Origin of the sequence: Parapedomonas caeni (assembly GCF_041060555.1) — a bacterium.
In the GTDB taxonomy this organism is placed as follows: domain Bacteria; phylum Pseudomonadota; class Alphaproteobacteria; order Sphingomonadales; family Sphingomonadaceae; genus CAUJIW01.
Window position 1 is genome coordinate 1 of record NZ_JBEUDS010000024.1, and the last position, 54,043, is coordinate 54,043.

Here is a 54,043-nt window from a genome sequence, read left to right on the forward strand (position 1 = left end):
TGCAAACTCCACCATAACGATGAACCCGGTGGCCACCAGCGACGCCGCATTCCGGGGTGGGGCATGCCCCACCCCGGAATACACCATCGCCTACACCGGAAATTACACCACGAGCGCGGACGCTAACTTAGGAGTTTCTTCACCGCTGTCGAAGCTTATGGCGATGATGTTGGTAGGTGTGTGCTTGCAGAGGCTGGGGCATGACGGAGGGTGATCTCGCAATTGTTGACCGCAGTTTTCGCCGGCTGGTGAGCCAGGGCGAGGACTTTGGCGTGCTGTTTTACGACACCCTGTTCCGATCCTACCCCGAACTGCGGTCGCTGTTTCCTGGCGATATGCAGCAGCAGCAGGTGCGCCTCGTGCAGATGTTGCGTCAGCTGATCGATAGCGCGCATGCACCGGCCGACATGCCTGGTCTGGCAGGCTTGGCACGCCGGCATGTCGAGATCGGCATTCGGCCGGAGTATTTCAGCATGTTTGGTCAGGCGCTGTTCGAGTCCTTCGCGGCGGCGCTGGATGGCGACTTCACGCCTGAAGTGCGCGCGGCATGGGAGCGCGCCTACACCCGTATCGCCGGTGCGCTGATGCGCGCCATGTCCGGGCGCGCTTCCGGCTAGTCGGAAAGGTCAGCGATCCGCTGAGGGAAGCGCGCACGGCCAGCCGTGATTGAGCGGACCATGGCCCTGGCCGAGGCCGGGCGCCTGGCGGATGGCCTCCAGCACGTAGTGGCGAGCCCGGTCGACCGCCATCGGCAGCGTCATCCCCTGGGCAAGGCCGGTGGCGATGGCTGACGCCAGCGTGCAGCCAGTGCCGTGGGTGTCCTTGCTGTCGATCCGCGGCGAGGTGAAGCGCCGGGCGCCGGTGGGCGTCAGCAGCCAGTCCTCGACCTCGTCACCGGCCCGGTGGCCGCCCTTCATCAGTACGGCGCGCGCGCCGCGGGCGAGCAGGAGCCGACCGGCGGCCAGCACGTCGTCTGTGGTGGCGATGGGCTGGCCGGCCAGCAGCTCCGCTTCGGGAATGTTGGGCGTTATCAGCGTGGCGGCCGGGATGAGACGCGCCCACAGCGCGCCGACCGCCTCGGCCTCCAGCAGCGGGGCGCCGCCCTTGGCCACCATCACAGGATCGACCACCAGCGGCACAGCCGAGGCTTTCTCGGCAAGGACGTCCGCCACCGTGCGGGTGACGGCGGCATCGTGCAGCATGCCGGTCTTGATAGCGTCGGCGCCGATGTCATCCAGCACGACCACGAGCTGCCGAGCGATGAACTCCGGAGATACCGGCCACACACCATGAACGCCCAGGGTGTTCTGCGCGGTCAGGGCGGTGATCGCCGTCATGGCGTAGCCGCCCAGCGCCGTTACCGTCTTGATGTCAGCCTGGATGCCGGCGCCGCCACCGGAGTCCGATCCAGCGGCAATCAGAACACGACCATTCATGCGCGCGCCGTCATGCAGCTGCTTTTACGGCTTCGCAAATCTCGTCGACCACCTCGGCGACCAGCTGTTCGTCGTCCGCTTCCGCCATCACGCGGATCAATGGTTCCGTGCCGGACTTGCGGATGACCAGCCGGCCATGGTTGCCCAGACGGCGTTCGGCGTCGGCGATGGTCGCCTTCACCCGGTCGTTCTCCAGCGGCTGACCGCCGTTGTAACGGACGTTCTTGAGCAGTTGCGGGTAGGGGTCGAACACATGGGTCGCCTCCGACGCCACTCGGCCTTCGCGGACGATCACGGCGAGAACCTGCAGTGCCGCGACAATGCCGTCGCCGGTGGTGGTATAGTCGGACATGATGATGTGTCCCGACTGTTCTCCACCCACGTTGTAACCTTTGGCTTTCATCGCCTCCAGAACGTGACGGTCACCAACCTTGGTCCGGCACATGTGCAGGCCACGGCCCTCCAGATAGCGCTCCAGACCGAGATTGGACATCACGGTCGCCACCAGGCCATTGCCTTGCAGGGTGCCTGCCTCGTGCCAGCTGCGGGTTATCAGCCCCATCAACTGGTCGCCGTCGATGATCCGGCCCTGTTCGTCGGCCATGATCAGCCGGTCGGCGTCGCCATCAAGCGCGATACCGATATCGGCGCCGACGGCGAGAACCTTGTCGGCGAGCGCCTGGGGCGCGGTGGAACCGACACCGTCGTTGATATTGAAGCCGTTGGGCGACACGCCGAGCACTTCGATGTCGGCTCCCAGTTCCCAGAACACCGACGGCGCCACGTTGTGAGCGGCGCCATTGGCGCAATCGACCACGATGCGCAGCCCGTCAAGACGCAGGTCGGAGGGGAAAGTGGATTTGGCGGCGTGAATGTAGCGCCCGCGGGCGTCCTCCAGCTTGCGTACCCGGCCCAGATTGGCTGGCTCTGCGCGTATGTCGGCAAGGTCGCCGTCGATCATCGCCTCGATGGCCAGTTCGTCGGCGTCAGACAGTTTGTAGCCATCGGGGCCGAACAGCTTGATGCCGTTGTCGTAGTAAGGGTTGTGCGAGGCCGAGATCATGACGCCGAGATCCGCCCGCATGGAGCGGGTGAGCATCGCCACCGCGGGCGTGGGCATCGGCCCCAGCAGCACCACATCCATGCCGGCCGAAGCGAAGCCGGAGGTGAGCGCCGACTCCATCATGTAGCCGGACAGGCGGGTGTCCTTGCCGATGACGACCCGATGCTTGTGTTCGCCGCGCAGGAAGTGCTTGCCGGCGGCCATGCCGACGCGCATGGCCATCTCCGCGGTCATCGGCGGTGTGTTGGTCAGGCCGCGAATACCATCGGTGCCGAAGTACTTGCGAGTCATCCTTGTTCCCCTGGCTCGTCACCCTGGCGCAAGCCCGTTCCGCTCGATGGATACGCCGCTTGGGCCGCGCGCTCAACTATCCGGCCGCACATCAACCCGCGGATGCTGAATATTCGGTGAACACATGGTGGGCGAACCTGGAGTCGGAGTCGTCACTGGTCGGCAATAATGTAGCGACTACGTTCTTTTTGGTATCGACACGCTATATAAAATCAGGCATGGTCGATTCCGCGTCGCCGCTCATCAATCGTGCGGAAAGCTAAGGCGCTGCCTGGGGTCTGTTTTTTCGGACGTGGCTTCAGGCAACGGTAGTGGAGTGGTTGACGACGAGATTTCGAGACCAGCCAATGTCAGCGGCAACCTTTGTACCCCTCATTGCCGCCCGTTGGGTGGTGGGCGCGGCCAACCCCTCGGCCGCGCCCATTAACTCCTCACCCCTGTCGCAATTTCCCCGCCTGTCTGGTGTCTGACGCTTGACGCCGGAACCCGTCACGATCCTGGTCATCGAGGATGATCCTGACTTGCGCGAGCTGGTATGCGCCATGCTGGTCGCCGAGGGGCTTGCCGTGCGGGAAGCCGCCACGGGCTGGCACGCGCTGGCGATCCTTCGTGCCGATGTCAGGATCGATGCCATATTGAGCGATGTCATCCTGGCAGGTGTTGCCAACGGGCCCGATGTGGTGGCCAAGGCCCGCGCGCTCAGGCCTGGCCTGCCCGCCGTGTTCATGTCCGGGTACACGGATGGCGCCCTGAGCCCGGACAGTGGCTTCACGCTGCTTGAAAAGCCCTTTCGTCGCCAGCAGTTGATGGATGCGCTGCGACATGCGATCGAGGGGCGCGCGTGAACATCGACCAACCATTCCGTCCACCTCATCTCGCCGGTTGACGCCCACCGATTTTTCAGCCAGCACAGGCTGATAGCAAGGGTAGGCGTTGATTGCTTTGTCTACAGTGGAACAATGGTCCTCTCGGCCGACCGCGTGTGGCCCAGGTGAGAGCGGAACATGATGCGCAGGGACGCACAGTCGATTTCGTCACGTAGCGACAAGGTTGTACAGGGGCCAGACCCGATCGGGGTTGCCGAATTGTACGAACAGGCCATCCGGGTAATCTACAGTGAAGCGTTTGCCGCCGGCCTCAATCCGGCGCAATGGAACGCCCTGCGCTACCTCTCCAGTGCCTTGCCGGAACGGCGCACGCCCTCGGCGTTCGCCCAGTACCATCACGTGACCCGCGGCACGGCCTCCCAGACCATCAACGCGCTGGAACGCAAGGGTCTGGTCAGCAAGCGCCCCGACGAGACCGATGGTCGGGCGGTCCGTCTGGAACTGACCGAGGCAGGTCACGCCATGCTGTCGAAGGATCCGCTCAACCTGCTGGCGGAAGCGTTCGCGCAACTGCCGCGAAATCGTCTCGAAGCCGCAATGATGATCGGTCAGCAGGTCACGATGGAAGTGTATCGCCGCGTCAGTCGACGATAGGCTGAGGGCAACATAATGAAAGATAAGCCATGGCGACTATCCTGATTGTCGAGGATGACAACGATTTCCGTGCCGTGATGCGCGATGCCCTGTCGGGTGTCGGGCACGATGTCACGGAAGCCCGTGACGCGGCCGAGGCCCTGGAAAAGATCGCAGGTTGGTCCTATGATCTTGTTATCACGGACATTTTGATGCCACAGGTTGATGGATTGTCGTTGATCCGGGAGATCGAGACCGTGGCGCCCAAGACGCCGGTCATCGCCATTTCGGGGGGCGATGCCGCCATACCGCCGGCCGTCAGCCTGACAGCGACCAAGGCGATGGGCGTCAGTCATCGGCTGGCCAAGCCCTTCCGGCTCAAGGAGCTGCTGTCAACAGTCGACGAAGTGCTCGGCTGACGTCGACCTGGTTACTGGCATTTCGTCCACGGTCCCATATCCACATGGATGTGGTTGCGGTGGAAGCGGTCCGCGTCCGGCCCCAGCACGACGGAGAAATACCGGCACGCGCCTTTGTGGATCTCCCGCAGGAAGCCGCGGGTGGTCGCGTACGGGCTGATCCAGCCTGCTTCCACCGGAATACGGCGGCCGTCGGCGAGGATAAAGCCCGAGACGTCGAGGGCGTTGGCGGTCGCGTGCTCGGAGATGCGGGTGCCCGGCTGGCCGTTGCGGTTGCGACAGGCGAAACTGCCGAAGGTTTCGATGGACTGGACATCCGTGCCGAAGTGCCGCCGGGCCGCCGGCTGCACCACTTCCCGCGTCCACAGGTGGAACCCGGCGATCATCGGGCAGGTCAGGGGCACCGGCCTCGCCAGCGGGATGGGCGCCCGGGTGATGCGCGCGGCGTCTGTCAGGCCGCAGCCCGGCCCCTCCCGGGTGTCGGCCAGACGCATCACCGAAAGTCCGTTAGCGCGATCGAGCAGGGCATGGCATAGCCGGGCATCGTTGTTCAGTTGTCTGAGCTGGTCGCCGATCCGCGCCCCGGCGGGCGCGTTCAGGTCCGGTGGCGGCAACCGGACGGGCGGGCGCTGTACCGGCGCCGGCCGCCCGCCGCACGCCGCGAGCAGCAGTGCCAGACACGACGCCAGCAATATGGTCACGATGGTGGACGGAACGCGGACGGGCGAGATTGTCGCTGCAGGAGCCATGCCCTACACTATCGCCTGGTATCGGGGCGGTACAAGACCATGGCATATCCGAACAGGGGCGCGGCGGTGATGGCGGTGGGCGTGCTGTTGAGCGCGGTCGCGCGTGCGCAGGCGCCCGAGCCGGCGCTGCCGCCGGCGCCTCGCCCGGTCACCCTTGATCTGCCCTGTACGCTGCCGGTGGGGAAGCCACTGCGCTATCGGCACGAGACGACACGCGACATGAGGCAGGGCGGCCAGGCGTTGTGGCGCTTCAAGGTGACATCGGACGAGAGCTTCACCTTCGTCAGTCAGGACGCCATGGGAGCGGTGGTCAAGCTGGTCGTCGAGCGTGTTGACTGGCAGGCACCCAGCCGCGGTGTGGAACCGCCCTCGGCGACGCTGATGCTGGTCAATACGCCGATCATGATCCGCCTCGATACGGCGTTGCGTCCTGTCGCCATCCTCAACTGGCCCGAGGTCCGTGCCGCGTATGTCCGGGGCGCTGAAGACAAGGCCGCGCGGGGCAAGGGGTTGCTGGACGCGATGCCGCCGGAACGGCGGGCGGCGGCGGCGCAGGCGCTGGCGCACAACCTGCGGCAGCTGCGAGCGATGAGTGTGGAGGCCGGCACACGGGAGGTCACACAGGACATGGCGGACCTGTTCGGTCTGTGCGGCGCGCGATTGTCGCCGGTCGGTCCGACGCCGGTCGTCAAGGCCTATCCGTGGATCAGTCCCGATGTGCCGATCCGCGCCAGGGGGCATCGCACGGTGACGACGCAGGATCACGATACCGGACTGCTGGTGGTTGACACTGTGCTGGCCACCGACGCGGCGGAGCTGTCCCGCGGCGTGCAGGCTGTTCTGGCGCGCAGGCTGCAGGGCAAGGGGGCGCAAACGGTATCGGCGCGGACCATCGAGTCGATCCGCGCGGTCGAGCAGGTCGTCATCCGCGAGACGCAACATGCCGAAGTGGATGTCGCCACGGGTCTGCCGCGCCTGATGAGCTTCGCCAGCGATATCGCCGGCCCGGCGTTGCAGCGCACGGTTTTCAGCCAGTTCAAGCAGTTGCCCTGATGTTGCCGGCGAAGATCTTTTGTCGCGGGTCGCCATTTCGCTGTTGACGCCGAACGATGTTTCTGCGCTTTGGGCGGCGGGCCACGCCGTCCCAACGCGGCGCGTGCTCTCTGAGAGGAGAGAAACATCATGACGACGACGACCGCCGCCACTGCGGCGCTTCCCACTGTCCGCCCCCAAAATCCCAACTTCTCGTCCGGCCCGTGCGCCAAGCGCCCTGGCTGGTCGCTGGATGCGTTGCAGGATGCGCCGCTCGGCCGCTCCCATCGCGCCAAGGTCGGCAAGACCAAGCTCAAGGCCGCCATCGACAAGACCCGCGCCGTCCTCGGCGTGCCGGCCGACTATCGCATCGGCATCGTGCCGGCCTCCGACACCGGGGCCGTGGAGATGGCGCTGTGGTCGCTGCTGGGCGCCCGCCCGATCACCATGCTGGCCTGGGAGAGCTTCGGCGCCGGCTGGGTGACCGATGTGGTCAAGCAGCTCAAGCTCGACGCCAAGACAATCGAGGTCGGCTATGGCGCGCTGCCGGATCTCGCGGCGGTCGATACCGATACCGATGTCGTGTTCACCTGGAACGGCACCACCTCCGGCGTGCGCGTGCCCAACGGCGACTGGATCAAGGCCGATCGCGCCGGACTGACGATCTGTGATGCCACCTCGGCCGCCTTCGCCATGGACCTGCCGTGGGACAAGCTCGATGTCGTCACCTTCTCCTGGCAGAAGGTGCTGGGCGGCGAGGGCGCGCACGGTGTGCTGATCCTCAGCCCGCGGGCGGTCGAACGGCTGGAAACCTACAAGCCGGCCTGGCCGCTGCCGAAGATCTTCCGCATGACCAAGGGCGGCAAGCTGATCGAGGGCATCTTCCAGGGCGAGACCATCAACACGCCCTCCATGCTGTGCGTCGAGGACTATCTCGACGCGCTCGACTGGGCGGCCTCGGTGGGCGGGCTCACGGGCCTGATCGGTCGTTCGGAGGCCAACGCGGCGGCACTGCAGGCGTGGATCGACGCCAGCGACTGGGCGGAAAACCTCGCCGTTGAGCCTGCCACCCGTTCCTGCACCAGCGTCTGCATCAAGATCGTCGACCCCTGGTTCACGGCCCTGCCGGCCGACAAGCAGCCCGACGTGCCGAAGCAGATCGCCAGCCTGCTGGAAAAGCAGGGCGTGGCCTTCGACATCAACGGCTACCGCGATGCCCCGGCGGGTCTGCGCATCTGGTGCGGCGCGACGGTGGAAACCGCCGACGTCACGGCGCTGACGCCCTGGCTCGACTGGGCGTATGCCGAGATCAAGGCCGGCTTCGCCGCCTGAGCTGATCCATCCCCCGTATCGGACCGGCGCCGCCGGCCCTTCCCGGTTTCCGCCGCGCACGGCGGGACCGCAGATAAGAAAGTTGAGAAACATGCCCAAGGTGCTGATTTCCGACAAAATGTCCCCCAAGGCCGCCGAGATCTTCAAGGCGCGCGGCATCGAGGTCATCGAGGACTTCGACCTGCACAAGGACAAGGACAAGTTCATCGCCACCCTGCGTGAGGTGGATGGCCTGGCCATCCGCTCTTCCACCAAGGTGACCAAGCAGATTCTTGAGGCGGTCGCCGGCTCGAACCTGAAGGTCATCGGCCGCGCCGGCATCGGCGTCGACAACGTCGACATTCCGACCGCCAGTGCCGCCGGCATCGTCGTCATGAACACGCCGTTCGGCAACTCGATCACCACGGCGGAACATGCGGTCGCCATGATGTTCGCGCTGGCCCGCGACATCCCGGAGGCCAACGCCTCCACCCAGGCCGGCAAGTGGGAAAAGAACCGCTTCATGGGCGTCGAGCTGACCGGCAAGACGCTGGGCATCATCGGTTGCGGCAACATCGGCTCGATCGTCGCCGACCGTGCCCAGGGCCTGAAGATGAAGGTGATCGGCTTCGATCCGTTCCTGACGCCGGAGCGTGCCCAGGATGTGGGCATCGAGAAAGTGACGCTGGACGAGTTGCTGGCGCGCGCCGACTTCATCACCCTCCACACGCCGCTCACTGAATCGACCAAGAACGTGCTCAGCCGCGAGAATCTGGCCAAGACCAAGAAGGGCGTGCGCATCATCAACTGCGCCCGCGGCGGCCTGGTTGACGAGGTGGCGCTGAAGGAAATGCTGGATGCAGGCCATGTCAAGGGTGCGGCGCTGGACGTGTTCCTGGAAGAGCCGGCCACCGAGAACCCGCTGTTCGGCACGCCGGGTCTGATCTGCACGCCGCACCTGGGTGCCTCCACCTCGGAGGCGCAGATCAATGTCGCCCTGCAGGTCGCCGAGCAGATGGCCGAGTATCTGACCACCGGGGGCGTCTCCAACGCGCTGAACCTGCCGTCGCTGACGCCGGAGGAAGCGCCGAAGCTGAAGCCGTACATGAAGCTCGCCGAACAGCTCGGCCTGCTGGCTGGCCAGCTGGCGCACAGCATCAGCGGCGTCACCGTCGAATATGAAGGTGCCATCGCCGAACTCAACACCAAGCCGGTGACGGCGGCGGTGCTGGCGGGCCTGTTCATGCCGCATTCCGATACGGTGAACATGGTCAACGCGCCCTTCATCGCCAAGGATCGCAACATCGACGTCACGGATGTCCGTCACGACCGCGAGGGGGACTACCACACGCTGGTCCGCGTGACGGTCAAGACCGAGGAGGGCGAGCGGTCGGTCGCCGGTTCGCTGTTCTCCAACCGCGAGCCGCGTCTGGTCGAGATGTTCGGCATTCAGGTCGAGGCGGATCTTGCCGGCCACATGCTGTTCGTCATCAACGAGGACAAGCCGGGTTTCATCGGTCGCCTCGGCACCCTGCTGGGCGAGGAGGGGGTCAACATCGGCACCTTCCACCTCGGCCGTCGCGCCACCGGTGGCGAGGCTGTGGTGCTGCTGTCGCTCGACAGCCCGGTCGCTGATACCCTGCTGACCAAGATCAAGGCGCTGCCGCTGGTCAAGGAAGTCAAGACGCTGTCGTTCTGAGGGACGATTCCCCCTTCGACAAAGCCGTCTCAAGCGGATAAGAACGCCCCGGCCGCGAGTCTCTCGCTCGGCCGGGGTTTGTCTGGAAAGGCTGCACGACCGTGAGCGAGCCATTGTCCCTGGGATTGCTGCCGGAAGGCCTGCGTGACGTGTTGCCGCCGCAGGCGGAAGCCGAGGCGCGGCTGCTGCGTGATCTGCTCGATCATCTGCGTGCCCACGGTTACGAGCGCGTGGGCACGCCGCTGATCGAGTTCGAGGCATCGTTGACCAGCGGTTTCGGCGCCGCCCGCGCCGCCGACCTGTTCCGCCTGACCGATCCGATCAGCCAGCGACCGCTGGCCGTCCGCTCCGACATCACCGGTCAGATCGCCCGTGTCGCGGCGACCCGCATGGCCCACTTCGCCCGACCGTTGCGGCTGTCCTATGCGGGCCCCGTGCTGCGCATCAAGGGCTCGCAGTTGCGGGCTGACCGCCAGTTCTCGCAGGCCGGTGCCGAATTGATCGGTACCGACAGCGCGGCTGCGGTGGCTGAAGTGGCCGGTCTGGCGATCAAGGGCCTGCTTGACCTTGGTCTTGAGGCTGTCGGTGTCGATTTTGTCCTGCCTGATCTCATCGGCCGTGTCGGCATCGCGCTCGGCATGACGCAGGCGGAAATCGCGGCAGCGGCCGAGGCCCTGGACGCCAAGGATATCGCCACGGTGGCGGCCCTGCCTCATGCCACGGTGTTCTCCGCCCTGCTCAAGGCGGCGGGCGAGGTGCCGTCGGCGAAGGCGTTGCTCGCCGCGACCGAGGGCATGCCCGCCATCGTCGGTGATCGTATGGGGACACTGGCGGAGCTGGTGGCGGTGCTGCCGGTAGACCCGCGCCTGTCTCTCACTGTCGATCCTGGCGAGACGCGCGGCTTCGGCTATCAGACCTGGATCGGCTTTTCCCTGTTCGCCAAGGGTATTCGCGGCGAGGTGGGCCGTGGCGGCGCTTATGTCATCCGCCGACCGGACGGCAGTGAGGAGCCGGCGGTCGGCTTCTCGCTTTATCTCGATGGTCTGGTCGAGGCCGGGCGCGGCGTGGAGGTTCGTCGCCGCATCATGGTGCCGTACGGCGCCAACTCGGACGTCGGGACCTGGCTGCGGGCGGAGGGCTGGGCCACGGTCGCCGCGCTGGAGGCGGGCGATATTCAGGCCCAGGCCAAGGATCAACGTTGCACCCACTATTGGGACGGAAAGACCATTCAACCCGTCTAGTCACGGGGCCCGCCACCTGCCCCGATGATGGTCGGTCATGCCCGGCCGTTCACCGGATGGCGGTGGCGCGCGGGCGCCGGCTGAAGGAAAGGAATACAAGTCATGGCCAACGTCGTTGTGGTCGGCGCCCAGTGGGGTGACGAGGGCAAGGGCAAGATCGTCGACTGGCTGTCGGAGCGCGCCGACGTCGTCGCGCGGTTCCAGGGCGGTCACAATGCCGGCCATACACTGGTCATTGGCGACAAGACCTTCAAGCTGTCGCTGCTGCCCTCGGGCATCGTGCGCGGCACGCTGTCGGTGGTCGGCCATGGCGTGGTGCTCGATCCGTGGGCGCTGAAGGCCGAGGTCGAGAAAATCCGCGGGCAGGGAGTGGAGATTACGCCGGAGAACCTGCAGGTTTCCGAGCAGTGCCCGCTGATCCTGCCCTGCCATCGCGACCTCGACGCGTTGCGCGAGGACGCCAGCGGCAACGCCAAGATCGGCACCACCCGGCGCGGCATCGGCCCTGCGTATGAGGACAAGGTGGGCCGGCGGGCGTTGCGGGTGTGTGACCTGGAAGACCTTGATGCGGCGTCGGGCCAGATCGACCGGCTGCTCGCCCACCACAACGCGCTGCGGGCGGGCTTCGGTCAGCCGCCGATCGATCGTGCGGCGCTGATTGCCGAACTGAAGGACATCGCGCCCTTCATCGCGCCGTTCGCGGCGCCGGTGTGGCAGACGCTCGACGAGGCGCGGGTCGGCGGCAAGCGCATCCTGTTCGAGGGTGCCCAGGGCATCCTGCTGGATGTCGATATGGGCACATATCCCTTCGTCACCTCCTCCCAGACCGTGGCCGGCCAGGCGGCGACCGGCACCGGTCTCGGGCCGTCGGCATTGGGCTATGTGCTGGGCATCTGCAAGGCCTACACGACCCGCGTCGGCTCCGGGCCTTTCCCCACCGAGCAGGACAACGAGGTCGGCCGGCTGATCGGCGAACGTGGGCATGAGTTCGGCACCGTCACTGGGCGGGCGCGCCGTTGCGGCTGGTTCGATGCTGTGCTGGTGCGCCAGTCGATCGCGGTTGGCGGTATCACCGGTCTGGCGCTGACCAAGCTCGACGTGCTCGACGGGCTGGACGAGGTGAAGATCTGCACCGGCTACATGCTGGACGGCAAGCCGATCGACCGGCTGCCGCCCCGCGCCAAGGATCAGGCCCGCGTCGAGCCGGTCTACGAGACCTTCGAGGGCTGGCGGGAATCGACCCAGGGCGCGCGCTCCTGGGCGCAGTTGCCGGCGCAGGCGATCAAGTACATCCGTCGTGTCGAGGAACTGGTCAACTGCCCGGTGGCCCTGGTGTCGACCTCGCCGGAGCGCGAGGACACCATTCTGGTGCGTGACCCGTTCGTTGACTGACAGCGCCGCCGCCGCTCACATGGCGGCGTGTCGCCACTCGGCCAGCCACTCCGCGACCTCCTCCTCGACGGCGATCCGCGCTTCGTCGCGGGTCAGGCCGTGCTTCTGCATCAGCCTGTCGTAATCGGTGAGCTGATGGCGGATGACGGCGCGCGCCATCTCCTCGACCGCCTTGTGTTCCAGGGCCGGTGGACACGGGGTTGCGGCGAGGCGCCGGACAATCTCGTCCCGATAAAGCCCCGGACAGCGGGGCAGGCGGATGCGCACCAGCGCCGCAAGGCGCGCGCGGGTCGCGCTCATGCGCCGAGTAGCATGAAAGCGATGCCGCCGCAGACCAGCATCGCGGTGAAGCCGCCGGTGGCCAGCAGGCCTGCCCGGCGCTCGGCGAGGGTGACCGCGATGCCGGCCTTGACCAGGGTATTGATGGCGACCGCCAGGCAGATGGCGGCGTTCAGCACGTCGTAGTGCTGTTCAGTGCGGGCAAGCTTGCCGACCGACAGCACCACTGAGTCGACATCGGCCAGCGCGGTGAAGGCCGCGACGGCGAACAGCCCGCTTTCGCCGTAATTGTCGACCGCCCAGCGCGCGGCAACCATGACCACCGTAAGGAACGCCGCGAAGAGCAGGGCGGGCTTGAGGGCGAGCGGGTTGCCCTGCTCAAGTGGCTTCGCATCGCGATCATCGGACCTTCGGCGCCAGTAAATGGCGGCACAGATCAGGCCCGCCAGCGCCGCTGCCACCATGGTCGGCATCAACCGGGCCGACAGGGAGGGCGCCGTCACACCGGCAAGAATGATGACACGGACGAACATGATGGTGGAGGCCAGCAGAATGCCCGCCGCGATCACCGTTGGCGGCTGTGCGGCTGCGCGGGAGCGCTCCGACAACGCGTAGGTGGCGCCGGTCGAGGAGATCAGCCCGCCCAGGCCCGCCGTCAGCATCAGCCCCAGTCGCGGTCCGAACCGGCGGATCGCCCAGTAGCCGATGAACGACAGTCCAGAGAGCAGCACGACGGCCAGGCCGATCTCGAACGGATTGAGCGCGTTGTACGGGCCGAGGTTGCGATTGGGCAGAACAGGCAGGATGACTACCGCGATCAGCAGAAAGCGCAGCGTCGACTCCAGCTCGACGGCGGTGAGGCTCTTCAGCCACCCGTGCAGTTCGTCGCGCAGGGACAGCAGCAGGGCGGCGACGACTCCCGCGGCCGCCGCAGGTAGCGGATGCCCAGCGGTCGCCAGGGCGCCAATGCACGCGGTCAGGACGCCGGCGATCGCCGTGGTGGCGCTGGCATGCGTTTCGTCACGCACGTGGGCGGCGTATCCCACCGCCATGACAATGGCGACGGCCAGCAATGCCGCCGGAATGGCCCAGGCCTGCCCCTGCATCAGACCCGCGGCGCCGCCGATGGCACCGATCAGGCCAAAGGTGCGGATACCCGCGACCCGACTGCCCGGCTCGGCCGCGCGCTGACGCCAGCCGCGTTCGACGCCGATCAGCAGGCCGATAGCCAGTGCCAGCGCAAAATCGCGGTATACAATCAATTCCTGCACGGCAGTCTCCCCAAGACTGCACAGCATAGCCGGTTGTCGGCCCGATGCCAGCGCGCGCGTCGCAGCGGTGTGCCGATGCCGGCTCAGGGGAGCAGGACGGCGGCGCCTGCCAGCCTGCCGGCGCGAAGGTCATCAAGAGCCTGATTGGCCTGCGCGAGCGGATAGGGGATGGCATGCGTGGCGACGGGCACCTGGGGTGCCAGGGCGAGGAACTCTTCGGCGTCGCGTCGGGTGAGATTGGCCACGGACAGAATCTGTCGCTCCTCCCAGAGGATGCGGTAGGGGAAGCTCGGGATGTCGCTCATGTGGATGCCGGCGGCGACTACCTTGCCGCCTTTGCGCACGGCGCGCAGTGCCGCGGGGATCAGGCTTCCGACGGGGGCGAAGATGAGTGCGGCGTCCAGTAACTCCGGTGGCGTCTCGTCTGAGCCGCCGGCCCACCGGCAGCCCAGCGAACGGGCGAAGTCCTGCGCCTGGATGTCGCCAGGGCGCGTGAAGGCGTGGACGTGGCGGCCCTGCCAGCGCGCGACCTGGGCGATCAGGTGGGCGGCGGCGCCGAAGCCGTAGAGACCCAGCGTCTTGGCCTCGTCCGCCATGCGCAGGGCACGATAGCCGATCAGGCCGGCGCACAGCAGCGGCGCGGCGGTGACGTCATCGTAGCTGTCGGGCAGGGCGAAGCAATAGTGCGCGTCCGCCACGCAATAGTCGGCGTAGCCGCCATCGATCTGATAGCCGGTGAAGCGCGGGTCGTCGCACAGGTTTTCGTGATCGCTGAGGCAGTAGCCGCAATGGCCGCAGGTGTGGCCGAGCCACGGCACGCCGACGCGCTGGCCCAAGCGCAGGCTGACCACGCCGGTTCCCAGCTGCTCGACACGCCCGACGATCTCGTGACCGGGGACAATGGGCAGCTTACCTTCAGTGAGGTCGCCATCGACCACGTGCAGATCGGTACGGCAGACGCCACAGGCCGACACCCGCAGCAATACCTGCCCTGGCCCCGGCTTCGGCGTCTCGCGCTCGACAAGGCGTAGCGGCTGCCCCGGGCGGTCGAGAACCATGGCGCGCATGGCGGAGGCTCCTGATCAGATGGCCACTGTCGTCAGCTTGGCATCTTTTCCGGCCCCTCGCCATGGCCAGTTTGACGCGGCCCCCTGTGACATCGAGACCGATTGCTTCCTGGCGGCCTGCGTGATTGAAGAGCCTGTTTCAACTCATCCCCCGAGGAGGTTTTATGCGTACCTGGATGGGCGTGCTGACCTTGGCCGCCGTGATCACGATGACATCGGGCGCTCATGCGGCCGGTGACGCAGCCAATGGCGCCAAGTTGTTCAAGACCAAGCTGTGCGCGAGCTGTCATACCTTGAAGCCGGAGAAGAACATGACCGGCCCATCTCTGGCGGGCGTATTTGGCCGGCAGGTCGGCACGGCCGCGAAGTTCAAGTTCTCGCCCGACTACGCCAAGTCCAAGGCGAAGTGGGACGAGAAGACGCTGGACGCCTATCTCACTGATCCCAAAAAGATGTTCGCGTCGTCGCGGATGACGGTCAAGGTGCCCAACGCGAAGGATCGTGCCGACCTGATCGCCTATCTCAAGACCAATCCGACCCAGTAAGCGGCCTCAGCGTCCGCCCGGTCCGGCCTTTGCCGCGCCGGGCGGATGCGACAGTTGCCGGTCGGCGCGATTCAGCTAAGCTACGCCCCTTATCAATGCCTGATTTCAAGGCAGTCTATCAGGGAGGCGTTTGTGAAAGCTGTTGTTTGTGAGGCCTTCGGGCCGCCGGAGAGTCTTGTTCTGCGCGACATGCCGGTGCCAGAAGTGGCGCCTGGAACCGTGCGCATCCGGGTCCATGCCGCTGGCGTCAATTTTCCAGATACCCTGATCATCCAGGGCAAGTACCAGTTCAAGCCGCCGTTTCCGTTCTCGCCGGGCGGCGAGGTCGCGGGCGTCGTCGATGCGGTGGGCGAGGGCGTCAGTCACGTCCGGCCGGGCGATCGGGTGATCGGCATGACCCTGTCAGGCGGGTTCGCCGAACAGGTGGTGGTGCCGGGCGCCAACTGCTTCGTGATTCCGGATGCCATGCCGTTCGAGGTGGCGGCGGGTTTCACCATGACCTATGGCACGTCCCATCATGCGCTCAAGCAGCGCGCCCGCCTGCAACCGGGTGAGACTGTGCTGGTGCTGGGTGCGGCCGGCGGTGTCGGCCTGGCGGCGGTGGAGCTGGCCAAGGTGATGGGGGCGGAAGTGATTGCCGCCGCCTCCACCGACGAGAAGCTCGAACTGGCCAAGCAGTATGGTGCCGATTTCACCATCAACTATTCCACCGTGGATTTGCGCGAGGGCATCAAGCTGGTCACCAACGGTCGCGGCGTTGATGTGATCTACGACCCGGTCGGGGCTGATTTCGCGGAGCCGGCCTTCCGCTCCATGGCCTGGAACGGACGCTACCTGGTGATCGGCTTTGCCGGTGGTCCAATTCCGTCGCTGCCGCTCAACCTGCCGCTGCTGAAAGGCGCGGCCATTGTCGGCGTGTTCTGGGGCGACTTCACCCGACGGGAACCCGATGTCCATATGGCGAACATGCGTGAGCTGCTGGGCTGGTACGCCGAGGGCAAGCTCAAGCCGCACGTCAGCCAGACCTTTCCGCTGGAGCGGGCGCCGGAGGCGATCCGCTGGCTGATGGGGCGTCAGGCGCAGGGCAAGGTGGTCGTCACCGTCTCCTGATCGCGGCGTGAATGAATGTTGAGCCGGCGCGCGGCGGTCCTACCAGGTCTGCCGCGCGTCGCAGCGCTGGCGCATGGCGTCGAGATCCCGCCACATCGGCCGCAGGTCGGTCTTGGAGAAGCCGTGGGCGCGGGTCAGCTCGTCCTCGGCGGCGCGCTTGGCGCTGAGCAGCCGGTCGCTATTGCCCGGGCCGTACAGGCTGGCGAAATACAGCGACACCATCGCCGTGGAGGCGCCGAAGTAGAGTTTCGGCGTGAATTGCTGGCGGGCGGAGCGTCGCAGGCAGTCGCAGGCGGGATTGACTACATAGTCCTTGGTGCACAGCCGTTTGAAAGTGTCGTCCGCGCGCGCGACGTAGCTGGCTTCGGCGACGCCCTGGCTTGCCTGGGCCCTGGCTGGAGAGGTCAGCAGCGCCGTGGTCATTGCCAGCGACGCCAGTACATGGAATGGCATTCTGCTCATCGCCTCGTCCTACGGGACGACGGTTTAACCGCGACTTACGGCAAAGGGTTAACCGAGAGGCAGCATGGCGTCGGCGCCGGCGTCGGGAGGCGGTGGCTCAGCGCACGTAGCTGGCGCCGTTGGCATCCAGTGTGGCGCCGGTCAGCGATGCGGGGGCTTCCGAAGCCAGCCAGGCGACGATCTGGCCGATCTCCTCCGGCGTCGCCATCCGGCCCAGCGGAATGTCGCCGCTGGCCGACGCCTCGCCATAGGTCTGCACCCATTCCTCGGCCATGTCGGTCCGGGTGAAGCCGGGGGCCACATTGAACGCGAGGATGTGATCGCGGGCGTAGGCGCGGGCGATCGACTTGGTGATGGCCGCCTGGCCGGCCTTGGAGGCCGCATAGTGCATGTATTGCGGCTGGTCGCCACGATGCACCGCGCGGCTGGTCAGGGTGATGATGCGGCCGCCACCGTTGAGCTGGAAGTGGGGCACCGCTTCCTTGCAGAAGTCGGCGGTGGCGACGACGTTGATCTGCAGGGTATTGGCCCAGTCGGAGCCCCACTGCTCCCATTCGGCTTCAATGCCGCTGGGGTAGGAGATGGCGGCGTTGTTCACCAGTACATCGATGCGGCCTTCCGGCGAGGCAGCCACTGCCTGATCCCATATCCGGCGCGCCGCCTGCAGCGCGCGCAGGTCGCCATGAACGATGGCGCCCTGACCGCCGATGGCCTTGAGCAGGGCTTCGGCGGCATCGCGGCGATGGCCGTAATGAATGATGGGAAAGCCGCCACCATGGGCGACCGCCTTGACGATGGCGGCGCCAATGCCGCGCGACCCGCCGGTTACCAGCACTGCCTTGCCGATCAATTGCGCCATGGCCACCCTCGTTGACATTTCAGGCTTGCTGTCGCGATCTAGCCCGGTCCGGGGCATGGCGTCCAGCGAAAGCACCAGGACGTTCAGGCTGGCGCGAAGGTGAGGACCAGGGCGTCGCGCCATCCGGCGCGGTCAGGGTCGGAAGGGCGGATCGACGAAGTGGCATGGCGCAGCCGGCGGTCGTCCAGCAGCAGCGCGTCGCCGGGCTGCATGAGCGTGAAGCGGGCCAGTGGCCTTGCGTCGTTGTCCGCGATCAGTGTTTCGCCTCCGGTGATGTTGTGCCGGGCCACCAGCATGATGAACACCCAATGGCGGCCGTCGCGATGGAGGCCCTCCGGGGTCGGCTGGCCTTCGGCATCGGGCGTGGCGAGAATACGGAACTGGTGTGCCTCCACATCCCAACTGAGGGCTGGTGTGTTTGCCGACCGCGTGTCCAGCATGGTCTGCAGGCCCAGCGCTGCCTGCACCAGCGGCGTGGCGGTAGCACTTTGGGCTGTCATGGGTTCGAACCAGCGGGCGATGCCGCCGTTGAGCGGGTTGAATGCCAGTTCCTGGTAATGGGCCTTGTGCGGCAGGCGCGTCAGTCCCCGTGCATCGAGCCGGAAGGCGCCGTAGCGCCGCTGGCGATAGCGGCCGCCATCGCCCATGTAGGCGTCGAGGGCAAGGTCGTCCCAACTGCGCGCGAACGCCTGCCAGGCCGGTGTACTCGTATCCTGCCACGGCTGGTTGGTCAGACGTACGAACGCCGCGGGGGGACAGGTTGTCGATGTGAGCGTTGCTGGCGAGGACATTGTATCATGACAATATGGTGATTGACTGACCATCGCATGATTACAATCATGCGCGGGAAGAGGGCAAGGCATATGATGACAGGCGAGGCGGCAGACTTCTATTTTGATCCGGTTTCGCCGTTCGCCTTTCTCGCCTGGCGGCTGTTGCGGCGCGACGGATTTCCGCGGCGGGTTCGACCGGTGCCGATTGTGCTGGCGGCAGTGCTTGATCACTGGGGTCAACGCGGACCAGCGGAGATTCCGCCCAAGCGGCTCGTGACCTACCGGCATTGCCTGTGGCTCGCCGGTCGGCATGGCATCGAGATGCGGTTCCCGCCTGTTCACCCGTTCCGTTCGCTTGAGGCGTCACGTCTCATCGTGTCGCTGGGGGCGACGCCGGCGGCTGTCGATGCCATCTTTCAGGCGATTTTCGTGGAGGGACACGACCTGGGCGCGCCGGACGTGATGGAGACGCTTTGTGCGCAGCTGGGGCTGCCGGGGGCGTCGCCGCTCACGGTCCCGGCGGTCAAGGATGGGCTCAGGGCCAACACGGACATAGCGATCGCACATGGTGTTTTTGGCGTGCCGACCCTGATCGTGGATGGCGAGACATTCTGGGGAGTGGATGCATTGGACATGGCGCGGGAGTATTGCGCCAATCCGGAGATGTTCCGGATGCCGGATATGAAGCGGCTGGAAGCGGTGGACCAGGGCGGGCAGCGTAAGGTGAAGGCGACATGACGGCAAACGATGACGACACGGTGCTGGCGCGGGTGCGGGAGAGCTTCGATCGGCAGAGCTTCATGGCGACGATCGGCGCCGAGATCACGGCAGCCGCCGCTGGTCTGGTGGAGGTGCGGCTGCCTTATCGCGAGGATCTGTGTCAGCAGAACGGCTATCTGCATGGCGGCATCGTCGGTGCGGTTGCTGATGTTGCAGGCGGCTATGCCGCCTATTCGGTCTTTCCCGACGGCAGCGACGTGCTGACGGTGGAATACAAGATCAACATGGTGGCGCCGGCGCAGGGCGACTGGTTGCGGGCGGTGGGCCAGGTCATCCGCGCGGGGCGCACGCTGACGATCTGCGACTTCAAGGTCTATGGCGAGCGCGCCGACGGCGACAGCCGGCTCTGCGCGACGGGCCAGCAGACTCTGATGCGCATGGACCGCCGCGCCGGGTGACGGCGGCGTTTCTAGCCGCGCGCAAAGCGAGGCAGCGTGGGCCCGTCGCAGCTTTCCGGGCGCGGCGCGCGGGAATCGGCTTCCGGCGTGCAATCGGCTTGCGTCGGGATCTGGTGGCAGGCAGCCAGAGGCACGGTCGCCAGCAGGATGAGGATCAGCCGGCGCATGGCTGGCGGGCGCCGTAAAGCGCCTCCCCCGTGATTTGCCGCCCGTCACGAAACGTCATGATCTCGACGGCGCGCGTCGTGCCGTCCGGGCGGTCAACCTCATAGATCACGACGAGCGTTTGCCGTTCTTCATCGCACACCGTGCCGACAGGCCGGAAATGCAGCAGGGGCGCCTGACGCAGTGCTTCTTCCCAGTAGGCGCGCAGCGCCTCGACGCCGCTAATGGTGGCGCGTCCGGTCAGGGTGGTGGCCAGCGGACTGATGAAGCACGCGTCGGGCGCGAAGGGGGCAAGGATGCCGTCCAGGTTCCGGGCATTCCAGCAGGCGATCCAGTGATCGGCATGGGCGCACAGCGCATCACGTGAGAGCATCGCTTTTCTCCTCAGATCAGGAACAGCAGCGCGGTGAGGGCTGTCAGGATGGCCATGGCGCGGATGAAGGCGCGCATCACCGTCGGGCTGTCGAGAATTTCGCGCGCGCCGGCGCCCATCGCCGCCCAGGTCGCGATGGAGGGCAGGCCGACAATGACGAACATCGCGATGATCGGCGCCATCTGCAGCGGCAGCGGCTGGTTGGGGGTGGTGAAGGTGGCGATCGCCGGGACGCAGATCGCCCACGCCTTGGGGTTGGCGAACTGGAAGCCGGCGGCCCGCCAGAAGCCGAGCGGTCGCGCGCTGGTGTGCGTGTCGACGCCGCCACGGCGCCACAAGGCAAGGGCCAGCCAGCCCAGATAGAGCGCGCCGGCGATCCGCACCGCCCAGCGCAGCCACGGGCTCGCCTCGAACAGGCCGGCCGCGCCCAGTCCGCACAGGGCGAGCATGGCGGCGCAACCGACATTGATGCCCAGCAGATGCGGCACGGTGCGGCGGAAGCCGAAGGTCAGGCCCGAGGAGGCCAGCATGATGTTGTTCGGCCCCGGCGTGGCGGTGCAGACAAAGCAGTATAGGGCAAGTGAGCTGAGCTGGGTATAATCCATAGTGGCCTCCGGCTCCTTCAATGTGTAGAATTGAACCAAGAGTCAAAGGCAATATTGTCATATAACAATGCGGGGTGATGACCGTGTGGCGGCCCAGGATCGAAGAAGGTGACGCGCCGCTGTACGAGCGGCTTGTCGAGGCGCTGGCAAAGGATATCCGCAATGGCCGCTTGGCGGCCGGTGATCGGTTGCCGCCGCACCGGGAGCTGGCGCATCAGCTGACCATGGCGGTAGGCACGGTGAGTCGCGCCTATGCCGAGGCCGAGCGGCGCGGACTGATCGCCAGTCATGTCGGCCGCGGGTCGTTCATCGCTGGCACCCGCCCGACGGGGCGCGCGCCCGAGTCGGGTGGTCCGATCGACATGGCGCTCAACCTGCCGCCGCTGGAGCCGGCCCGACGCTGGCTGGATGAAGGGTTGCTGCGGGTGCGCCGGCGGCCGGACATCATGGACGTGGTCGGCTATGGCCCGGTGGAAGGCCTGGCGGCGGTACGCTATGCCGGTGCTGACTGGCTGCGGCGGCGGCACAGGGTCAGCCGCGCCGATGTGGCGACGGTGATCCAGTGCAACGGTGGCCAGCATGCCATGGCGCTGGTTTTCGCGGCGGCGGCCCGTCCGGGCGAGACCATCCTGTGCGACGCGGCAACCTATCCCGGCATCCGCACGCTGACCGACCATGCCGGTTACCGGCTGGCAGGCGTGGCCGCCGATGCGCGCGGCATGGAACCGGCGGCCCTGGACGCCGCGGCCGCCAGCACCGGCGCGCGGGCGGTCATCCTCATTCCGACACTGCACAATCCGACCACCGTCACCCTCGATGCCGGACGTCGGCAGGAGATCGTCGCCGTCGCCCGGGCGCGCGACCTCGTCATTGTCGAGGACGATGCCTATCGCGTGTTCGCGGCCGCCGATTGTCCGGCGAGCTTCGCTGATCTGGCGCCAGAGCGGACCTTTCTCATCGCCGGTGTGTCCAAGTCGCTGGCGCCGGGGCTGCGGCTGGGCTTCATCGTGCCGCCGGAAGGCGGTGACTACCGCGATCGCGTGCTGATCGGCGCCCGGGCGCTGGGCTATTGTCCCCCGCCGCTCGGTGGCCTGATGTTCGCCCAGTGGCTGGACGATGGCGTTGCCGACCGCATCACCGACGAGATCGTGGCGGAAGTGCGCGCCCGCACCGACATCGCTCGTGCGGCGCTGGGGAGCGCCATGGCGCCACCAGGTGCGCCGCAGACCCTGCACGTCTGGCTGCCGATGCCCCTGCTCGAAGCGGAACGGGTGGCCGGGCGTGCGCTGCGGGCCGGCGTGATGGTGACGCCACCGGACGCCCCGATGATGAGTCCCGCAGCCGCTGGCGGGCTCCGGCTCTGTCTTGGCGCGGTGTCGAGCCAGGAGATGCTTCGCCAGGCGCTGGACGTGGTCAAGGTGGCGCTGGGGCGCGACGGTTCAGGGGGCAGTCGCGCCATCATCTGAGCGGCGGCCCTGGTCGCCAGCTTCAGTTGACGCGCGTCCAGGTCTGGCTGCGGCAGAAGGGCGCGACAATGCAGCCCCGCAGGCGCAAGGCGCCATCGGGACGAAGTTCGGCGGCGCCATGATAGGTGCCGCCATCCTCCGGGTTGTAGACCCAGCCGTCGCCCCAGCGGCCGGGCCCCAGCGGCCGCAGTTTCAGCATCAGCAGACCCTTGAGAGGGCGCTCGCGCAGCGATGCGTCGCGATTGCGACTGTCGCGCTGATCGGGATGCGCCCGCAGCCGGGGCGAGGTGACGACATGCCCGCAGATGGCCTCGCCGCAGGCGGTGAGATGCACGGTCGCGCCACCATCGCTCTGGGTGCGCCAGGTACCCTGGATCGATCCGGTGTCGGTTGGTGCCGGGCCGATGGCGATGGTCGCGGCCAGCAGCGGCAGCAGCAGCGCGACGGTCATGACAGGCTCGGACTTTCGCGCAGCACCAGCGTCTGTTCGACCGCATCGATCAGCGGCCGGTCATCGTGGATCCAGGGATGAAAGCCGGGCCGGAAATAGCTCAGATAGGCCCCGGCGACCTGGCGAAGCAGCCCCGGCCGGACGAACAGATAGGCTATCAGGCGCGCCCAGGGTCGTGGGCCCGTCAGGCCGTCGCGGGCGAACAGGTCGGCGATGTTGCGCGTGATGGTGCCGATCAGGACGCCGGTCGCCAGCAGCATGGTCGAGGTGCGCAGCAGCCAGCGGCGCCATGCAGGCAGGTGGCTGCTCGCCTTGAGGAAGGTGTCAAACGCGACCGCCTTGTGCTCGATTTCCTCGATGGCATGCCAGCGCCACATCGCCCGCGCCTCCTCGGTCGCACCGTCCAGATGACGCGGGTCGGTGAGGATCGCGTGGGCCAGAATGGCGGTGAAATGCTCCAGCGCGATGGTGACGCCCAGCTGCTGCAGCGGCGGCCGGGTGCGGGCGACATCGAGCACGGCGCGGGTACGCTCTTCCAGCGCCCGGACGTCGATGCCGTGGCTGGCGGTCTGGTTGTTGAAAAAGCGGTGTTCGCGCGTGTGCATGAACTCCTGGGCGACGAAGGCGTCGATCTGCGCCTTCAGCGGATCGGGCATTTGCGACCGGAAGGCGCGCACGCTGTCGATGAAGAAACGCTCGCCGTGCGGAAAGGTGACGGACAGCGCGTCGAACACGGCGGTCGCCACGGGGTCGTCCGCCAGCCACCAGCGGCGGCGCGGGCCGTGGCGGCCGAAACTGATGTCGCGTGGCGTGATGGCGAGATCGTCGGGCGTCCGGGCAGCCATGCCCCGGGTCATCGGGGCAGTCGCCGGTGCGGATGTCGATCCTGGCTCGGTCATGACAGGATTCCTTGCGGTCGTGGGGGCGTGTACTATGGGTCGCGCGCACCCAGGGGGGTTGCAGCGGTACGGAAGTTTCGTTATTTACATTATTGTAGATAGCGAAACTGTCAATGGGGTATTTACATCAATGTCATCAGGCGGGGTGTTGGCGAGCGTGTCCAAGGGGGGAGAACGGCCCAAGCGGCGGCGGCGCGGACTGGAGGAAGCCCGGCAGGAGGCTGTCGCGGCCGCCCGTCAGTTGCTGATTGCTGGCGGACCGAGTGCGGTCACCCTCAAGAACGTCGGCGATGCCATTGGCGTCACCCACGCGAACCTGATTCATCATTTCGGCTCGGCGGCCGGGCTCCAGTCGGCGCTGATGGGATCGATGGTGCGTGACCTCGCCCAGGCGCTTGCCGCTGCCGTGGAGCATGTCCGGTCCGATGAAGCAGCGCCGCGCGCCCTGGTCGACCAGGTGTTCGATGCCTTTGATCAGGGCGGCGCCGGACGGCTGGCGGCCTGGATCGCATTGTCCGGCGATCTGTCGCACCTCGAACCGATCCGCGCTGCCGTGCAGGATCTGGTGGATGCCATTCAGGAGAAGGCCGCGGGCGGCAATCCCGAGGCCCGGCGGCGGATCACCTCGGTGGTGATGTTCATTGCCCTGTGCGCGTTCGGCGACGCCCTGATCGGCGGGCCGCTGCGCGACATGCTGGAGCGGGAGGACGACGCGGGCCGGCGGATCGTCGCCCATCTGCTGCCGAGTTTCTTCGAATAACAGGCAGATTCCGGCGAAAACAAAATGGAGGCGACGCTCGCGCACCGCCTCCACCAGAGGCCCCCGGGAGAGGGATCAGAAGCGCTTCGCGATGCTGAAGCCGATCAGGCGCGGATCGAGCGTGAACACATTGGTGGTCAGGCCCGAGTCGTCACTGTTGGTGAAGGCATCGGTGATCGGCGTGTCGTCGAACAGGTTCTTCACATAGGCCTGGAATGTCAGCCCGCGCTCCTCGTTTTCGACCGTCAGCGAGACGTTGACGTTGTCCCACGCCTTCAGGCGATCATAGGCGGTGTTGTAGGCCCGCGCATAGCTCTTGCCCTGACGATAATAGTCGCCGCGCAGGGTGACGCTCCAGCTGTCGTTCGGCTGCCAGCTATACTGGGCACCGATGTTGATGGTGTAGTGCGGCGAATTCGGCATCTCGTTGCCGCCAATATCGGCGGCAATGCCCGCGCCGTTGCCCGGCGTCGTCGCGGGGTCGTAGACGACCCCGGTCAGCATGGACAGCAGGCTGCCCTCGCTGAGGTCGCCCAGCAGACTGCCGCCACACAGGCCGTTGAGCGCCAGCTGGGCAACCGGGCTTGCGAGGATCTGCGACACCACCGTTGTCGGCGCGATGCAGTTCGATGTCAGCTGCATCCACGGCTTGACCAGGGTGTAATCGGGGTTGCCCTGGGTGCGGTTCATCACGTCGATGGACATGGTGCCATCGGCGATCCGGGTGTCGAGGTAGCCCACCGTGGCGTTCATGCGGAATGCCGGTGTCGGCCGCCACACTGTCTCCAGTTCCAGGCCCCAGATCCGGGTATCGAAATTCTCGTTGGCCGCGGTGCGGTCGACGATCTTAGAGACCTGGTAGTTGTTGTAATCATAGTAGAAGGCCGAGCCATTGAGGATCAGCGTGCCGCCCAGCATGGTGTTCTTCATGCCGATCTCGAAGGCGTTGACATACTCCGGCTTGAAGGTCGCCGGTGCGGCGGCGAACGACAGCCATTCGGGATTGGCATCAATACCCGGGGGATTGGCGCCGCCGCCCTTGTAGCCGCGCGCATAGGAGGCATAGACCAGCGTCTGGTCGGTGAAGCGGAGATCCGGCTGCCAGTCGATCGCCAGTCGTCCGGTCATCTTGCCCCAGCTCTGGCGGACAGGATCAAGCTCGCGGAAGCCGCTGTCGACATAGCCGAAGCCGGGCACCCCGGAGGCCATCAGCAACTGGGTCGGAAAGATGCGCGAGGTCTTCTTGTCGTCGGTGTAGCGCAGGCCGGCGGTGAGCTTGACGGTCGGCGCCATCTGCCAGTAGGCCTCGCCGAAGATGGCCTTGGATGTCACCTTGTAGGGGTTCTGGCTGCGGAAATAATTATGCCCCTCGCCGTTGATCTCGCTGAGCGGATTAGGGTCGACATAGACGCAGCCCGATGTGGAACCGAGCGGGCAGTCACCGTTGTTGGCGGTGTTGAAAAAGCCCTCGGCGATGGCGGAGGCCAGATTGAACAGGACGTAATAATCCTCTCTGGTCTTGTAGCGCAGATAATTGGCGCCAACGCTGAAGTTGAACGGGCCATCGAAGCTCGATTGCAGGCGGACCTCCTGCGACCACTGCTTGCTGCGGGCGGTGTTGATGTCGAGCCCGGCGATGGTGTTGGAGGTGCCCAGCTGCGGGTCGGTGTAATAGCCGCCCGGTGAGATGCCGGTGATGGGATTGCCGAAGAGATCGATCAGGGCGGAGGAATCGCTGAACACCGGCTGGGTGTTGAAGCGATTATAGTCCTGCGAGGAATAATATTTGTCCTTGCTGTAGAGGGTCTGGGACGACAACACGAGAGAATCGCTGAGGTCGAAGTCCAGATTGAGCTGGAAGATATCGTTGCGCGCCCGATAGCGCGGATCGAACTGCGAGGCGATTTCCCGCAGGTCGCGCGACTGCATCGCGCCGCCGTAGGGGTCGACGCCGGGTTGCAGCAGGGTGACGACCTCGAAGGTCGAGGGGTTGTAGCCCAGCTGCACCATCTGCTGCGCGGAATAAACCAGCTGCAGGCTGTTGCCGTTGGGCGTGCCGTACGCCTCGTCGGCATAGAGCGAAGCCGACTGGCAACCCTGGCTCAGCTGACCCTGGATGGCGCTGTCGGTGATGGCGATGCCGCCCAGCTCGGCGGGGCCGGGGTCGCGGGTGCACAGCTGCTTGCCGGTGCGTGATCGGTCGTCGTTCTCGTCGAAATGTTCCCAGATGAAATTGGCCCGGAAGCGATCGGTTGGCGTCCAGGCGACGGACACGCGGGTGGACCACAGGTCGCGGCCGTTGACGTCGTGGTCGGTGACGCTGTTGTAGTCGAATCCGTCGCGCTGGGTGCTGGCGCCGGCCAGGCGAATGGCCAGCGTGTCCGCCAGCGGCAAGTTTATGAAGCCGCTCAGGCGGCGGGTGTCGTAATTGCCGGCTTCCAGCTTTACCTGGCCATCGAACTCATCGCCGGGCCTGGCGGTGATGACGTTGACGACGCCGCCGGTGGCGTTGCGGCCATACAGGGTGCCTTGCGGGCCGCGCAGCGCCTCGACCCGCTCGATGTCGTAATATTCCTGCTCGAACAGCCGGTTGCGGATCATCGGCGTATTGTTGAAGCTCACCGCCACCGCCGGATCGGTGGTGACCGACACCGCCTTGGTGCCCACGCCGCGGATCTGGAAATTATACCCCGAGAAGTTGTTCTTGCTGAAGCTGACGTTGGGGATCGCTTTCAGCAGGTCGGCGCCGCCCTCGATCTTCATGGCGTCGAGTGTTTCCATGGTGAAGGCCGACACCGCGATCGGTACCGTCTGAATGCCCTCTTCCTTTTTCTGCGCGGTTACAACCAGTTCTTCCAGCATGGTGACGTTGGCAGGGGTCGCTGCCACAGCTGGCCGTGGGGCAGGTGCGGGCGCGGCGCTGGCCGGTGCGGCACTGCTGGCGATGATCGGGGTCACGGCAAAGACATTGCCATTGCGCTGTACGGCAAGACCGGTGCCGGCGAGCAGGATTCGCAGTGCGGCTTCCGGATCAGCGTTGGCGTGCAGGCCAGGACTGTGTTTGCCCTGGGTCCACTGGGAGTCGACCAGCAGTGTGATGCCGCTTTGGGCGCCGAATTGCTGGAGCGCGCGGTCGAGGGACTGCGGCGGGATGGCATAGGATGACGTGGGAGCTGCATGGGCAACGGCTGTCAGATAAAATCCGATGCCGGCAACGCTGCTGAAAAGACGAACGCGTACGCGCCGAGCGCTTTGGCTCATGATCCTCCCCCCCTCTGTTGTTGACGATGTGCGTTGGTGCACCCGTCTTGTTTCGGCAGGGACTCATCCCTCCGTATGGAGATTAGACGCACAACCTGCGCGAGAGGGGGGTGGGGGCGGAAAAATATTTTCATTAATGTTAATAGTGGCGTTGCAGGGGCAGGACGACTGGCCTCGGGTCAGCGAGGCCAGTCGACTGGTGCAGGGGCTTAGTAGACGTCAATGAGCGGCGCGGTCAGCACGCCGCTCACCGTGCAGCCGCCCGACAGGGACTGGCTGGTGAAGGTGAACTTCTTGGTGCTGTTGTCCCAGGTCGCGTTGATGGTGCTCGGGCCGCAGTTGCCCAGCGGCGTGTTGACCTGCACGCCGCTCACGGTCGCCGTGGTGGTGGAGGTGGCGGTGAGCGTCCACGGCAGGTTGGCGGCGCTGATCGAGTAGCACAGGATATTGCTGCCGCTGAAACTGGCGCTGGTGATATCGGCCGTGCTGCCGCCATTGACGTTGCCGTTGAACGTCGACGTACAGGAAATGGTGATGCCGTTCTTGGTCAGGCTGGTCGGCCCCGACGCCGTGAAATTGACGTTGGGCGGGTTGGTGGTGTCGATGGTGACCGCCCATGCTGGTGCGGCCAGCATGAGGGAAACGAGTGAAGCGACACAGATGGACGAACGTACCTTCATGGCTTCTTCCTCCTAAGGATGGCGACGGATGCGCTCTTGCGAGAAGCGGATGCCTCTCGCCTGGATTGACTCGCCGGAGGGCGTCATGGGGGGATTTAAAGTTGTGTTATATTCGGATGATCAATTTATAGGTGTTTTATTCGACCACCGGAGACAGCTCAATTCGATCATTCGACGTGGCGACAATCCGCGCGAAGCCATTCATCTCCATGGCCTCCGCAAATTGCCGACAGTCGCCAGCAGGAAAAATCCCCACGATACGGCGATCTGGAATTTTTCCGTCGGGAAATACCAGTTGCCGGCGCGAATAGCGGTTGACTTCGGTGATAGCGCTCGCCAGCGGCTCGTTGATGAAACTCAGCTGACCGTTGAGCCAACTCGTTTCCCGGGCGATATCGACGGCCTCCCGCGTCCAGGCGTGCGCAGCCGGTACGGTCAGTTTCTCGCCGGCGGCCATATCGACTTTCGAACCGGCGTGTTCCACCGCCAGCCGGCCCTCGGCGAGAGCAACCCGTACGGCGTCGGGGTCAATGCGCACGATGAAGGACGTGCCGGTGGCACGTACCTCACGCCCGTCCGCAATCACCGTGAAGGGATGGTCAACGGCTCCGTCGACCTGAAAATAGGCTCGCCCCTTGTCGAGTATGACAAGACGTCGGCGCCTCATGTCGTGGACCGTGATCGATGAGGCCGTATCCAGCGTGACGCGGGAGCCATCGGGCAGTGCCACCTCTCGCCGCTCGCCAACGGCTGTGGCGTGGCGCTGTCCCCGCGGTGACGCGTTGTCGTGCCGCCGGGACAGGTGGTCACCACGCACGACCGTCCAACCGGCGATGAGCGCCAGCGACAGAGCGGCCGCCACCAGGAATATCCGCCGGCGTCGACGGTCGCCCAGCTCGGCATCCAGCTTCCTCATTGCTGCGCGAAGGTCGGTGTTCTCTGCCAGATCACCGATAAGGGCCCATTGTCTTTCAAGGGCGGCATAGGCCTGTTGATGCGCGGGATCGCCGTGCAGCCAGATCTGAAACGCGCGGCGATCGACCGCAGTCATGTCTCCGGCGCGATGCTGGTTGAACCAGAAGGCTGCCTGCGCCAGGGGTGTCGTGCGGTCGGCAAGGCCGACTGGCCTCATGTATCCACCTCCAGATTCTCGGAGACTCGATCAATTGCGCGTTGCATCAGTTCCTTCACCGATTCCCGCGAAATGCCCATGCGAACGGCGATGGCGCGATAGGTCAGGTTCTCGAACCGGTGCAACTGGAATGCCGCGCGTGCCCGTGGCGGCAGGTCGAGAATGGATTGCAGGACGCGCGCATATTCCTGACGTGCGGCGACGATCCGCTCGGGAGACAGATTGTCGGCGATTTCCGGCACATCTTCATACGGTGTCAGATGCAGGTGGCCACGGGCGCGGTCAGCCCGGTGCCGGCTGATCAGAATATGGCGGGCGACGGTGAACAGATAGCGCTCGACATTATCGATCGGCGATCGGATGCGTGCGGATTGCAGGCGCAGGAAAACATCCTGGACCAGATCGTCGACATCGACGGCGGCGGCACGCCGGCCGAAGAAGCGCCTCAGTCCGGGGCCATAGGTTGCGATCCAGGCCACGATGTCCTTTTCTCCACGGTTGTTGACAGGTTCCGTGACGGCTGTCGCGGGAGAGGGGGAGTCCGATGTCTTGACCATCCGTGGCGACCTCTCTTGTTTGCTTGACGTCGTTCCTTGGCGATGGGGGGGAATCATTGATCCGGGGCGGTTGGCGTCGTGTCCGTGGTGACGGGCCAGGCTATTCTGTCGCCAGCCTTTAACCCGCTGACGACAACAACGCCGTCCGGCGCGGCGCGCCCCAGGCGCACCCGTGCGCGTCGCGGCACCGCGGCGGCATCGGAGACGACCAGCAGGACGGGGCCCACAGGAGTGTCCTGAATGGCCTCTGGCGGCACGACCAGCGCATTTTCCTCGCGTGACGTCGTGATTACGACGTTTGCGGTCATGCCAACGCGCACACGCGTGACCAGGTCGGCGGGAATTGGATCCAGTCGGGCGCTGGCCGGAAAGATCGCTGTCGTTGCGGCCGGGTTGGCCATGCTGCCCTGACCAGCGATGGCACTGACCCGCCCCGGCAATGTCAGCCCGGGGAACGCGGGTCCGGTGACCTGTACAGGCATGCCTGGCAACACGCGCGGCAGGTCGGCCTCATCGAGGGTGAAGGCGACATCCAACTGGTCGGAGCGGGCGATGACGGCGATGCGCTGTCCGCGTGACACCCGGCTGCCGGCATGGGCCAAGTCCGGCGTTTCCGATCGGGCGCCCTCCGGGCGCACGATCACGCCGTCGGCAGGTGCCTTGACGATGGCGTTTTCACGTTGCCGCCGCAGGTCGTCGAGGTGCGCGCGAGCGCTCTCCCAAGCAAGAGCCACCTTGCGCTGCTGGGGGGGACTGCCGCGCGCCTGAGTTGCGGCCAGCTCCTCCCGAGCGGCTGCCAGTGCGGATTCAAGGTCGCGGCGCTGTTCGTCGAGCATATCGACTTCATTGCGCGGGATCAGGCCACGCGCCAGCAGTCCGCGGGCATCTTTGATGCGGCGGTCGAGAGCATCCAGATCGCTCTTTGCGGAGGCCAGCTGCCGGCGGGCACGGGCCATCTCCGGTCCGTGGCTCCAGCCAGCCACCATGTCGTGATTGTAGCCGGCCTCGATGGCGGCAATTTCGGCCTCGCTGATCTGGCGATCGATGCCGTGACTGTCGAGAACCGCCAGGATCTGGCCGGCGGACACGCGGTCTCCGAAGGCGAACCGGAGCGACTGGATCATGCTGTCGAAGGGCGCGAGCAGGTCCACTCGGTCGCCAGGCACCAGAGTGCCGGATACGCCCAGGGTCGTCATGAACGGACGCGGCCGGACCGTGGCGTATCGCATTGAGCCGGCAGTGGCGGCTGTGCCCGCGCCGGCGTCATCGGTGCGCTGCGCGCCCCCGCCCAGCGACGCAAGCAGGCCGAACGCCAGGGCGACCCGGAGCCTGGGTGAGCCGGATGGTGTCAATCGCCGGCGAAATCGATCTTCCATGTCTCAACCGTCCTTCCCGTCAGCTGGTCAAGCAGCGTCAGTGCGTTGAGGTACGTGATCTCGGCGGTCAGCGCCTGGATGTCGGCGGCGCGTAGGTCGGCCTCGATCGACAGCACCTCGAAATTCGACGCGCGACCGGCCTTCAATTTGTCGTGTGCGATGTCGAGCGCCTGCCGGGTCAAAGTGCGGGCCTGGCGGGCCAGCTCCAGTTGCTGCCAGTCCGCCTCGACGGACTGCGCGGCGTCCTGCACCTGGGCGACAACGGCCTGTCGCAGTTCCTCCAGCTGCAGAGCGGCGGTACGGACATTGATCTGGGCGCGCAATTCGCTTTGCCGCAGCGAGAAGTCGCCGAACGGTATGTTCAGTTGCAACCCCACCATCTGGCTGCTGGCACGTCCGGCGGGGCCGGCGATGTCAGGGGTGCGCTGGTGCTGAATTGACCCGTACAGAGAAAGATCCCACAGGCGGGCATTGCTGGCGACCGTCAGTGTCAGGCGCGCCTGTTCCAGTGCGTGTTCAAGTGCGAGCACATCCATGCGATTGGCAAGGGCGCCGGCCGACAGTTCAGAGATGTCGAGCGATTGATGGCTGGTCGGCTGCGACGTATCGACGACGACGCTGGTCTGCAGATCGAGCGCCAGCAGACGCAGCAGCGTGAGCTGGGCGGACGTTTGCTGCTGCCGTGCCTGCGACAGGGCGACCCGCTGGATCGCCTGGCGCGATTGCGCTTGCACGATGTCGGCGGCGGCCATGCGGCCCGCGTCGATCAGCAGGCGGCTGGTTTCCACCAGCGCGACCGTGCGCTGCAGGGAGGCATCGGCGAGATCGACCTGTCGCTGGGCCTGCACCAGTGATCGATAGGCCAGAATGATCGCTGTGATCGTGTCCGAGAAGGTGGCCTTCAGGGCCAGTTGGTTGATGATTTCCTGAAGCCGCGCCTGCTGCACGGGCGCACCCGCAATGGTGAACCCGGCCCCCTTCATCAGCGGCTGGCTTACCGTCAGCGAGCGCGTCTCGAAATCGCCACCATATCGACTGTCGGCAACACGCGACCACGAGGCGGCCACGGTGGCGCCGGTCGGTGACCGCCAGCGCATGGTCGGCGAAACACTGGTGCTGGTTGCGGTAGCGCCATCATCGCGCCGGGTCTCACCGCCGGTCAGGATGTCGACGCGCGGTACGAAGTGGCGGTTGGCCACCACCAGATCGAATTTCTGGGCTATCCGCGCCAGCCGGGCGGAGCGGATGGCACGGTTGTCGCGCAGACCCAGGGCGACCGCATCCTCAAGGCTGAGCCTCAGCGGCGCAGCGCGCCAGCCCGATGTCGTGTCGAGCGGCTGACGATCTACCGGAGATGCTGCCACGCCCGGCTGGCAGGGCGTCGCCAATGCCAGCAGCGCATAGGCCGCCAGTGTCGCACTCCGGCGGCCGCCGCGAAGGGGAGAACGATCATTCCGCACGCAGCGCCTCAATGGGGTCGAGGCGGGCCGCCTGACGGGCCGGCAGTAGTCCGGATATGATGCCCACGCCGGTCGCCAGGCCAATGCCGAGAGGCACCACATGGAATGGGAGATCGAATATCCAACCGGAGCCGCGAGCGACGATGTAGGCGACGGTGAGGCCCGAGAATAGACCAAAGGCCCCTCCTGCCATTGACAGCAGGGCAGCCTCGACGAGGAACAGCATCTGAATGTCGGCGGGCGTGGCGCCGATCGCGGCCCGCAGGCCGATCTCCCGACGCCGTTCAAGAACGCTCATCAGCATGACGTTCATGACCCCGATGCCGCCGACAGCCAGCGAAATGGCGCCGATGGCGGTCAGGAGGCGCGTGTGAACGGCCTTCTCGGCATTCATGGCGTCGACGAGCTGTCGCGCGCTCAGCGCATGTAGTGTGGCGCCGGGGCGGGCGAGTTCGATCACCAGACGCTGACCCAAGGTGTCTGCATCGGTGTTCGGTCGCATGGCGATCAGGGCGGTGCTGGGGGCGGGCCGATTGAGTAAGCGGCGTGCGCTGGCCGGCGGCACGAGGGCGGCATTGTTGAAATCGGTGGGATGCAGAGGGGTATAGGGCGTTGTTCGCAGGATGCCGACGACCGTGAAGACATACCGATTGAGGCGAACCATGCTGCCCACCCTCAGGGGGCGGCGGTCGCTCGACAAGGCCGCCGCCGCGTCGGCGCCGAGGACGATGGCAGTGGTGTCGTTGTCCGATGAGGCAAGGAAACGTCCGTGGGCGAGGTGCAGTCCGGCCAGCGGTCGCAATACCGGCGGCGCCGCTGCGATGCCAACGTGGGTGCGCTTGCCGCCATGACTTGCCTCGCCATTGCCCACCGTCAGGGCGACAGCCATGCGGATACTGGCGTGCCGGTCCGGCAAGCGGGCGATGGCGGCGGCGTCCAGCGCTGTGGGTGCCGGTCCCGCGGGAATTGCCTGAACCTGGAGGAGGTCGACCCCCATATCCCGGAAAAGCCGGAGCGTTTCGAGTTGCGCGATGTGACCCAGCGTCAACATCGTGACCACGGACGCGGTGCCGATGACGATGCCGAGCAGTGCCAGGCTCGCGCGCTGGCGTCGTTCCAGCAGGGACGCCAGGCATTCCCGCGCCAGAGCAAGCGGGATTGGCCGCGGTGCGGTCGCGATGCTCATGAGGTTACCTCGACAACGCGGCCGTCCAGCAGGGTGATCCGACGGTGGCACTGGCGGGCGAGCGCCTGGTCGTGCGTCACCAGGACCATGGTCAGGCCCTCCTGGCGGTTGATCCCGGTTAGCAGCGCCATGACTTCCGCCGCTGTGACACTGTCGAGGTTGCCGGTCGGCTCATCGGCCAGCAACAGGCGGGGAGAGCCCACCAGAGCGCGTGCCAGGGCAACGCGCTGTTGTTGGCCGCCGGAGAGCCGGGCCGGCGACTGCTCGGCTTTTTCCAGCAAGGCGAGGCGTTCCAGCAAGGCATGGGCGCGTCGCTTGCGTTCTGGCAGGTCTATTCCGCGATACTGGAGGGGCAGAGCGACATTCTGCCAGACCGACAGCCGCGGTAGCAGATGGAAGGACTGGAACACAAAGCCCAGCAGCCTGTTGCGTAATCTCGCCAGTGCCGCAGCGGACATCGTGCCGATGGGCTGACCGTTGATGGTGATGCAACCCGAAGTCGGGCGGTCGAGAAGTCCGGCGAGGTTCAGCAGGCTGCTCTTGCCGGAGCCGGAGGGGCCTACAATCGCGCAGAATTCGCCGTGCCGGATGTTGAAGGTCACCTGGTGAAGCACGGAGATAGCGTTCGGTGGGCGGCCAAACACCTTGTTTATGTCGTGGAACCCCAGCATTGGCTCTCCCCCAAAGAAGCCACTGCTTACATTTATGTCAATAAAATACAATCGCAAGTTATTTCTTGTCGATCATTTTGCAGTCATAAGATGTCCAATGATTCTGGTGTGTTGTCACGGTGACGGCGGTTCGCTTCAAGGCCGGTGTCGGCGAGCGGCAGGGCCCGCTCGCCGACTCGGTGGCGTGGAGGTGGTCGGCCCATGCACTCTATCCGCACAGTGGTCAGTCGGGGTGTGGTGGCCTGTGGAGGCAGCCGGCATCCATAAAGTTCCGGCGCCACCCGTATGGCCAGCGGGCGCGCGGCGCTGGAAATCCTGACACGCGCGGGTTGATCTGCAAGGCGCGTTTTGTGGGTGTCTTCGAGCCGGACACCACCAGGGAGGCGAACATGAAGATGCGGGCTGTCATAGCGTCTGTGGCGTTGATGTGGGGCGTGGGCGCGGGCGCGCAGACAGTGCCGCCGTTTCCCGACCAGCCGGAGCCTCCGGTGCCTGATTACGGGTCGGCCAGCGCCTGGGCCGCGAGGCCGGCGGCACCCGGGGCTAGCGCGACCGTACCCGGGGGCGCGTCCGCGGCGGCGGTCGCGGCCGCGGTCGACGTCTTTTACATTCACCCGACGACAATGCGCTCGACGACGCGCTGGAACCAGGCGCTGGCCGACAGCGCCATCAACGCCTGGACCGATGCCAGCGTCATTGCCCGTCAGGCCAGCATCTTCAACGGCTGCTGCCGGGTGTTCGCGCCGCGCTACCGCCAGGCAACCACGCTCGCCCTGTTCAACATGGCAGCCAGCGGCCAGAAGGCGTTCGACCTTGCTTACGGCGATGTCCTGCGCGCCTTCGACCACTATCTGCAGCATGACAACAACGGGCGACCCTTTGTTCTGGCAGGGCATAGCCAGGGCGGTTCGCACCTGTCGCGCCTGCTGGCGGACCGCATCGACGGTACGCCGCTGCGACGGCAGCTGGTGGCGGCCTATGTCGTCGGCATGAACGTTGCCGAGGGTGATTTCTCCCGCATGTACAAGTCCCTTGTCGTTTGCGAGACGCCAAGGCAGACCGGGTGCGTCGTCGGCTGGAACGCGCTGCTGCCGACGGCAGACCTGGCTGATTTCGCCAGGCGCTCTGAGCAGCGCTATATTGATCGTCATGGGGATGACGCCGGCAAGACGACGCTGTGTGTCAATCCGCTGACGTTTGATCGCCGGCAGCCGGTCGCGGCCGCTGCGCGCAGTCTGGGCGCGGTGCCCGGCGAGCCGGGTGCGCAGGCGGTGGCGCCGCTGGTCGCTGGCAAGGTGGCGGCCCGCTGCGAGCAGGGCGCGCTGGTGGTCGAGCCGGACGCCGCGCTGGCACTGCCGCCGCTACCGGGTGGCAGCATGCACTATCATGATTTCGGCCTGTTCTACGCCGACGTGCGGGAGAACGCGAAGCAGCGCGCCGAGGCGTTTATCGCCGCCCGCCGCACTGCCAGGTGAGCGATAGCCCGTTCCTGCTGATCGCGCTGGCCCGACACCGGCTTGCGCCACGGAGACCCTGATATCGGTGATCCAACTGTCCGACTGGTGGAGTGAGGCGCGCCTCCGGCGGTGATCACCGGCCCGGTGAGGCAGAGTCTGGCGCCACCGGAATTTGCGCCAAGAGGGGGGAGCCCATGATCCGTCGCGCCTTTGCCGATCTGCCGCATGGGCAATTACACTATCGCACGGCCGGAGACGACAGCACGGCGTTACCGCTGCTCGTGCTGCATCCCTCGCCGGGCAGTGGCCGGCAGATGGTGTCGCTCGTCAGTGCCCTGGCTGGCGACCGCCGGGTTCTGGCACCCGACACGCCGGGTCACGGCGATAGCGCGCCCTTGGCCATGGTGTCGCCCACAATGCAGGACTATGCCCGCACGATGCTGGACTTTCTTGACGTGTCGGGGATCAGCCGTTGTGACGTCTTTGGCAGCCACACCGGCGCGGCCATCGCCCTGGAAATGGCCATTCTGGCACCGCATCGCGTCGGCCGGGTGATCTGTGAAGGCCTCGGTGTGTTCTCGCCGGAGCAGCAGGCGCAGTTCCTGGAGCATTATGCCCAGCCGTTCACGCCGGATCTCGACGGCGCCTATCTGGCACGGGCCTTCCAGTTCTGCCGCGACCAGTATCTGTTCTATCCCTGGTTCGATCGCCGGCAGGAAGCCCGTCGCACCGGCGGCCTGCCGCCCCCGGATCATTTCCATGCCTGGCTGGTGGAAGTGCTGAAGGCCGCCGAGACCTACCATCTGGCCTATCGCGCGGCGTTCAGCTGGCCGGCCCTCGAACGGCTGCCGGTCGTGCCCAGGCCGGTGCTGATGTGTTCGGCGGCCGATGACCCGTTGTTCGACTGCACCCGCGACAGCACGGCCTTGCTGGCGGATGCATCCTTCGCGGCCCTGCCGTGCTTTGCCGATCCGGACTTCGATGCCACCCGCCGCGCGGCGTATCTCGCGTTTCTGGAGGGCTGACCGCATGACGCTGACAATACTCACCCTGCTGCACCTGCTGATCTTCACCTACTGGCTGGGGGGTGACCTGGGCGCCTTCTATGCTTCTTCCTTCCTGACCGATCGCCGGCGCACGGTGCCGGAACGTCTGCTGGCGCTGAAGATCATCAACAATGTCGACATGGCGCCGCGGACCGCGCTCATCCTGGCCTTGCCTACCGGCTTGCTGCTGGCGGCGGAGAAGGGCTGGCTCGCGTTGCCGGCGCCGGTGCTGGCGGGCGTGACCGTTCTCGCTCTGGCGTGGCTGGCGCTGGCCTGGCGGGTGCACATGGCCCATGGCGCGGCCGAGGGCGCGCGCAAGCTTGATCTTGCCGTGCGCTGGCTGATGCTGGCGGGGCTGGTCGGTACGGGTCTGGCCACGCTGGCCGGCCTGCTCGCCTTGCCGCTGTTTCTCGGCCTCAAGATGCTGGCGTTGGCCGGCTGCATCGCGCTGGGCGTGCTGGTGCGGGTGTTGCTGGTGCCGCTGGTGCCGGCGGTCCGCCAGATGGCCGCCACCGGCGCCACCGACCAGACCGACGCGGCGATTGCCGGTGTCATCGCCCGGACGCGGCCGGCGGTGATGGGCATCTGGGTGTTGCTGCTGGCCGCGGCGGTGCTCGGGCTGGCGACGCCGGCCTGAGCGGGGCGGGGCTTCCCCGCCTAGGCGGCCTCGATTACCTCCAGCAGCGCGCCTTCGGGTGTCTTGAGCACGCCACAGCGCTTGCCGCCATAGAGCGGGCCGTCGCGCACCACTGGCGGGCTGAACCACGCGACGTCGAGGGCGTCGAAATCGGGATGGAAGATCGAGCAGATGGCGACGCCCGGTGGCAGCGCACCGGGATGGCAGGGGCGCTCGGTGGCGGCCGCCGGATACTGGTCGAACTCCAGGAAGACATCACCCTGCCAATTGGCGGTGACGATTTCGTGCAGGTCGGTCATCGGCAGGTCGAACGCCTTGGCGATCATGGTGTAGCGGATGGCCATGGGGTCGGTGACCGCCAGGCGCAAATTCTCGGCGAACCACGCCGTCGTCGCCCGCATGTCGGGGCAGGCGAGCACGAGGATGAACAGCTTGTCGATCAGCGATCCCGGGCGCGGCAGGCCGCTGTCGGGATCGTCGGTGGTGATTTCCGTCAGGTACACCGTCTCCTGGTCCGGGCCGCGCACCTGCATCGGGTGAATGGTGGGAATGCCGGCGATTTTGGTCGGCGGACCGATCACCTCGAACGGCGATTGCAGCATCCGTTCGTTGACCGCCATCACGTCCTGCACGCAGATCTCGATGGCCGCCCAGCCGTAGGTCCGGATCGGCCGATAGTCGGGCACCGGGTCGCCTTCGACGAAGCGAAGGAAGACGTCCGCACCCGAGGCCGGCCGGCAGATGGCATAGCGTCGTCCGGCGCTGGCCGGCGTGCCCCAGGCGTCTGCCAGTTCGGCTGGAAGCGTTCCCTGCTCCGCGATCGCATAATCCAGCCAGGTGGTGAAGCGCGCGACCGTGGCGTCGAGATCGGTGACCGTCAGGGTGGCGCCGCGCAGCAGGTTCATGTCATCTCCAGCCGGATTGAGTCAGGCGACAGGGAATGCGGATACGGCCATCGTTCCATACGGCCGAGGGCCTGCTGCCAAGTGTCGTGCGGCTCCTGCCTGCTGTGCGGATAGTCGCCATCAAGCAGGTGGGGGCGGGGCGGCGCCGTCCCTAGTTGTAGGGCACGCTGGCCTGTCGGTCGCCTCGTCAATACCGTGTTGAAAGTTGATCCTATGCAGCATCGCACCATCAGTGGGAAAATTCTCTACACCTCACGCAAGCCCGAACGCATGGGCGAGGAGCGCGGCCGGGAGTATTTCACCTTCACCGTCCATGGCGACGGCAAGCGCACCATGCGCGCCCGCTGCGAGATCGAGGAACCGCATCCCACCGTGCTGCGGGACATCACCTACTCGCTCGACGAGAACGACATGCCGATGGACTGCTTCGTACGCCTGACCATTGGCGACAAGTTCATGGGTTCGGGCCTGTTCATTATCCGCGACGGCTATGTGGAGTGCGAAAGCTATGGCCCGTCCATCGGCCGCATCTCGCAGCGGATGAAGATCGTGGGCAGCTTCGACGGCTTTGGCACCCACCCGATCCAGGGCGACGCCTACATCACCAAGAAGCTTGATCTGTCGCGTGGGCCGCACGTCCACCAGCTGCGCACTTTCCTGCCGTCGCCGGATCATCGGGGCGCGACGCCGCCACTGATTGCCGAGGCCAACATCCAGCTGGCCTATATCGGCGAGGAGACCGTCACGGTGAAGGCGGGCACCTTCGATTGCCGCCATTTCCGCTTCACCGACGAGCATGGCGGCATGGCCACCGACAAGGGTGGCCATCCTCCTTACGACCTGTGGGTGACGGCTGATGAGGACGCCATCTTCATCCAGGGCGGCGTCGGCGGTTACATGCAGACCTGGTACGAACTGGTCGAGCTGAGCCGCTAGCGACGGTGCTTCCGGCGGGTGGCGATGCGCGACCCGCCGGCAAGTGTTTCAGGGTCTGGGCTGCGGTTGCGGCAGGACCTCGCCTGGCTGGCGCCGGATTCCCCCGATCAGCAGGTTGGGCAGCTTGCTGTTGTCCCAGTCCACCGTCTTGGGTGGTGTGGGGCCAAGCCGCAGGGCGACGATGCCGGTCGCGCGCGACACATAGATAGTCTGGTTGCTGTTGCCGTCGAACAGGAACAGGTCGCGGTCGAGATAGGGCTCGCTGTGCAGCACTTTCGGGCCGGGGCTGTCTGGCGCGCCGAAGCCGCGCCGCTCCACATAGGGGCCGGCCACCCAGACGCCCAGTCCGTAGTGCGGATTCTCCGGGGTGCCGCGCGCCATCTGGTCGACGAAGCCCGCCGGCAGCAGGCGTTCGCCGTTCACCATGCCATCGTTCAGCAGCAGAATGCCAAGCCGCAGCCAGCTCTCCGCCGGCAGCGTCATGCAGCATCCGGAGTGCGCGAGGCCACCGGCACGATCGACCCAGATTTCGCCGCCGGCCGCCCCGATCGGGGCCAGGACTTCCCGGCCGATGAAGTCGGCGTAGCGTTGCCGCGTGGCGCGTTCGAGCACGATCGCCACCAGCTCGGATGTGGCGTTGCTGTAGCCGTAGCGGGTGCCGGGCGGATGCAGCAGAGGGTAGTTGTGGATCAGGTGCCAGCCGTGATCGGGGTCGAGATAGACCCGGTTGATCGGGTGGTCAGGATCGGCGCTGAACATCTGCTCCAGCAGGCCGGTGCGCATGTCCAGCAGGTGGCGGATCAGGATGGTGGCCTTGGGGGTGCCCCGCCACTCCGTGATATAATCGGCCACTGGCGTATCGAGCGACCGAAGGTGCCCCAGCGCCAGTGCCCGGCCGACCGCGATCGCGGTCAGTGGCTTGGAGAGCGACTTGGAGACCAGCTGGGTATCGGCGGTTGTGGCACCGAAGTAGTCGGCCCGTTCGAGCGCGCCATGGCGCCAGACCAGGAAGGCCGATGAACTGGCGGCGGCGGCATAGGCGGACGCGGCGGCCAGCGCATCGCCGCGGATGGTGGTGGTGTTCGCCGGTCGCTGGGGCAGGGGCTGGGGCGTTGTCGCGCCGGGCACGGCTTCCATGGGCGCGTACTGGGTGAAGATGCCGCCGGCCTTCATGGTCGCCTCGAAGCGGGCGCGATAGAGCGCCGCCAGCTCGTCGCTGGTGAGCGGCGTCGTGGTGGCTGCCGCCATGCCGGCGATGACAAGGACGGATGCGAGGGCATTCATGGCGGTCTCCCCTTTCCTGGTCTTTCCTGAATGTCGGCGGAACCCAGGCGTCGCCGCCTTTTGCACACATTGGTGGCGGGATCAGTACAGCGGTGCCGCCATGCCGCAAACAACGACTCGACCTTCTGTATCCGACAGGCGACCATGACGGGCGGCCTCTGGCCGCCTGCCTAGAAATCGATGCCGCGCAGCGTCGGCGTGTCCAGCATGCTCCGGTTGAACGCGGCTGGTGTGGCGCATGTCATGCCGTCACGGGCGTTAGGCTTTATTCACGCAGGCGAGATAGGGGGCGCGGACGATGGCGGCGGCAGCGACCATGTTGGTGAGTGCCTGCCGGACCTCCTCCCAGCGGCGCGTCTTGAGGCCGCAATCCGGATTGACCCAGAGTTGCCCCGCAGGGAGGCACCGGCCGGCCCGTTTCAGAAGATCGACCATTTCAGCCACCGTCGGTATGCGCGGCGAATGGATGTCGTAGATCCCTGGCCCGATTTCGCTGGGGTACTGATAGGTCACAAAGGCATCCAGAAGTTCCATCTTTGAGCGTGCGGTCTCGATGGAAATCACATCGGCATCCATGGCGCTGATCGCGCCGATGATGTCGTTGAACTCGGAATAGCACATATGGGTGTGAATCTGGGTTTCCGGCCGGACGCCGGAGGCGGTGATGCGGAAACATGCGACCGCCCAGTCGAGATAGCCTTGCCAGTCACGGCGTCGCAAGGGCAGGCCCTCGCGCAGGGCGGCCTCGTCGATCTGGATGATCGCGGCGCCAGCGGCTTCCAGGTCAGTCACTTCATCGCGCATGGCGAGCGCGATCTGGCGGCAGGTCATCGCGCGCGGTTGATCGTCACGCACGAATGACCATTGCAGGATCGTCACCGGTCCTGTCAGCATACCCTTTACCGGACGTTGGGTGAGGCTCTGGGCGTACCGCCACCAGTCGATGGTAATCGGTCCGGGTCGCCTGACATCGCCGTAGATGATTGGCGGCCGGACGCAGCGCGAGCCATAGCTTTGCACCCAGCCCTGACGAGTAAACGCGAACCCGGAAAGCTGTTCGCCAAAATACTGCACCATGTCGTTGCGCTCGAATTCGCCATGCACCAGCACGTCGAGTCCGATTTCCTCCTGCCAGCGGATCGCCCGCTCGGTTTCCGCCCTCAGGAACTCCGTGTAGCCGGCATCGTCCAGCTCGCCCTTTCCGTGCGCGGCCCGGGCGTTGCGTACCTCCGCGGTCTGCGGGAAAGAGCCGATCGTGGTGGTCGGAAGTGGTGGCAGATCCAGGATCGACCGCTGAAGTTTGATGCGGTCTGAAAAGGCGACAGCACGTTTTGCATAGTCGGGGGTAGTCTGCATCAGGCGATCGCGGACCAGCCGGTTGTTGGTCAGCGAGGACATGCGGCGACCGGCGATAGAATCCGCATTGGCGGCCAGCTCGGCGGCGATGATGTAGCGCCCCTCGGACAGGCCGAGGCTGAGCACGGACAACTCTTCCAGTTTCTGCACAGCGAACGCCAGCCAGTCCTTCACGTTCGCATCGAGCTTTGTTTCGAGCGAAAGGTCGATCGGTGTGTGCAGCAGCGAGCAGGAAGGAGCGATCTGTATATCGCCGCGGCGTCTCGCCATGGGTTCGTAGCGGTCGAGCAACGCCGTCAAATCCGCCTTCCAGACGTTGCGGCCATCGATCACGCCAAGCGACAGTACAAGATCATGCCGTGCGTTCGCCAGCACGGCGTCGAGCTGCTCAGGCGCACGGACAAGATCGATATGAAGGCCGGCGACCGGCAGTGATAGCGCGGTTTCGAGGTTGTCGCCCAGGGTGCCGAAATAGGTCGTCAGCATCAGCTTGATGCCATCTACAGACGTCAGGTCGGCATAGGCCTGGCGGAACGCGGTGCGTGCGTCGTCGTCGAGATCAAGGACGAGCGCCGGCTCGTCGATCTGAACCCAATCCGCGCCTGCCGCGCGCAGGCGGGTCAGTAGCTCGATATAGACCGGCAGGAGTTCGGATAGCAGTGACAGCGGCTTGACGCTGTCATGCGCTGATTTGGCGAGTAACAGCCAGGTGACAGGGCCGAGAATCACTGGCCGGGTATGGTGCCCCAGGGCGCGGGCTTCGCGGAAATGGTCCACGGGCTTGGTGCTGCTCAGCGTGAAACGCTGACCTGGCGACACCTCCGGTACCATGTAGTGATAATTGGTGTCGAACCACTTGGTCATTTCCTGTGCCGGCACGTCTCCAGATGCCCCGTGGCCGAGATCGCGCCCATGGCAGCAGCCAGAGTGCTGCTGTTGCGTGTGTGTGCCGCGCGCCATCGCAAAGTAGACATCAAGTGAGTCCGGCTCACCCAGCGGGCGGTAAATTTCGGGGATGGCACCCACCATGACGCTGGTGTCCAGAACCTGATCGTAGAGCGAAAAATCATTGCTGGGGATGATGTGTACGCCGGCGGCTTTCTGGCGGTCCCAGTTGGCGGCGCGTAGCTGGGCGGCGCTATCCAGCAGCTGGGCCTGATCGAGGGTGCCAGCCCAGTAGGCCTCCAGGGCAGACTTGAGTTCTCGGCGGTGGCCGATACGGGGAAATCCAAGATTAGCGGCGACAACAGACATAAAATCTCCTTCGGCACTGCCGTTGGCGTGCCGTTCAAGAAATGACAAAGGGAAGGGAGGTGAGGCGCGCCGTGTCAGGCCATTGTGTCAGGACAAGGCGCGCCACCGCATTCGATACGCCTCGACATTGATGGCGACCGGACAGCTGGTGGAACGCAGTGCGGAAAATGACATCGACCTATCACCTGATTGCCGGGCGGGGAGGTCGAGCCGTGGGCGCGCGAACGAAATTCACATCCGCATCGCCGGAGGGATGGGAGGGACGAGCGTTGTTTTCGCGCGGTCCACCGGAGGCACCCCCGTCCGAGGAACGTTATCGCGTCGCAGGCAGGTCTCCTGGCTCACGGGTCGTCACGTCGGTTCCAGCCTTCCCGGCGCCCTCGGTCGCCAGTGACATGAAAATCGGAACCGCCGCTCGCCGCTCACAGTTGCGGGGGCAGCGCCGGAATCCGTCCTGCGAGGACGTCACCGGCTTCCCGTCTTAGCCCCTTCGCCAGTTCGGCGTCGGGGAACCTCGACGCATCACTACAAGCATGACGCGCGGGCGGCGTCAAGAAGAATATAAAGAATTCTTTATGCGATTGGCGGTTGCAGGGGTGACGCTGGACGCCTGTGCGGAGCGGTGATGGTAGCGGCGCGAGTGTGGCATGGCTGCCGGGACTGCAGACTTCGCGGTCTTCGCAGTTTTACGGGGGCGCCATGCACGCTGTTCGCCGTTTCAGTCATTTCGCGTCCGCAGTCCGCGTGGTTGATTCGTTCAATCAAAGGAGGTTTTACCATGACAGACTCCCCGGACATCGCCAGCGTGCCTGAAACGCGTCTTTGCGACATGGTATTCCCCGAGCAGGCCAATCATTATGGCACCTTGTTTGGCGGCGCGGCGCTTAATCTGATGGGCAAGGCCGCGTTCATCGCCGCCAGCCGGCATGCCCGGGCGCCCGTCGTCATGGCCTCGGCAGACAAGGTTACCTTCCATCATCCGGTGGTAGTCGGCCAGCTGGTGGAATGTCATGCCTGGGTTTCGCGTTCCGGGTGCTCGTCGATGACCGTCGAGGTATCGGTGATTTGCGAGACGCTGGCCAGTGGCGATCGTTCGCCGGCGATGCAGGGCCGGTTCGAGATGGTGCGGGTCGACGGACAGGGGCGTCCCTGTCCGATCATTCGTCGCTGACCACGGCGGCACCACGATGGTGGCAGCAGCTTCGCAGACTTCGCCGATTTGCAGGATCAACGCGCCGGATATTCGCTGTTTCAGCCATGTTCTCGCTGGATGCGGATCTCCATAACAGCGGCATGTTTGCGAATGCCTCTCTTCCTGGTCTCCATCTGCCGACGCGCATGACGATGATTGCTGCCGCGACGGCTCACCGCACTGACGGCGGCGCATGCAAGCCGGCGTGCGATGGCCCTGCATATTCCCAACTCTCTCTGCTGACGAAAGATGAACCCTCATGAAGTTGCATGATGTCCGTACCTACAAGTCCGCGGAGCTGCTGGCCCGCGAGGATCAGCTGGCCTGGAAGCTGGCTGCGGTCGCCACCGACCCCGTTGCTGTCGACGCGGATGTCGCCGAGATGATCGGCAATCGCATTATCGACAACGCGGCGGTCGCCGTCGCGTCCCTGGCACGCCGGCCGATCCGTTCGGCACGGGCCCAGGCGCTCGCACATCGGGTCAACGGTCGATCCACCAATCTCGGCGCGCTGCTGCTGGGATTGGGTGACGATGTGCGTGTGTCCCCGGAATGGGCGGCGTGGGCCAACGGTGTGGCAGTGCGGGAACTGGACTTTCATGATACCTTCCTGGCTGCCGACTACAGCCACCCCGGCGACAATATTCCGCCAATTCTGGCCGTGGCTCAGGCCAAGGGCCTTGATGGAAAGGCGCTGATCCGGGGTATTGCCGCCGGCTATGAGTTGCATGTGAATCTGGTGAAGGGCATCTGCCTGCATGAGTACAAGATCGACCACATCGCCCATCTGGGGCCGTCGGCGGCCGGCGGTATCGCGGCCGCGCTGAACCTGCCCACCGAAATTGCCTATCAGGCGATTCAGCAGGCGCTTCACATCACCACCACCACGCGCCAGTCACGCAAGGGCGAGATATCGTCCTGGAAGGCTTATGCGCCAGCCTTTGCCGGCAAGATGGCCATTGAAGCGGTCGACCGCGCCATGCGTGGCGAAGGGGCGCCATCGCCGGCCTATGAGGGCGAGGACGGTTTCATCGCCTGGTTGCTCGGCGGTCCGACGGCGCGCTATCAGGTCCCGCTGCCCGCCAAAGGTGAGTCCAAAAGGGCGATTCTCGAGACCTACACCAAGGAATATTCCGCCGAGTACCAGAGTCAGGCGCTGATCGACCTTGCCCGTCGCATGGGGCCAAGGATCGGTGATCTTGCCCAGGTGGCATCGATCGTCATTCAAACGAGCCATCACACCCATTACGTCATTGGCACCGGGGCCAACGACCCGCAGAAAATGGATCCCAACGCCAGCCGTGAGACGCTGGACCATTCGATCATGTACATCTTCGCGGTGGCACTTGAGGACGGCGGCTGGCATCACGAACGCAGCTACGCACCGGAGCGTGCCCGGCGGCCGGAAACGGTGGCGCTGTGGCAGAAGATCCGTACTGTCGAGGACACCGCATGGACCCGCCGCTATCACGCGCCGCCACCTGATAGGGCCTTTGGCGGCAGGGTGGTTGTCCGTCTTCAGTCCGGTGTCATCATTGAGGATGAGCTGGCGATTGCCGATGCGCATCCGCTGGGCGCTCGGCCTTTCGCTCGGCCCCAGTACATCGAGAAATTTCTTTCGCTTACCGATGGCATCGTGACGCCCAGTGAACAGGAACGCTTCCTGGAACAGGTGGCACGATTGCCGGACTTGTCGGCGGGCGCGGTCGCGCGGCTCAATGTCGTTGTCGATCCGTCGAAGTTGGGGGCCGATGCGCCCGCCGGCATTTTCTGATCCACGGGAGGAGATGTACAATGTCGCAGGTCGCCAGGCCGAAGAAATCCGTGGCGCTTTCAGGTATTGTTGCTGGCAACACGGCGTTGTGCACGGTCGGCCGTGCCGGCAACGATCTACACTACCGGGGTTATGACATTCTCGACTTCGCCGAGTCGGCGGAGTTTGAGGAGATCGCCCACTTGCTGGTCCATGGTGACCTGCCGACCGCCGCGCAGTTGTCGGCCTACAAAGCCAAGCTGCACGGGCTAAGGGGGTTGCCGCATTCAGTGAAGGACGCGTTGGAGGCCTTGCCGGCGGCGGCCCATCCCATGGATGTCCTGCGGTCCGGCGTCTCGGCACTCGGGTGTGTGTTGCCGGAGCCATCTGAACACAATGCGCCTGATGCCCGAGATATTGCCGACCGGTTGCTGGCATCGCTGGGGTCGATCCTGCTCTACTGGTATCATTTCGCGCATCACGGCCGCAGAATCGAGGTGGAGACAGACGACGATAGCACCGGTGGGCATTTCCTGCGTCTGCTGCACGGAAAAACGCCGCGCCCAAGTTGGGTTCGGGCGATGCATACATCGCTTATTCTTTATGCAGAGCATGAATTCAACGCCTCGACCTTCGCCGCGCGGGTTATCGCCGGTACCGGCTCTGATATGTATTCGTGTATCGGCGGGGCCATCGGTGCCTTGCGCGGACCCCGACATGGAGGGGCGAATGAGGTTGCCCATGAAATTCAGAAGCGCTACGCGACGCCCGACGAGGCCGAGGCCGATATTCGCCGTCGGATCGACGCGCGTGAGGTTGTCATCGGCTTCGGCCATCCGGTCTACACGATATGCGATCCCCGCAACGTCGTCATCAAACGTGTCGCAAAGGCGCTTGCCGAGGAGACTGGCGCGCGGCGTCAGTTCGCGATTGCCGAGCGAATCGAGCAGGTGATGGGTAATGCGAAGAAAATGTTTCCCAATCTCGATTGGTTCTCGGCTGTCTCCTATAATCTGATGGGAGTGCCGACCGCGATGTTCACACCCCTGTTTGTGATCGCACGGACCTCCGGCTGGACTGCGCATGTGATCGAACAACGCCAGGACAACAGGATCATTCGTCCGTCCGCCAACTATGTTGGACCGGAAGGCCTCGCTTTCGTGCCGCTTGCCGAGCGCGGCGACTCCCATCCGGCATAAGGAAAAGCCATGCCCTATCTGATCGCGGATCAACTGCCCCGGGGCAGTGCCGGCCAGCGCTTTCGCGCGCTACTCGCCCGGCCACAGATTCTCCGGCTGCCGGGTGCTCATAATGGCCATGCGGCGTTGCAGGCCCGGCAGGCCGGGTTCGAGGGGCTGTATCTCTCGGGTGCCGCAATGACAGCCAGCATGGGGTTGCCGGACCTGGGCATCATTACCGTCGACGAGGTGAGCTTTTTCGTTCGCCAGATCGTGCGTGCCTCTGGCTTGCCGCTGCTGGTTGACGGCGACACCGGCTATGGCGAGGCGCTGAACGTCATGCACATGGTGCGCACCTTCGAGGACGCGGGGGCGGGTGCCGTGCATCTGGAAGACCAGGTGCTGCCCAAGAAGTGCGGGCATCTCAACGGTAAAGCGCTCGTCAGCATGCAGGACATGGCCGCCAAGATCGCCGCCGCAAAAAAGGCCAGCCGCGATATCGTGATCGTCGCCCGCACCGACGCCGCCGGCGTCGAGGGAGTGGAGGCGGCGGTTGCCCGGGCGCGTTGCTATCTGGAGGCTGGCGCCGATGCGATCTTTCCTGAAGCGCTTGTCACCCGTGAAATGTTCGAGCACTTTGCTCGATCCCTGCCAGGGGTGCCATTGCTTGCCAACATGACCGAGTTTGGCAAGACGCCGTTCTTCACCGCCAGCGAGTTCGAGGCAATGGGCTACAGGATGGTGATATGGCCGGTGTCGTCCTTGCGGATCGCCAACAAGGCGCAGGCCCGGCTTTACGCCGCGATTGCCCGGGACGGCGGGGCGCACAACATGATCGATGACATGCAGACCCGCGCTGAGCTGTACGACATCATCGGCCTGCATGACTATGAGGCCCTGGACTCCTCGATTGTCAGAACGGTGATACCCGAGCGGCCGCCGGCGGCCTGAGCCATTGGGTGCCGCCCAGATTTTCTGTTATCCATTGTCGTCGAGACTCGACGAATTCGCAATATCCGCACTATGGTGGGGGGCGGAGAGGGCCATTATTTGCATTAATTTGCGGCATGATGGTCGGCTGTGGAGATTGTGCGAATTTTGCAAATATCGAGATGTCCATGCGGAAAGCTTTCATGGGTGTGCGGCTGCGGCGATTGCGTGAGGAGCGCAACCTCAAGCAGGTCGACCTTGCCCATGCGTTGGGCATCTCGCCCAGCTACCTCAATCAGCTGGAGCAGAACCAGCGACCGCTGACGGTACCGGTGCTGTTGAAGATCAACGCCGCCTTTGGCGTCGATGTGCAACTGTTCTCGGAAAACGAGGAAACAAGGCTGATCACGGAGCTACGCGACGCGCTCACTGATGGTCCGGAGGCGATCTCGATGGCCGAGATGCGCGAGCTGGCGGCCAACATGCCGGCGGTCGGCCGGACGCTGGTGGCGCTCCATCGGCGCTATCGCGACGCTGTCGAGCGCGCTGAGGCCATGGCCGCTCAGCTGGGTGACGACTGGATTGCCGATGGTCCGGCGCGTCTGTCATTCGAACAGGTGCGCGACTTCTTCTATGCCAGACATAACCACATCGAGCCGCTCGATGAGGCCGCGGAACGGCTTTATCGCGAGGCAGGGCTTGGCCCGCGCCTGGTGCATCGCGGGCTCGTGACCTGGCTCCATGACAGGCATGGCGTCCATGTAGTCTGGATGGAAAGCGACGGTGCTCAGCGGCGCTACGATCCGGCGACGCGGACGTTGTACATCTCGGCCCATCTCAGGCAGGGCCAGCAGGCCTTTCAGATGGCGACGCAACTGGCCTTTCTGGAGCTCGGCGACGTCATTGATCAGCTGACGGACAGCCGCATTCTGGTGGGCGATGATGCGCGGCGGCTGGCACGCGTGGGGCTCGCCAATTATTTCGCCGGAGCGCTGCTGTTGCCCTATCGGGATTTTCTTACGGCGGCCGAGGCGAATGCCTATGACATCGAGAAGCTCGGCCGTCGGTTCGGGGTCGGCTTCGAGACCGTTTGCCACCGGCTGTCGACGCTGCAGCGGGCGGATGCGCGTGGCGTGCCGTTTTTCTTCGTTCGCGTCGACAGGGCGGGCAACATTTCCAAGCGGCAGTCGGCCACTGATTTCCACTTCTCCCGCGTTGGCGGTAGTTGTCCGCTGTGGAATGTTTATGAGGCGTTCGCCCAGCCTGGCCGCGTCCTGACGCAGATTGCACAGATGCCCGATGGCCGGACCTATCTGTGGATCGCGCGCACTGTCGGGCACGGTAGCGCAGGTTACGGCATGCCTGGAAAGACCTTCGCGATCGGGCTGGGTTGCGATATCAGGCACGCCCACCGGCTGGTCTACGCGCGCGGACTGGACATCGCCGTTCCGGCCGCGGCGACGCCGATTGGCGCCGGCTGTAAGGTTTGTGAGCGTGCAACTTGTCCACAGCGCGCGTTCCCCGCCATCGGTCGTGCCGTCGCCGTCGACGAGACCGTCAGTACCACCACGCCCTATCCCATGGCTTGAGCGGCCGGAGGTTTGCGGCTCATGGCGGCAGACTCGCTGCCTGTCTGCCCTGACGCCTGGTTGGGCGTGATGTGCTGGCCGCGCGCCGGCGTTCAACAGCGTCTTCGCTTCTGAACGGGGCTGATTCCGGCGCCAGTTACCTCGCCGTCGGCTCCGACCCCGCCCCCCACGACCCTCGTCGGCGCCCTCGGGCATCAAGAGGGCGGATCACATGGTCGGCGCGCTGGAACCCACACCAAATGTCCGTCGTCGCGCGCTGATCAGCCCGGCAATGCCGGCTGGCACGGCGACCAATGCTCCCCGTTGAACCACGTCGCGGGGCACGATCCGATTTCCGGACAGCACCGGATACCGGACGGCAGGCGATGGTGCCCACGGTCGGACTCGAACCGACACGACCCGCGAGGATCGAGGGATTTTAAGTCCCTTGCGTCTACCATTTCGCCACGTGGGCCGGGCACCGGCCGTGGCGTCCTTATAGGAAGGGAGGCGGGGCGAGGGCAAGCCGCCCGGTCACCGGCCGTGGAGGCCGGCCACTGGGGTCCGGATCATGCCGGTTCAGTCGTCGGGATTGTCATAGGGAACGTAGCGAACCTCGCGGTCGCGGTCCTTGCTCTTGGTGGTGGCGAGGATCGCCGCCAGCCCGAGCACGCCCAGGCCGATGCCCAGCGCCACCTCGCCGTCATTGTCCTTCTTGTGCCGGTGGTGGCGGTAGGGATCGCCGTAATAGTAGTTGCGGCGGTAGCGGTCATTGTCGCGATAGACATAGACGGTGCGGCCGCGCTCGTAGCGGTCATGGCGGTCCCGGTCATGGCGGTCCCGATCATGGCGATCGCGGTCATGGCGATCGCGGTCCGAGCGATCCCAGCCACGGCCATGGCCCGGATCGGCGAAGGCCGGCGCCGCCGCCGTGTTGGCAATGCTCGCGACGAGCAGGGCAGAGATGGTCCTGGTCAGGGGGCGCATGATGAAACCTCCGTTACCTGATGGTGACACAAGGTAACAACTTTGGCCCTGAACCGGGGCTGAATGGCGAATTATCCGGCTACAAGGGATCGAATGATTGCTATCCATGCCGGACAGCCCGCCGGCGACGGCACAACCGAGGAGCTTTCCATGCCGACCGATCCGCCACCCGACATCGACGCCGGTGTCGCCGGCCCGTCCGAGGCCCGCCTGGCGCGGCTGGAGGCGCGGGTGCGCGACCTGGAGGACCGGGAGGCGATCCGCGACCTGATCGCCGCCTACGGGCCGGCCGCCGACAGCGGCGATTGCGCGGCGGCCGCCGCCGCCTGGGCGGCCGATGGCAGCTATGACATCGATGGCTTCGGTATCGTCGAGGGGCCGGCCGGCATCGCGGCCATCCTCGAAGGCGCGCATCACCAGCAGCTCATCGCCGGCGGCGCTGCGCATGTGCTGAGCCCGCTCGCCATCACCCTGTCCGGCGACACGGCGACGGCGGTTGGCTATTCCTGCGTGTTCCGTCACACCGGCGACGGGTTCGAGGCGCACCGGGTCGCCGCCAATCGCTCGACGCTGGTGCGCGCCGACGGCCAGTGGCGGATCGCCCGCCGCGTCAACCGGCTGCTCAACGGCGCCGAGGCCGCCCGCGCCCTGCTGCGCCCCTGAGCCCTCGGCGCTCTCCGCCGCCCGGCAGGCAGCGCCCGCGCCGGCGTTGCCGGGCGGGGTGACGGGTACGCGACACGGGTCCAGCAGACCCGACAACACACGCACGCGCCAGCAACACACAGGAACGACCGACCGGCGCGGGGTTGCCACCCTCCGTGCCCGGGACTCGATGACAGGTTCCGCGGCGTTGGCGACGGAAGGCTGTCGGTACATCGAGGTTGGTTGGCGCCGGCAGACGGGGTCCCGAGTCCAGCAAGGGGCGACGGAACGGACCGCGCTTGGCGCCTCAGCCGATCTTCTGCGAGGCCTCGGCTTTCACCCGGGACACCCGCGCCAGGTCGGTGCGGATCAGGAGGCCTTTGAGGGACCGCCCACCCGCCGGTTCACCCCCGCGTCGCGACCGCCGAGGATGGTCGCACTGTCTCACGGAAAATGCCGCGCGTCAATAGGTAATTGACGATGATTGCCCAGGCAGTACCCCGAGGCTGCGCGTTGGGGTGAGGGAATGGCTATGCTGTCCGCTGGAGTAATTCCCTGAAATTTGATTCATATTGTGTAAAACGCGCGTTTTGTGTAATATGCAAGAATGCCTGAAGGGAGGCCGCCATGGCAGAAGTCGCCGCCACCGAGTTTGCCCGGAATTTTGGGCGCTATCGTGAGATTGTCCAGCGCGAGGCCGTCGCCGTTCGGGTGCACGACCGGATCACGGGCTATTTCGTTTCCGCCCGCGATTATGAGGAATATCAGCGCCTCAAGGCGATGATGCCCGTCGCGCTCGCCGCCGAGGAGCTGGACGACGACACGCTGCGCGCCCTTTCGGAAACCAAGATGGACAAGCGCCACGCAGCCCTCGACGCCCTGATGGATTGATCGTGTGTCGCTCCCACCGCCCGAGCCGGGCCTTGTGATCTCCTATGGTTATCTCTGGCGGCATGAGCATAACCGGGGGCAGGACGAAGGGCGCAAGGATCGCCCCTGCCTCATTGTGCTTGCCGTGGCAAAACCGAAGGGCAAGACCGTGCGCGTGACGGTCGCCGCCGTCACGCACACCCCGCCCCATGCCGACACAATCGCGCTCGAAATGCCGCCGAAGGTGAAGCGGCATTTGGGGCTGGACGATGCGCGATCATGGATTGTGCTGGATGAGGTCAACCAATTCGATTGGCCCGGCTTCGATGTGCGCCCCGTGCCGGGGCACGGCGGCGACTATGCCTACGGCTTCATTCCGCCTGCTCTGCACCAGGCGGCCACGGCAACGCTTCTGGACGCGCACGCCAGGCGGAAAGTCACGGTCGTTTCCCGCGACTGATCGAGGTCGGGCGAGGATTGCCCGTCGAGGCCCCGATAAGACATTAATCAGTATACTGTCCCCGGAAATTTTTGCCGGATGGCGCAACCACGCCCTTCGACAGGCTCAGGGCGAACGGTAAGGGCGGTGCCTTCCGCCAACGGGCCAGGTCGCGACGTCAAATTCCGTTCGTCCTGAGCCTGTCGAAGGGCGGACGGCCGCATGAGACAGGCCGACCCTGCCTACGCCTCTTAGTCGTCATGCCCGGGCTTGACCCGGGCATCCACGAGCAGCGCTTCCACCCGCGCCGCCCTGTCCGGCAAGGGCGATGTTCGCGTGGAAGGGTGGGACACGCCCCGCCATGACGGGAAAGAAATAAAGGGTGCGACCGCGATGGTGTGTCTAATTGACTTGGTGTTCGCCGTGTGATTGCATATGTCTTGAGGGTGACGAGCAGGATGTGTACGGCTCGGCGCTGCTCATTACGTTGTTCTGCGTGCAAACGGGCGACTGTGTGCAAATGAGTATACTGTCCCCGGAAATTCTGCAACTGAGTATACTGTCTCTGGAAATTTCCCTGTCCGGAAATCTACTGTCCCCGGAAATCTCCAATTCAAGAACAAATGGGGCACAGTAGTTGATAGGGTTTGGGGTAGGGGAACGGTCTGTTAGGCACGATGGGCAAGCGTAGGAAAAGTGGGGTCACAGGGCCAAAGCCGGACGATTATTTAGCGTCCGGACCAGTGGAAATGGCCCGTTTTGGCAAGACGATGGTTATGCGGTCACGCCTGACCGAGGCGCAATGACCTGCCATGGAACTTTCATCCAGCCCTGACTAGAGCCTCGGCGGTTTTGGTTATGCCTTTCGGCGCCTTGTTTGCAATGGGGTCAGGCATGCCTGACCCCATTGCAAAAGTCGTTTTGGCGTAG

Annotated in this window: 54 protein-coding genes, 1 tRNA gene and 1 riboswitch; of the genes, 28 read left to right on the forward strand and 27 right to left on the reverse strand. The window is 65.4% G+C overall.

Annotated features, from left to right (window positions below; translation table 11 throughout):
• Positions 1 to 214, forward strand: a 214-nt coding sequence (locus ABU113_RS13905) for a hypothetical protein (RefSeq protein ID WP_454560099.1), incomplete at its 5' end; no start/stop codon positions are given.
• Complete coding sequence (locus ABU113_RS13910) at positions 201 to 617, forward strand: globin domain-containing protein (RefSeq protein WP_454560100.1); 417 nt, start codon at positions 201 to 203, stop codon at positions 615 to 617. The genes ABU113_RS13905 and ABU113_RS13910, both read left to right, overlap by 14 nt.
• Positions 618 to 626: 9 nt before the next feature.
• Here the strand turns inward: ABU113_RS13910 and thiD are convergent, their stop codons facing one another.
• Together thiD and glmM are read right to left on the reverse strand one after the other, a co-directional pair.
• Positions 627 to 1,436, reverse strand: coding sequence for a bifunctional hydroxymethylpyrimidine kinase/phosphomethylpyrimidine kinase (gene thiD / locus ABU113_RS13915; protein ID WP_454560101.1), 810 nt, complete (start codon positions 1,434 to 1,436; stop codon positions 627 to 629).
• A 10-nt stretch (positions 1,437 to 1,446) separates the two neighbouring features.
• The gene (gene glmM, locus ABU113_RS13920; protein WP_454560102.1) at positions 1,447 to 2,790 is read right to left on the reverse strand and encodes a phosphoglucosamine mutase; all 1,344 of its coding nucleotides are present in this window, start codon (positions 2,788 to 2,790) and stop codon (positions 1,447 to 1,449) included.
• Positions 2,791 to 3,263: 473 nt separating this feature from the next.
• Here glmM and ABU113_RS13925 point away from each other — a divergent pair, with 473 nt between their 5' ends.
• The 3 genes from ABU113_RS13925 to ABU113_RS13935 all read left to right on the forward strand — a co-directional run bounded on the left by ABU113_RS13925 (position 3,264) and on the right by ABU113_RS13935 (position 4,669).
• A complete protein-coding gene (locus ABU113_RS13925) occupies positions 3,264 to 3,635 on the forward strand; it encodes a response regulator (RefSeq protein WP_454560103.1) in 372 nt (123 codons plus the stop codon).
• 159 nt (positions 3,636 to 3,794) lie between these two features.
• Positions 3,795 to 4,271 (forward strand): MarR family winged helix-turn-helix transcriptional regulator, encoded by a 477-nt coding sequence (locus tag ABU113_RS13930; RefSeq protein WP_454560104.1) that lies wholly within the window; start codon positions 3,795 to 3,797, stop codon positions 4,269 to 4,271.
• A 29-nt stretch (positions 4,272 to 4,300) separates the two neighbouring features.
• Entirely contained in the window at positions 4,301 to 4,669 is a 369-nt protein-coding gene (locus ABU113_RS13935) for a response regulator (protein ID WP_454560105.1), read from the forward strand.
• 11 nt (positions 4,670 to 4,680) lie between these two features.
• Here ABU113_RS13935 and ABU113_RS13940 read toward each other — a convergent pair whose 3' ends face one another.
• Complete coding sequence (locus tag ABU113_RS13940) at positions 4,681 to 5,370, reverse strand: extensin-like domain-containing protein (RefSeq protein WP_454560106.1); 690 nt, start codon at positions 5,368 to 5,370, stop codon at positions 4,681 to 4,683.
• A gap of 87 nt (positions 5,371 to 5,457) precedes the next feature.
• Between ABU113_RS13940 and ABU113_RS13945 the strand changes: the two genes are divergently transcribed.
• The 5 genes from ABU113_RS13945 to ABU113_RS13965 all read left to right on the forward strand — a co-directional run bounded on the left by ABU113_RS13945 (position 5,458) and on the right by ABU113_RS13965 (position 12,093).
• Positions 5,458 to 6,471 carry a hypothetical protein gene (locus tag ABU113_RS13945; protein ID WP_454560107.1) on the forward strand — a complete coding sequence of 338 codons (1,014 nt, stop codon included), beginning with the start codon at positions 5,458 to 5,460 and terminating at the stop codon, positions 6,469 to 6,471.
• 129 nt (positions 6,472 to 6,600) lie between these two features.
• On the forward strand, positions 6,601 to 7,782 hold the full coding sequence (locus ABU113_RS13950) for a phosphoserine transaminase (protein ID WP_454560108.1): 1,182 nt from the start codon (positions 6,601 to 6,603) through the stop codon (positions 7,780 to 7,782).
• Positions 7,783 to 7,873: 91 nt separating this feature from the next.
• On the forward strand, positions 7,874 to 9,460 hold the full coding sequence (gene serA, locus ABU113_RS13955; protein ID WP_454560109.1) for a phosphoglycerate dehydrogenase: 1,587 nt from the start codon (positions 7,874 to 7,876) through the stop codon (positions 9,458 to 9,460).
• A gap of 101 nt (positions 9,461 to 9,561) precedes the next feature.
• Complete coding sequence (locus ABU113_RS13960; RefSeq protein ID WP_454560110.1) at positions 9,562 to 10,701, forward strand: ATP phosphoribosyltransferase regulatory subunit; 1,140 nt, start codon at positions 9,562 to 9,564, stop codon at positions 10,699 to 10,701.
• Positions 10,702 to 10,803: 102 nt separating this feature from the next.
• Entirely contained in the window at positions 10,804 to 12,093 is a 1,290-nt protein-coding gene (locus ABU113_RS13965; protein WP_454560111.1) for an adenylosuccinate synthase, read from the forward strand.
• Positions 12,094 to 12,108: 15 nt separating this feature from the next.
• Here ABU113_RS13965 and ABU113_RS13970 read toward each other — a convergent pair whose 3' ends face one another.
• From ABU113_RS13970 to ABU113_RS13980, 3 genes are all read right to left on the reverse strand, one after another.
• Positions 12,109 to 12,393 (reverse strand): DUF2293 domain-containing protein, encoded by a 285-nt coding sequence (locus ABU113_RS13970; RefSeq protein WP_454560112.1) that lies wholly within the window; start codon positions 12,391 to 12,393, stop codon positions 12,109 to 12,111.
• Complete coding sequence (locus ABU113_RS13975) at positions 12,390 to 13,643, reverse strand: MgtC/SapB family protein (RefSeq protein ID WP_454560113.1); 1,254 nt, start codon at positions 13,641 to 13,643, stop codon at positions 12,390 to 12,392. The genes ABU113_RS13970 and ABU113_RS13975 overlap by 4 nt, the downstream gene beginning before the upstream one ends.
• Positions 13,644 to 13,726: 83 nt before the next feature.
• Complete coding sequence (locus tag ABU113_RS13980) at positions 13,727 to 14,710, reverse strand: zinc-dependent alcohol dehydrogenase family protein (protein WP_454560114.1); 984 nt, start codon at positions 14,708 to 14,710, stop codon at positions 13,727 to 13,729.
• A gap of 176 nt (positions 14,711 to 14,886) precedes the next feature.
• On the opposite strand from ABU113_RS13980, the gene ABU113_RS13985 reads away from it, so the two are divergent.
• A complete protein-coding gene (locus ABU113_RS13985) occupies positions 14,887 to 15,255 on the forward strand; it encodes a c-type cytochrome (protein ID WP_454560115.1) in 369 nt (122 codons plus the stop codon).
• Between the two features lie 132 nt (positions 15,256 to 15,387).
• A complete protein-coding gene (locus ABU113_RS13990) occupies positions 15,388 to 16,365 on the forward strand; it encodes an NADPH:quinone oxidoreductase family protein (protein WP_454560116.1) in 978 nt (325 codons plus the stop codon).
• A 39-nt stretch (positions 16,366 to 16,404) separates the two neighbouring features.
• Here the strand turns inward: ABU113_RS13990 and ABU113_RS13995 are convergent, their stop codons facing one another.
• From ABU113_RS13995 to ABU113_RS14005, 3 genes are all read right to left on the reverse strand, one after another.
• A complete protein-coding gene (locus ABU113_RS13995) occupies positions 16,405 to 16,827 on the reverse strand; it encodes a hypothetical protein (RefSeq protein ID WP_454560117.1) in 423 nt (140 codons plus the stop codon).
• A gap of 97 nt (positions 16,828 to 16,924) precedes the next feature.
• Positions 16,925 to 17,686, reverse strand: a complete 762-nt coding sequence (locus ABU113_RS14000; protein WP_454560118.1) for an SDR family NAD(P)-dependent oxidoreductase — start codon at positions 17,684 to 17,686, stop codon at positions 16,925 to 16,927.
• Positions 17,687 to 17,769: 83 nt separating this feature from the next.
• The gene (locus ABU113_RS14005) at positions 17,770 to 18,477 is read right to left on the reverse strand and encodes a 2OG-Fe dioxygenase family protein (RefSeq protein ID WP_454560119.1); all 708 of its coding nucleotides are present in this window, start codon (positions 18,475 to 18,477) and stop codon (positions 17,770 to 17,772) included.
• 72 nt (positions 18,478 to 18,549) lie between these two features.
• On the opposite strand from ABU113_RS14005, the gene ABU113_RS14010 reads away from it, so the two are divergent.
• Positions 18,550 to 19,197, forward strand: a complete 648-nt coding sequence (locus tag ABU113_RS14010; RefSeq protein WP_454560120.1) for a DsbA family protein — start codon at positions 18,550 to 18,552, stop codon at positions 19,195 to 19,197.
• The gene (locus tag ABU113_RS14015) at positions 19,194 to 19,637 is read left to right on the forward strand and encodes a PaaI family thioesterase (RefSeq protein ID WP_454560121.1); all 444 of its coding nucleotides are present in this window, start codon (positions 19,194 to 19,196) and stop codon (positions 19,635 to 19,637) included. Before ABU113_RS14010 ends, ABU113_RS14015 begins: the two co-directional genes overlap by 4 nt.
• A gap of 11 nt (positions 19,638 to 19,648) precedes the next feature.
• Here the strand turns inward: ABU113_RS14015 and ABU113_RS14020 are convergent, their stop codons facing one another.
• From ABU113_RS14020 to ABU113_RS14030, 3 genes are read right to left on the reverse strand one after another with little or no spacing between them, the layout of a single operon-like run.
• On the reverse strand, positions 19,649 to 19,804 hold the full coding sequence (locus ABU113_RS14020; protein WP_454560122.1) for a hypothetical protein: 156 nt from the start codon (positions 19,802 to 19,804) through the stop codon (positions 19,649 to 19,651).
• Positions 19,792 to 20,175: a nuclear transport factor 2 family protein gene (locus ABU113_RS14025; protein WP_454560123.1), complete on the reverse strand. Its 384-nt coding sequence runs from the start codon at positions 20,173 to 20,175 to the stop codon at positions 19,792 to 19,794. Before ABU113_RS14025 ends, ABU113_RS14020 begins: the two co-directional genes overlap by 13 nt.
• Before the next feature lie 11 nt (positions 20,176 to 20,186).
• Positions 20,187 to 20,780, reverse strand: coding sequence for a LysE family translocator (locus ABU113_RS14030; protein ID WP_454560124.1), 594 nt, complete (start codon positions 20,778 to 20,780; stop codon positions 20,187 to 20,189).
• A gap of 77 nt (positions 20,781 to 20,857) precedes the next feature.
• On the opposite strand from ABU113_RS14030, the gene ABU113_RS14035 reads away from it, so the two are divergent.
• On the forward strand, positions 20,858 to 22,246 hold the full coding sequence (locus tag ABU113_RS14035; RefSeq protein ID WP_454560125.1) for an aminotransferase-like domain-containing protein: 1,389 nt from the start codon (positions 20,858 to 20,860) through the stop codon (positions 22,244 to 22,246).
• A 22-nt stretch (positions 22,247 to 22,268) separates the two neighbouring features.
• Here the strand turns inward: ABU113_RS14035 and ABU113_RS14040 are convergent, their stop codons facing one another.
• On the reverse strand, positions 22,269 to 22,697 hold the full coding sequence (locus ABU113_RS14040) for a DUF2147 domain-containing protein (RefSeq protein WP_454560126.1): 429 nt from the start codon (positions 22,695 to 22,697) through the stop codon (positions 22,269 to 22,271).
• On the reverse strand, positions 22,694 to 23,542 hold the full coding sequence (locus tag ABU113_RS14045) for a metal-dependent hydrolase (RefSeq protein ID WP_454560127.1): 849 nt from the start codon (positions 23,540 to 23,542) through the stop codon (positions 22,694 to 22,696). The genes ABU113_RS14040 and ABU113_RS14045 overlap by 4 nt, the downstream gene beginning before the upstream one ends.
• 88 nt (positions 23,543 to 23,630) lie before the next feature.
• Here ABU113_RS14045 and ABU113_RS14050 point away from each other — a divergent pair, with 88 nt between their 5' ends.
• Complete coding sequence (locus ABU113_RS14050; protein WP_454560128.1) at positions 23,631 to 24,356, forward strand: TetR/AcrR family transcriptional regulator; 726 nt, start codon at positions 23,631 to 23,633, stop codon at positions 24,354 to 24,356.
• 75 nt (positions 24,357 to 24,431) lie between these two features.
• Here the strand turns inward: ABU113_RS14050 and ABU113_RS14055 are convergent, their stop codons facing one another.
• From ABU113_RS14055 to ABU113_RS14090, 8 genes are all read right to left on the reverse strand, one after another.
• Positions 24,432 to 27,617 (reverse strand): TonB-dependent receptor domain-containing protein, encoded by a 3,186-nt coding sequence (locus tag ABU113_RS14055; RefSeq protein ID WP_454560129.1) that lies wholly within the window; start codon positions 27,615 to 27,617, stop codon positions 24,432 to 24,434.
• A gap of 209 nt (positions 27,618 to 27,826) precedes the next feature.
• Entirely contained in the window at positions 27,827 to 28,297 is a 471-nt protein-coding gene (locus ABU113_RS14060) for a hypothetical protein (protein WP_454560130.1), read from the reverse strand.
• A 136-nt stretch (positions 28,298 to 28,433) separates the two neighbouring features.
• Entirely contained in the window at positions 28,434 to 29,429 is a 996-nt protein-coding gene (locus tag ABU113_RS14065; RefSeq protein WP_454560131.1) for a FecR family protein, read from the reverse strand.
• Complete coding sequence (locus tag ABU113_RS14070; protein WP_454560132.1) at positions 29,426 to 30,043, reverse strand: RNA polymerase sigma factor; 618 nt, start codon at positions 30,041 to 30,043, stop codon at positions 29,426 to 29,428. Before ABU113_RS14070 ends, ABU113_RS14065 begins: the two co-directional genes overlap by 4 nt.
• A complete protein-coding gene (locus tag ABU113_RS14075) occupies positions 30,040 to 31,362 on the reverse strand; it encodes an efflux RND transporter periplasmic adaptor subunit (RefSeq protein WP_454560133.1) in 1,323 nt (440 codons plus the stop codon). Before ABU113_RS14075 ends, ABU113_RS14070 begins: the two co-directional genes overlap by 4 nt.
• Positions 31,335 to 32,750, reverse strand: coding sequence for a TolC family protein (locus tag ABU113_RS14080; protein WP_454560134.1), 1,416 nt, complete (start codon positions 32,748 to 32,750; stop codon positions 31,335 to 31,337). Before ABU113_RS14080 ends, ABU113_RS14075 begins: the two co-directional genes overlap by 28 nt.
• A gap of 61 nt (positions 32,751 to 32,811) precedes the next feature.
• Positions 32,812 to 34,008 carry an ABC transporter permease gene (locus tag ABU113_RS14085; RefSeq protein ID WP_454560135.1) on the reverse strand — a complete coding sequence of 399 codons (1,197 nt, stop codon included), beginning with the start codon at positions 34,006 to 34,008 and terminating at the stop codon, positions 32,812 to 32,814.
• Positions 34,005 to 34,679: an ABC transporter ATP-binding protein gene (locus ABU113_RS14090; RefSeq protein ID WP_454560136.1), complete on the reverse strand. Its 675-nt coding sequence runs from the start codon at positions 34,677 to 34,679 to the stop codon at positions 34,005 to 34,007. The genes ABU113_RS14085 and ABU113_RS14090 overlap by 4 nt, the downstream gene beginning before the upstream one ends.
• 425 nt (positions 34,680 to 35,104) lie before the next feature.
• On the opposite strand from ABU113_RS14090, the gene ABU113_RS14095 reads away from it, so the two are divergent.
• The 3 genes from ABU113_RS14095 (at position 35,105) to ABU113_RS14105 (ending at position 37,819) form a co-directional block, all read left to right on the forward strand.
• The gene (locus ABU113_RS14095) at positions 35,105 to 36,154 is read left to right on the forward strand and encodes a DUF3089 domain-containing protein (RefSeq protein WP_454560152.1); all 1,050 of its coding nucleotides are present in this window, start codon (positions 35,105 to 35,107) and stop codon (positions 36,152 to 36,154) included.
• A 176-nt stretch (positions 36,155 to 36,330) separates the two neighbouring features.
• Positions 36,331 to 37,161, forward strand: a complete 831-nt coding sequence (locus ABU113_RS14100; RefSeq protein ID WP_454560137.1) for an alpha/beta fold hydrolase — start codon at positions 36,331 to 36,333, stop codon at positions 37,159 to 37,161.
• A 4-nt stretch (positions 37,162 to 37,165) separates the two neighbouring features.
• Positions 37,166 to 37,819 carry a hypothetical protein gene (locus ABU113_RS14105; RefSeq protein WP_454560138.1) on the forward strand — a complete coding sequence of 218 codons (654 nt, stop codon included), beginning with the start codon at positions 37,166 to 37,168 and terminating at the stop codon, positions 37,817 to 37,819.
• Between the two features lie 20 nt (positions 37,820 to 37,839).
• On the opposite strand, the gene ABU113_RS14110 is transcribed toward ABU113_RS14105, so the two are convergent.
• A complete protein-coding gene (locus ABU113_RS14110; RefSeq protein WP_454560139.1) occupies positions 37,840 to 38,724 on the reverse strand; it encodes a VOC family protein in 885 nt (294 codons plus the stop codon).
• 213 nt (positions 38,725 to 38,937) lie between these two features.
• On the opposite strand from ABU113_RS14110, the gene ABU113_RS14115 reads away from it, so the two are divergent.
• Entirely contained in the window at positions 38,938 to 39,660 is a 723-nt protein-coding gene (locus ABU113_RS14115; RefSeq protein ID WP_454560140.1) for a hypothetical protein, read from the forward strand.
• A 48-nt stretch (positions 39,661 to 39,708) separates the two neighbouring features.
• Here ABU113_RS14115 and ABU113_RS14120 read toward each other — a convergent pair whose 3' ends face one another.
• Both ABU113_RS14120 and metE read right to left on the reverse strand, forming a co-directional pair.
• The gene (locus ABU113_RS14120; RefSeq protein ID WP_454560141.1) at positions 39,709 to 40,944 is read right to left on the reverse strand and encodes a serine hydrolase domain-containing protein; all 1,236 of its coding nucleotides are present in this window, start codon (positions 40,942 to 40,944) and stop codon (positions 39,709 to 39,711) included.
• 258 nt (positions 40,945 to 41,202) lie between these two features.
• On the reverse strand, positions 41,203 to 43,554 hold the full coding sequence (gene metE / locus ABU113_RS14125; RefSeq protein WP_454560142.1) for a 5-methyltetrahydropteroyltriglutamate--homocysteine S-methyltransferase: 2,352 nt from the start codon (positions 43,552 to 43,554) through the stop codon (positions 41,203 to 41,205).
• 309 nt (positions 43,555 to 43,863) lie between these two features.
• Positions 43,864 to 44,085, reverse strand: a riboswitch (cobalamin riboswitch).
• A gap of 247 nt (positions 44,086 to 44,332) precedes the next feature.
• Here metE and ABU113_RS14130 point away from each other — a divergent pair.
• The 5 genes from ABU113_RS14130 to ABU113_RS14150 all read left to right on the forward strand — a co-directional run bounded on the left by ABU113_RS14130 (position 44,333) and on the right by ABU113_RS14150 (position 50,196).
• Entirely contained in the window at positions 44,333 to 44,725 is a 393-nt protein-coding gene (locus ABU113_RS14130) for an acyl-CoA thioesterase (protein ID WP_454560143.1), read from the forward strand.
• A gap of 280 nt (positions 44,726 to 45,005) precedes the next feature.
• Positions 45,006 to 46,520, forward strand: coding sequence for an MmgE/PrpD family protein (locus tag ABU113_RS14135; RefSeq protein WP_454560144.1), 1,515 nt, complete (start codon positions 45,006 to 45,008; stop codon positions 46,518 to 46,520).
• 20 nt (positions 46,521 to 46,540) lie between these two features.
• The gene (gene prpC / locus ABU113_RS14140) at positions 46,541 to 47,698 is read left to right on the forward strand and encodes a bifunctional 2-methylcitrate synthase/citrate synthase (RefSeq protein ID WP_454560145.1); all 1,158 of its coding nucleotides are present in this window, start codon (positions 46,541 to 46,543) and stop codon (positions 47,696 to 47,698) included.
• A 9-nt stretch (positions 47,699 to 47,707) separates the two neighbouring features.
• Entirely contained in the window at positions 47,708 to 48,628 is a 921-nt protein-coding gene (prpB, locus tag ABU113_RS14145; protein WP_454560146.1) for a methylisocitrate lyase, read from the forward strand.
• A 116-nt stretch (positions 48,629 to 48,744) separates the two neighbouring features.
• Positions 48,745 to 50,196, forward strand: a complete 1,452-nt coding sequence (locus ABU113_RS14150) for a short-chain fatty acyl-CoA regulator family protein (protein WP_454560147.1) — start codon at positions 48,745 to 48,747, stop codon at positions 50,194 to 50,196.
• A 366-nt stretch (positions 50,197 to 50,562) separates the two neighbouring features.
• Here ABU113_RS14150 and ABU113_RS14155 read toward each other — a convergent pair.
• Both ABU113_RS14155 and ABU113_RS14160 read right to left on the reverse strand, forming a co-directional pair.
• Positions 50,563 to 50,650 (reverse strand) — tRNA-Leu (locus tag ABU113_RS14155).
• A gap of 104 nt (positions 50,651 to 50,754) precedes the next feature.
• The gene (locus tag ABU113_RS14160; protein ID WP_454560148.1) at positions 50,755 to 51,162 is read right to left on the reverse strand and encodes a hypothetical protein; all 408 of its coding nucleotides are present in this window, start codon (positions 51,160 to 51,162) and stop codon (positions 50,755 to 50,757) included.
• A 150-nt stretch (positions 51,163 to 51,312) separates the two neighbouring features.
• Here ABU113_RS14160 and ABU113_RS14165 point away from each other — a divergent pair, with 150 nt between their 5' ends.
• The 3 genes from ABU113_RS14165 (at position 51,313) to ABU113_RS14175 (ending at position 53,134) form a co-directional block, all read left to right on the forward strand.
• Entirely contained in the window at positions 51,313 to 51,825 is a 513-nt protein-coding gene (locus tag ABU113_RS14165; RefSeq protein ID WP_454560149.1) for a nuclear transport factor 2 family protein, read from the forward strand.
• A 606-nt stretch (positions 51,826 to 52,431) separates the two neighbouring features.
• Positions 52,432 to 52,695: a hypothetical protein gene (locus tag ABU113_RS14170; protein WP_454560150.1), complete on the forward strand. Its 264-nt coding sequence runs from the start codon at positions 52,432 to 52,434 to the stop codon at positions 52,693 to 52,695.
• Positions 52,696 to 52,699: 4 nt separating this feature from the next.
• Positions 52,700 to 53,134, forward strand: coding sequence for a hypothetical protein (locus tag ABU113_RS14175; protein WP_454560151.1), 435 nt, complete (start codon positions 52,700 to 52,702; stop codon positions 53,132 to 53,134).
• Positions 53,135 to 54,043: the final 909 nt, after the last annotated feature.

Excerpts from the sequence above, each read along its gene's own strand:
- prpC (WP_454560145.1), top strand. The coding sequence starts at position 46,541 with ATGTCGCAGGTCGCCAGGCCGAAGAAATCCGTGGCGCTTTCAGGTATT.
- ABU113_RS14050 (WP_454560128.1), top strand. The coding sequence starts at position 23,631 with ATGGGTCGCGCGCACCCAGGGGGGTTGCAGCGGTACGGAAGTTTCGTT.
- ABU113_RS14010 (WP_454560120.1), top strand. The coding sequence starts at position 18,550 with ATGATGACAGGCGAGGCGGCAGACTTCTATTTTGATCCGGTTTCGCCG.
- ABU113_RS14115 (WP_454560140.1), top strand. The coding sequence starts at position 38,938 with ATGCAGCATCGCACCATCAGTGGGAAAATTCTCTACACCTCACGCAAG.
- ABU113_RS13935 (WP_454560105.1), top strand. The coding sequence starts at position 4,301 with ATGGCGACTATCCTGATTGTCGAGGATGACAACGATTTCCGTGCCGTG.
- ABU113_RS14160 (WP_454560148.1), bottom strand. The coding sequence starts at position 51,162 with ATGCGCCCCCTGACCAGGACCATCTCTGCCCTGCTCGTCGCGAGCATT.
- ABU113_RS14105 (WP_454560138.1), top strand. The coding sequence starts at position 37,166 with ATGACGCTGACAATACTCACCCTGCTGCACCTGCTGATCTTCACCTAC.
- ABU113_RS13985 (WP_454560115.1), top strand. The coding sequence starts at position 14,887 with ATGGGCGTGCTGACCTTGGCCGCCGTGATCACGATGACATCGGGCGCT.
- ABU113_RS14045 (WP_454560127.1), bottom strand. The coding sequence starts at position 23,542 with ATGGCTGCCCGGACGCCCGACGATCTCGCCATCACGCCACGCGACATC.
- ABU113_RS14110 (WP_454560139.1), bottom strand. The coding sequence starts at position 38,724 with ATGAACCTGCTGCGCGGCGCCACCCTGACGGTCACCGATCTCGACGCC.
- ABU113_RS14040 (WP_454560126.1), bottom strand. The coding sequence starts at position 22,697 with ATGACCGTCGCGCTGCTGCTGCCGCTGCTGGCCGCGACCATCGCCATC.
- ABU113_RS14015 (WP_454560121.1), top strand. The coding sequence starts at position 19,194 with ATGACGGCAAACGATGACGACACGGTGCTGGCGCGGGTGCGGGAGAGC.
- ABU113_RS14005 (WP_454560119.1), bottom strand. The coding sequence starts at position 18,477 with ATGTCCTCGCCAGCAACGCTCACATCGACAACCTGTCCCCCCGCGGCG.
- glmM (WP_454560102.1), bottom strand. The coding sequence starts at position 2,790 with ATGACTCGCAAGTACTTCGGCACCGATGGTATTCGCGGCCTGACCAAC.
- ABU113_RS14090 (WP_454560136.1), bottom strand. The coding sequence starts at position 34,679 with ATGCTGGGGTTCCACGACATAAACAAGGTGTTTGGCCGCCCACCGAAC.
- ABU113_RS14070 (WP_454560132.1), bottom strand. The coding sequence starts at position 30,043 with ATGATTCCCCCCCATCGCCAAGGAACGACGTCAAGCAAACAAGAGAGG.
- ABU113_RS14075 (WP_454560133.1), bottom strand. The coding sequence starts at position 31,362 with ATGGAAGATCGATTTCGCCGGCGATTGACACCATCCGGCTCACCCAGG.
- ABU113_RS14035 (WP_454560125.1), top strand. The coding sequence starts at position 20,858 with ATGACCGTGTGGCGGCCCAGGATCGAAGAAGGTGACGCGCCGCTGTAC.
- ABU113_RS14065 (WP_454560131.1), bottom strand. The coding sequence starts at position 29,429 with ATGAGGCCAGTCGGCCTTGCCGACCGCACGACACCCCTGGCGCAGGCA.
- ABU113_RS14150 (WP_454560147.1), top strand. The coding sequence starts at position 48,745 with ATGATGGTCGGCTGTGGAGATTGTGCGAATTTTGCAAATATCGAGATG.
- ABU113_RS13930 (WP_454560104.1), top strand. The coding sequence starts at position 3,795 with ATGATGCGCAGGGACGCACAGTCGATTTCGTCACGTAGCGACAAGGTT.
- ABU113_RS14170 (WP_454560150.1), top strand. The coding sequence starts at position 52,432 with ATGGCAGAAGTCGCCGCCACCGAGTTTGCCCGGAATTTTGGGCGCTAT.
- ABU113_RS14130 (WP_454560143.1), top strand. The coding sequence starts at position 44,333 with ATGACAGACTCCCCGGACATCGCCAGCGTGCCTGAAACGCGTCTTTGC.
- ABU113_RS14100 (WP_454560137.1), top strand. The coding sequence starts at position 36,331 with ATGATCCGTCGCGCCTTTGCCGATCTGCCGCATGGGCAATTACACTAT.
- ABU113_RS14135 (WP_454560144.1), top strand. The coding sequence starts at position 45,006 with ATGAAGTTGCATGATGTCCGTACCTACAAGTCCGCGGAGCTGCTGGCC.
- ABU113_RS13970 (WP_454560112.1), bottom strand. The coding sequence starts at position 12,393 with ATGAGCGCGACCCGCGCGCGCCTTGCGGCGCTGGTGCGCATCCGCCTG.
- thiD (WP_454560101.1), bottom strand. The coding sequence starts at position 1,436 with ATGAATGGTCGTGTTCTGATTGCCGCTGGATCGGACTCCGGTGGCGGC.
- metE (WP_454560142.1), bottom strand. The coding sequence starts at position 43,554 with ATGTCTGTTGTCGCCGCTAATCTTGGATTTCCCCGTATCGGCCACCGC.
- ABU113_RS14055 (WP_454560129.1), bottom strand. The coding sequence starts at position 27,617 with ATGAGCCAAAGCGCTCGGCGCGTACGCGTTCGTCTTTTCAGCAGCGTT.
- ABU113_RS13995 (WP_454560117.1), bottom strand. The coding sequence starts at position 16,827 with ATGAGCAGAATGCCATTCCATGTACTGGCGTCGCTGGCAATGACCACG.
- ABU113_RS14095 (WP_454560152.1), top strand. The coding sequence starts at position 35,105 with ATGTGGGGCGTGGGCGCGGGCGCGCAGACAGTGCCGCCGTTTCCCGAC.
- ABU113_RS14085 (WP_454560135.1), bottom strand. The coding sequence starts at position 34,008 with ATGAGCATCGCGACCGCACCGCGGCCAATCCCGCTTGCTCTGGCGCGG.
- ABU113_RS14020 (WP_454560122.1), bottom strand. The coding sequence starts at position 19,804 with ATGCGCCGGCTGATCCTCATCCTGCTGGCGACCGTGCCTCTGGCTGCC.
- ABU113_RS14060 (WP_454560130.1), bottom strand. The coding sequence starts at position 28,297 with ATGAAGGTACGTTCGTCCATCTGTGTCGCTTCACTCGTTTCCCTCATG.
- ABU113_RS13950 (WP_454560108.1), top strand. The coding sequence starts at position 6,601 with ATGACGACGACGACCGCCGCCACTGCGGCGCTTCCCACTGTCCGCCCC.
- ABU113_RS13945 (WP_454560107.1), top strand. The coding sequence starts at position 5,458 with ATGGCATATCCGAACAGGGGCGCGGCGGTGATGGCGGTGGGCGTGCTG.
- ABU113_RS14120 (WP_454560141.1), bottom strand. The coding sequence starts at position 40,944 with ATGAATGCCCTCGCATCCGTCCTTGTCATCGCCGGCATGGCGGCAGCC.
- ABU113_RS14025 (WP_454560123.1), bottom strand. The coding sequence starts at position 20,175 with ATGCTCTCACGTGATGCGCTGTGCGCCCATGCCGATCACTGGATCGCC.
- serA (WP_454560109.1), top strand. The coding sequence starts at position 7,874 with ATGCCCAAGGTGCTGATTTCCGACAAAATGTCCCCCAAGGCCGCCGAG.
- ABU113_RS14030 (WP_454560124.1), bottom strand. The coding sequence starts at position 20,780 with ATGGATTATACCCAGCTCAGCTCACTTGCCCTATACTGCTTTGTCTGC.
- prpB (WP_454560146.1), top strand. The coding sequence starts at position 47,708 with ATGCCCTATCTGATCGCGGATCAACTGCCCCGGGGCAGTGCCGGCCAG.
- ABU113_RS13910 (WP_454560100.1), top strand. The coding sequence starts at position 201 with ATGACGGAGGGTGATCTCGCAATTGTTGACCGCAGTTTTCGCCGGCTG.
- ABU113_RS14165 (WP_454560149.1), top strand. The coding sequence starts at position 51,313 with ATGCCGACCGATCCGCCACCCGACATCGACGCCGGTGTCGCCGGCCCG.
- ABU113_RS13965 (WP_454560111.1), top strand. The coding sequence starts at position 10,804 with ATGGCCAACGTCGTTGTGGTCGGCGCCCAGTGGGGTGACGAGGGCAAG.
- ABU113_RS13980 (WP_454560114.1), bottom strand. The coding sequence starts at position 14,710 with ATGCGCGCCATGGTTCTCGACCGCCCGGGGCAGCCGCTACGCCTTGTC.
- ABU113_RS14000 (WP_454560118.1), bottom strand. The coding sequence starts at position 17,686 with ATGGCGCAATTGATCGGCAAGGCAGTGCTGGTAACCGGCGGGTCGCGC.